We start from the raw sequence: 55,981 nt of genomic DNA, 5'->3' as shown, positions 1-55,981 counted from the left end.
GCGATTGTGTATCTGTTGCCCCGTCTGACCCGTGCTGTACCGCCCGCGCTGGTGGCGATTCTCGGTGTGGGCCTGGCGGTGTACCTGCTCGGTTTGCCGACCCGTACCTTGGGGGATATGGCGCACATCGCCGGTGGCTTGCCGACCTTCGCGCTGCCGCAGATTCCCTGGACCCTGGAAACCCTCGGCATCATCGCGCCCTACGCGTTTTTGATGGCGATGGTTGGCCTGTTGGAAACCTTGCTGACCCTCAACCTCACCGACGAAATCACCGAGACCCGTGGTTATCCTGACCGCGAAAGCGTGGCCCTGGGCGCGGCGAATATGGTCTCGGGCCTGTTTGGCGGCATGGGTGGTTGCGCGATGATCGGGCAAACCGTGATCAACCTCAGCTCCGGCGGGCGTGGGCGTTTCTCCGGGGCGTTTGCCGGGGTGATGATTCTGTTGTTCATTCTGTTTCTGTCGCCACTGATCGAGCGGATCCCGCTGGCGGCGTTGGTGGGCGTGATGTTCGTGGTGTCGCAACAGACCTTCGCCTGGGCGTCGCTACGGGTGATCAACAAGGTGCCGCTCAATGATGTGCTGGTGATCATGGCGGTGACGATCATTACGGTGTTCACCGACCTGGCCACCGCCGTGCTGTGCGGTATCGTCATCGCCGCGCTGAATTTTGCCTGGCAGCAGGCGCGGGAGCTGTACGCCGATGAACACCTGGAGGCCGATGGCAGCAAGCTCTATAGGCTGCATGGCACGTTGTTCTTCGCCTCGACCACGCCGTTTTTGAATCAGTTCGACCCGGCCAACGACCCGGCTCAGGTCACGCTGGATTGCCGTCACCTGAGCTTTGTCGACTATTCGGCGATTGCCGCCCTGATGACCCTGCGCGAGCGCTACACCAAGGCTGGCAAGCACCTGCGGGTACTGCATTTATCCGAGCGCTGCAAAAAACTGCTCAAGCGCGCCAAGGTTCATCACGACTGATTGAGCCCCTGTGGCGAGGGAGCTTGCTCCCGCTGGCGTGCGAAGCGCGCCCAGGATTTTGGGGCCGCTGCGCAGCCCAGCGGGAGCAAGCTCCCTCGCCACAGGGGGGGAGCTGTAGCAGTTACGGGCCGACCAGGTCTTCCAGCTCCTGGGCGCGGGTCTGGGTCATGTCCAGCACGCAGCCTGAGCCGTTTACCTGATCAATCGTGCCGCCGGTGGCGCTGCCTGCGTAGGCGCAATTGGCGTCGCGGTATTTGATCCACAGGCGCTGCACGTCTTGCAGTTGCTGTTTGCGCGGGCCTTCCTGGGCGGCGAGGGCGGTTTTGTAGGCACGGTTCAGGCGGTCGTCCTGCACCTTGGTTTGCCTGGCGTTGCAATTGACCATGTCGGCGGTGGTATTGGCGCTGTCCATGCATTTTTTCAAGGCAGGGTTGTCGGCGGCATAAGCGCTGCTGCACAAGAGCAGGACGCTGGCGGCAATTGTGGTGCGAATCATGAGCGGGTTCCTGAGCAATGGATGCGCAGTCTATGACTCAAGGGCGGCGTTTGAGTTTCCGCCTTCTCTGATCTTCATGTAAGAACACCCTCCGGATTTTCATCCACCCACGTCGGGCATATCCCCAAGCGACAACGCTTATCCGTGGGCGAAAATTACTTTCATAAAAATTGAAAATGCTCCTCGGGAATGATTTATGAGTTTCACAACCAATTCGACGTGACCCTTTCCGAGGAGTACCGCATGGCCGCATCACCGGGCTTCGGGCTGTTGGCATACGCTGCCATCGCCATCATTGCATTGATCGTGCTGATCGCACGCTACCGACTCAACCCCTTTATCGTGATTACCCTGGTGTCCATCGGCCTGGCGCTGATGGCCGGAATGCCGGCGGACACCATCATGGGTTCGTACGAGGCGGGTGTCGGCAAGACCCTGGGGCATATCGCCCTGGTGGTGGCGCTGGGCACCATGCTCGGCAAGATGATGGCCGAGTCGGGCGGCGCTGAGCAGGTGGCGCGCACGCTGATCAACCGCTTCGGTGAGCGCAATGCCCACTGGGCGATGGTGTGTATTGCGTTTCTGGTGGGGCTGCCGCTGTTTTTCGAGGTCGGCTTTGTACTGCTGGTGCCGATTGCCTTTACCGTGGCGCGGCGCGTGGGCGTGTCGATCCTGATGGTCGGGCTGCCGATGGTCGCCGGCCTGTCGGTGGTGCATGCGTTGGTGCCGCCGCACCCGGCGGCGATGATGGCGGTGCTGGCCTATAACGCCTCGGTCGGGCAGACGGTGCTGTATGCGATTTTGATTGGCATCCCCACGGCGATCATTGCCGGGCCCGTCTACGCCAAGTTCATCGTGCCGCACATTCATTTGCCAGCGGAAAACCCGCTGGAGCGCCAGTTCATCGAGCGTGAACCGCGTACGCGCCTGCCCAGCTTTGCACTGACCATAGGCACCATCCTGTTGCCGGTGGTGCTGATGATGATCGGCGGCTGGGCCAACGTGATTTCTACGCCGGGCAGCGGTTTCAACCAGTTCCTGTTGTTTATCGGCAACTCGGTGATCGCCCTGTTGGTGGCGACCCTGGTGAGTTTCTGGACCTTGGGCCTGGCCCAGGGCTTTAACCGGGAGTCGATACTCAAATTCACCAACGAATGCCTGGCGCCGACCGCCAGTATCACCTTGCTGGTGGGCGCGGGCGGTGGTTTGAATCGCATCCTGGTGGACGCCGGCGTGACCAATGAAATCCTCGGCCTGGCCCATGCGTTTCACTTGTCGCCGCTGGTAATGGGCTGGCTGTTCGCGGCGTTGATGCGTATCGCCACGGGCTCGGCCACGGTTGCCATGACCACCGCGTCCGGAGTGGTCGCGCCGGTCGCCTTGGGCCTGGGTTATCCACACCCTGAATTGCTGGTGCTGGCGACCGGTGCAGGCTCGGTGATCTTTTCCCACGTGAACGACGGCGGCTTCTGGCTGATCAAGGAATACTTCAATATGACGGTCATCCAGACCTTCAAGACCTGGACCGTACTCGAGACCCTGATTTCGCTGGTCGCCTTCGGCCTGACCTACGGCCTGTCCCTTGTGTTATGAGCCTGTAACCCGGAGCCCCCATGGACATCCTCTATCAGATCCGCGCCCGCCAGGGCACTTTCAGTGCCGGCGAAGGGCGTATTGCCAAGCTGATGCTTGAGGATGTGGGCTTTGCCGCGTCCGCCAGCCTGGAGGAACTGTCGCAACGGGCTGAGGTGAGTACCGCCACCTTGTCACGCTTCGCCCGCAGCGTGGGCTGCCGTGACTTGCGCGATTTGCGCCTGCAGTTGGCCCAGGCCAGCGGCGTGGGCAGCCGCTTCCTGGACCCGGCGGGCAAGCCAGAACAGTCAGCGTTTCATCGGCAGATTCTGGGGGATATCGAGGCGACGTTGCGTCAGCACCTGTCGGGCTTCAATCAGCGCAGCTTTGGCGATGCGGTCAAGCTGTTGGGCAAGGCGCGGATGATCCATGCGTTCGGCATGGGCGGGCCGTCGAGCCTGTGCAGCGATGAGTTGCAGGTGCGCCTGGTGCGTCTGGGCTATCCGATTGCCGCCAGCCACGACCCTGTGATGATGCGTGTCACGGCGGCGACCCTGGGGCCCGAACATGCCGTGATCGTCTGCTCGCTCACGGGCCTGACCCCGGAGTTACTGGAGGTGGTGACACTGGCGCGCAACTACGACGCGCGGATCATTGCCATCACCCTTGTCGATTCGCCGCTGGCGCAGTTGGCGGATGTTGTGCTGCCGCTGCAATCGGCGGAAACCAGTTTTATCTACAAGCCCACTGCGGCCCGCTACGGCATGCTGCTGGCTATCGACCTGCTCGCCACTGAGCTGGCGCTGGCTCGGCCGGACGACAATCAGGAGCGCCTGCGCCGGGTCAAACTGGCCCTGGACGATTACCGCGGCGGCCCTGGTAGCCTGCCGCTTGGAGACTGATATGAAGTACGACACGCTGATTCGCCAGGCGCTGATCATCGATGGCAGTAACACCCCAGGGTATGTCGCCGATGTGGGCGTGCAGGCAGGGCGCATCCGTACGATTGGCGACTTGTCCACAGCCCGGGCCGAGCAAGTCATCGACGCCCATGGCCAGGTATTGGCGCCGGGTTTTATCGACGTGCACACCCACGATGACACGGTGGTGATCCGCCAGCCGCAGATGCTGCCCAAGCTCAGCCAGGGCGTGACCACGGTGATTGTCGGCAACTGTGGCATCAGCGCCTCGCCGGTGAGTTTGCGCAGCGACCCGCCGGACCCGATGAACTTATTGGGCAACCGTGAGCAGTTCTGTTATCCGCGGTTCAGCGATTATCGCAACGCGGTGCAGGGCGCCCATCCGGCAGTGAACGTCGCGGCATTGATCGGTCACACGGCGCTGCGCAGCAACCATATGGACGACCTGCATCGCACCGCCACACCGTATGAAATCGCGGCCATGCGTATGCAGTTGCAAGAGAGCCTGGAGGCCGGTGCGCTGGGGTTATCCACAGGCCTGGCCTACGCCAGCGCCTTCAACGCCGAGACCGATGAAGTGCTGCAGCTCGTTGAGGAGTTGACGGCCTACGGCGCGGTGTACACCACGCATTTGCGCAGTGAGTTCGAGCCAGTGCTGGAAGCAATGGATGAGGCGTTTCTGATCGGTCGACATGCCAGGGTGCCGGTGATCATTTCCCACCTCAAATGCGCCGGAGCCGGTAATTGGGGACGCAGCCCGCAGCTGTTGGCGGCCCTGGAAGCAGCGGCAAAAGATCATCCGGTGGGTTGTGATTGCTACCCCTATGCCGCCAGCTCCTCGACCCTGGACCTCAAGCAGGTGACTGACGCGTTTCGCATCACCATCACTTGGTCCACGCCGCACCCGCAAATGGGCGGGCGTGATTTGCAGGAGATTGCCGCCCAGTGGGGCGTTTCGCTGATGGATGCCGCCCGCCGTTTGCAACCTGCGGGGGCGGTGTACTACGGCATGGATGAGGCGGATGTGCGGCGCATTCTTGCGCATCCGTTGTCGATGGTGGGGTCGGATGGGTTGCCTGAAGATCCGTTTCCTCATCCGCGCTTGTGGGGCGCCTTCCCACGGGTGCTAGGGCATTTCAGCCGGGATGTCGGATTGTTCCCGTTATACACGGCGATACACAAAATGACCGGGCTGTCGGCGGCGCGTTTCGGCTTGGCCCAAAGAGGCGAAATTCGCGAGGGGCACTGGGCTGACCTGGTGCTCTTCGACCCTGCGCGGGTGCGTGACATGGCGGATTTCAAGACGCCTGAGCGTGCGGCCGAAGGGATTGAGCGGGTGTGGGTAAACGGCGTCTTGAGCTACAGCGAGGGGCAGGCGAGCACACAGCGTGCGGGTCGTTTTCTGGCACGCTGCGGTGATTTGCGCCGAGGTTTTCAGCTCGGTGCGCTGGATGGGGTCTGATAGTGCTCGGCCTGATAGCGTGTCTGAATATGGCCAATCAGCGCTTACAAAAAGCTAATTGATTGCAAAGGACGGCTCTCTAGCATGTGCAGGTCTTATTACGGAGAGCCTGTGTGAACATTCATTCTGTAAGCCCCAGCCAACTCGCTAACCGGGCCGGCAACGCCGTCATTTCATCTACCGTCACGCCGCCTGACGCCGGGGTGAATGGGGGCGTCGATGCGATCTCGGCGTTCCCTTTTCCGCGTGACACGATCAAAGGCTGGATCCAGGAAAAAGTCTGGAACCTGACCAATCAATGGATCGACCCCGACAAGGTATACCTGCATCAGTTTTCTCCTGCCAACAGTACCCACACTGGCAGCGCCGTGACCGGGCGGGAACATCGCGGAGTTCCCGAGTCGTCCATGACGTTGACCGATGCCGTGGCCAGTGATTTTTTCTCGGCGGAACGCTACGGCACGGCCGGCAAGGCTCAGGCGCTGGCGCATTTCGTGTCTTCGAATACCAGCCCGTTTTCGTTGCTGGACAGCGAAAGTGTGCCGGATTTTTTCAGCCGGCTGGGCAAGTTCATTTTCGACCGGACGGGACCGGGATACCTCTACTCGAAAATTCACGATGATGTGCCCAACGCCGTGGAAACCTGGCGAGATCTGGACGCCGCCTATGGCCTGTACCTGGATGGGCCGGGAAAAGGCACCTACGACGCCGGCAACCAACTGCGTATGAAGCCCAGCGAGCTGTTGAAACTGGTGCGTGAGGGAGACCTGCAGAAAAAGGTGATGACCAGGCTGGACAGTTTTTGGACGCAGCACGGCGACGAGTGGCGGATGCTGGCCAAGCAACAGTTCGTGATGGAGGCCCGTACCGCGCGCGCCCTCAACCAACAAGACTCCAGCCAGGGCCTTAGCCCGCAGGCTTATGCCGAGGTGATGAAAGCGGCGGCGTCAGGTGTACCGCTCGAGGGGCCGATGTCCAAGGCCCAGTTACAGGCGCAGACGACACCGGGTCCGGACACCAAAGTGTTTTGCTTCGATATCAATGGTTATAAGTCCAATGACATCCTGCGCTTCATCTCCAAGAGTGGTACCGAAACCCTCTATGTCCCCGGCGCAAAACCCGCGATCCAGACTTTCAAGGACCGAGCCGCCGTGGACCAGTGGGTGCTCGAGCAAAGCAAGGACCCCGCCAAAGCCAAGGCGCTGGAGGAACATTTCTCGCTGCGTGATCGTCAGCAGGGCGTGTTCGGCGCCCTGAGTGCCAACGGCGTGGACGTCACCCTGGCCAAGCTGGGTGCAGGCAACCAGGCAGCGAATGACAGTGTTATCGATACTTTGAATTATCCAATCGGCGGGGACGTGTTTTCCTTCATGGCCAGCCAGACACGCCAACGCATCGACAATGATGCAGACACCGAAATGAAATCCAACGCCGAGGTGCGCAAGGACGACGCACTGGCTCTGCTGCAAGCCGGCAACGCAATATTCTCCATCCCCATGGCCTTGCTCGGGCCTATTGGTCTGGCGCTTGGCGCCGTCTCTTACACGGCACAGGTAGGAATGGAAATCGACCAGGCCGTGCAGGGTGACACTCAGGCCGAGCGCAAGAACGGGCTGCATTCGGCGGTGATGGACGTCGCGACGATGGCTTTTTTTCACGCCCTCGGCAAGGCCGGCCCTTCCACGGCCGACCCCGCTGTCGAGTCCGGCGCTCAGCCGACGACGGCGCAAAAACCGTTTTTCAACTATCGCCGCGTGAATGGGCAGATCGGTGTGCTGATGAGTCCGATCGAACCTGCGCGGCTACCCGAAAAACCAGCAAACGGGTTGAATCCTGCGTGGGACCCATCCATGGAGATTTACCTGCAAGGGGGGGCCAAGCGTCCCTCAGTGCAGCCCCGTTATGAGATCGTCGAGGAGGGCCCGTCTACGGCGAAGAAGCCCAAAATCGAGGACTCGGAAAACGAACTGTCGGAGAATGAGGAGTCGCCGTCTTCGGTGGTTTCCGATGCCACGTCCTCCGGGGATTACGAGCCGTACGACGATATCAACGTGCTCAAGGTCAATCCGTTCAAGGCCGGCGTCCAGGTGCCTGATGGTGGGTATTTCAACAGTCGAGGCATGATCGAGCGCACCGATATACCCAAGTTGTACCGTGTCGAAAAGGCGGATCGCGTAGAGCGTCGCGGTGATCCGCAAAATTATGGTTTCCGGGACTCAAACTTCTTTTCCGGGCCTGAAAAAATGATGGACGGCAATGTCGTGGTGGCGTCTCGCTCAAAGGCGGCGGCGATACATTTTGGTGATGCTGCACTCGACGGCAAGTACCACCTTTACGAAATCGACAGTGGCGGTGTTCCCGTCGTCTCTTTCAACGAAAATATCGAGGTAAACCCGCAGTTCGTTGAGGCTCGCCAGTGTGTGGCGCCCGGCACCATCGAGCGGATGCGCAAGTCGGGCCGCTTGAATGAGTTTGCAGAAAGCTCTTATGAGTTCGATGAAGTGCATGTGGACAACGATCAACTGTCGAGCGCAAGGATCAGGGAAATTCCCCATCATTGAGCGTGTTCACTTTTGAGCGCTTGCTGAGCTAGGGTGGTCGCTCGCCAGCAACGAGCGACCGGCACTTGGAGAGTTATATGCACTTAGGAAAAGTCACCCCCATCCTGCGGATTTTCGACGAGGCCAAGGCGTTGGAGTTCTACGTCGATTTCCTGGGGTTCAAGGTCGATTGGCAGCATCGCTTCGAGGCGAATTTTCCGTTGTACGTGCAAGTGTCGCTGGGGGAGTGTGTGCTGCACTTATCCGAGCATCATGGCGATGCTTCGCCAGGGGCGGCTGTGCGGATCCAGGCCCAAGGGGTCGATGCGTATCAGCAGCAATTGTTGGGCAAGGAATACCGGTATGCCAAGCCTGGGGTGGAAGACACGCCGTGGGGGACGCGGGAGATGAGCATCAGAGACCCGTTTGGGAATCGGTTGGTGTTTGTTGAGGAGAGCGAGGGCTGATTCTCCCATTAGGCTGTTCGCAGGTAAGGCCCTTGTGGCGAGGGAGCAAGCTCCCTCGCCACAAGGGTTGTGGGGCTACACCCGGAAATGACTGACCATCTGCTGCAACTGGCTACCCAGGCGTGCCAGTTCAACACTCGACTTGGCTGTCTCATCACTGGCCGTAGCGGTCTGCTCAGACACGTCACGCACGTTCACGATACTGCGGCTGATCTCTTCCGCCACAGCGCTCTGTTGTTCGGCGGCCGCGGCAATTTGCTGGTTCATCGACTGGATATTGGACACCGTGCGGGTGATGCTTTCCAGGGACACACCCGCCTTGCGCGTCAGTTCGACGCTGCTGTCGGTCAGGCTGCGGCTGTTGTTCATCACGCTGGCCACTTGTTGGGTGCCGTTCTGCAAGCCGGCCACCAGGCCTTCGATTTCTTCGGTGGACTTCTGTGTACGTTGCGCCAGGCCACGCACTTCGTCGGCGACCACGGCAAAGCCACGGCCGGCTTCCCCGGCACGCGCAGCTTCAATGGCGGCGTTAAGTGCCAGCAGGTTGGTCTGTTCGGCCACGGCCTTGATCACGTCCATCACGCTGCCGATCTTGTTGCTCTCTTGTTGCAGGTGCGTCATGGCGTCGGTGGAGCGCGCCACTTCGGCCGCCAGGCGTTCGATCTGGGCGATGGCTTCAGCCACCACTTTATCGCCTTCGCGGGCCTGGCCGTCAGCGTCGGAAGCGGCTTGGGAGGCCTGCTCGGCATTGCGCGCAACTTCCTGCACTGTGGCGGTCATTTCATGCATGGCGGTGGCGACCTGATCGGTCTCGATCTTCTGGCTGTTCACGCCGGCGCTGGTCTGCTCGGTCACCGCTGACAATTCTTCGGCGGCGCTGGCGATCTGAGTGACGCCGTCGCGAATGCCGCTGATCAGCTCGCGCAGGGTGGTGCCCATGCGCTGGATGCCTTGCTGCAACACGCCCAGTTCGTCACGACGGGTCACCTGGATGTTGTGGCTCAGGTCGCCCGAAGCGATGCGCTCCACCACGGCGAGGGTGTCCTGGATCGGGCGGGTGATCTGGCGGGTGATCACCCACGCGGCAATCACGCCGACCAACAGGGCCAGCAAGGTGCTGATCAGTTGCAGGCTGCGGGCCTGGGTGCTTTCGGCGTCGCGACGTTCCAGTTGGATGTCGTACAGCTTGTCGCTGATTGTCACGATGTCGGCGCCCTGAGTGGTCATTTCGGCACGGGCGGTGACAATATTGGCATTGGCCGCCTTGTAGCTCTGCACGGCGCTGCGGTAGGCGCCTAGCGCGGTTTCCAGTGCGGACAATGCGCTTTGCTGGCCAGTACCGAAGGCAACGCTGAGGCCTTTCAAACCGGCGACAGCTTTTTCCAGCTGTGTAGCCGCGCGGGCTTCGGTTTCTGCGTTGGGGCTATTGGTATAGCCGCGCACTTCGTAGCGAGCCTGCATGAATTCGTTCTTGGCCTGGGTCACGGCCAGGAACTGCGTGAAGCGTTCCGGGCTGTCGGATGACTGCTGCACACTGGTTTCCAGCGCATTGATTTGCGCGTTGGCAATGTCGGCCTTGGCGCCCATGACATCGCGCGCAGCGTTGCCATTGCGGTAGGCCTCGCGCATTTTGTTCAGGGACTGGCGGTAAGCGGTAATGACGGCTTTCTGCTCATTGAGCAGCTTGAGGTTTTCCGGGCTCTTGAAGCTGTCGAGCAGCTTCTGTTGCTGGGCGGCGAATGCATCGAGGCTGGTCTGCACGTTCTGCGCCACAGCTTCGTCGCCATTGGCCAGCATGTATTGCAAGCGCACGATACGCAGCTTGGTCAGCGAGGCATTGAGCTGGGTGATGTCGCTCATCCAATTGCTACGGTCGATCAAGCCTCCCAGGCTGGTCCAGCCAGTGAGTGCCAGGATCGAGGTGAGGACCAGCACCAGGCCGAAGCCCAGGCCGAGTTTGAGATTGACGCTGATGTTACCGAACCAGCTGTTCATCGAAAGCTCCTTGAAGAGTGATGTCTGTCTGCTGGACGGTGTGTTTTTGTTTGAGCCAGCCAAGATGTGTAGGGCTGTATCGGCGGGAAAGGATGATTCTGAAATACTTTTATTGTTCGTCGACGAAGGGTCGCCGGCGCGCAACGGCGATGCCGGGGTGGGGCTGATCACGGCCCGCTCATGTGTGCTAGTCTGCGGGCCCTTTTAGTTCTGGGCGGCGCGGGAAACCGTGGCGTCCTACAGCGGAGCCTCTTCATGTCCGAAGTTAATCTGTCCACCGACGAAACCCGCGTCAGCTACGGTATCGGCCGTCAGTTGGGCGACCAACTGCGCGACAACCCGCCACCGGGCGTCAGCCTGGACGCGATCCTGGCCGGCCTGACCGACGCGTTCGCCGGTTCGCCAAGCCGTGTTGACCAAGAGCAAATGGCGGCCAGCTTCAAGGTGATCCGCGAAATCATGCAAGCCGAAGCCGCTGCCAAGGCTGAAGCTGCAGCGGGCGCTGGCCTGGCTTTCCTGGCGGAAAACGCCAAGCGTGATGGCATCACCACCCTGGCTTCCGGCCTGCAATTTGAAGTGCTGACGGCCGGTACCGGCGCCAAGCCGACCCGTGAAGACCAAGTGCGTACTCACTACCACGGCACCCTGATCGACGGCACTGTGTTCGACAGCTCCTACGAGCGCGGCCAGCCTGCAGAATTCCCGGTGGGTGGCGTGATCGCCGGCTGGACCGAAGCCCTGCAACTGATGAATGCCGGCAGCAAATGGCGCCTGTACGTGCCGAGCGAACTGGCTTACGGCGCTCAAGGCGTTGGCAGCATCCCGCCGCACAGCGTTCTGGTATTCGACGTCGAGCTGCTCGACGTTCTGTAAGGCCTGCTGGTTACCTGTTGGGACGAACGCGTTCGCCCCAACAGGTATTTGCCAGTTTCTTCATGGATGGAACTTGCCATTCAAGTCGGTCGCCGGGCGCAACGCTCGTGCATAGCAGAACAGAAACAGATTCCTCACCACTTCCTTCAGCACCCCAGGCTCACTGGAACTCAGGCCGTTCACGTCCAGATCGCCCTGGTCCTGCAGCTCGTTCAGCGCTTCTTCCTCAAGCACCGCACAGACTTCACCGGTTTCCCGATGCAGGATCCGCAGGTAAGGGTGGGGACGATCCAGCCAGGCATCTATCAAATAAGTCATGGTCGTTCTCCTTGATGGGTTTCAATGAGAATAATTCTTATTCGTAGAATAGCAAGTGTCTATTGGCAGTTTCTGGGTTTTTCTGTGTGGGTATTGCGTTCGATCAACGCAGAGGGCGAAACGCCATCCCGCGGCGGGCGCGGGATGGAATGCAGCAGGTTCAGACTTTGCGCACGAACTCGGACTTGAGTTTCATCGGGCCGATCCCATCGATCTTGCAGTCGATATCGTGGTCGCCGTCGCACAGGCGTATGTTCTTGACCTTGGTGCCCACCTTGACCACCAGGGAAGTGCCCTTGACCTTGAGGTCCTTGATCACGGTGATGGTGTCGCCATCCTGCAGGACGTTGCCCACAGAATCTTTCTTAACGGTCTCATCGCCGACCACTTCGGCCTCGCCGTTGGCGGACCACTCATGGGCGCATTCCGGGCAGACCAGTTGGGCGCCGTCTTCGTAGGTGTATTCGGAATTGCATTTCGGGCAGGGAGGCAACGTGCTCACTAAAGCTCCTAGAAAGTCAGGGATGGCTAAAAGTCGCACATTATATAGGGTTTAAACGCGGATGGGGTTGGACTCGTCCTAATGTGGGAGCTGGCTTGCCTGCGATAGCGGCAGTGAGTTCACTCCAGTCATCGCAGGCAAGCCAGCTCCCACATTAAACAGCGCGGAATCAGTGAGTACGGGCGACCGCAAACTCACTCAGCTCAACCAGGGCATCCCGGTATTCACTGGCCGGCAGCGCTTCCAGGCATGTGATCGCCCGCGCCACGTAGTCACGCGCCAGTTGCGCGGTGTACTCCAGGGAACCCGAAGCTTCTACGGCGGCACGGATGGCTTCCAGGTCTTCGATCCCGCCTTTCTGGATCGCCTTGCGCACCAAGGCGGCCTGTTCCGGCGTGCCTTCGCGCATGGTGTAGATCAGCGGCAAGGTCGGCTTGCCCTCGGCCAGGTCGTCACCGACGTTCTTGCCCAGGGTTTCGGCATCGCCCTTGTAGTCGAGCAGGTCATCCACCAGTTGGAACGCCACCCCCAGGTGATCACCAAAGGTACGCAGGGCTTCGGCCTGTTCGGCGGTGGCGCCACACAGCGCGGCAGCACTGTGGGTAGAGGCTTCGAAGAGCATCGCGGTTTTGCCGCGAATCACTTCCATATAGGTTTCTTCGGTGGTGCTGGCGTCGCGGACTTTGGACAGCTGCAACACTTCGCCTTCGGCGATGATGCGTGTGGCCTGTGAAAGAATCTTCATCACAGGCATCGAGCCCAGCTCGACCATCATTTCGAACGAGCGCGAATACAGGAAGTCGCCCACCAACACGCTGGGCGCATTGCCCCACATCGCGTTTGCAGTCTCGCGACCACGGCGCATGCCGGACATGTCGACCACGTCGTCATGCAGCAAGGTGGCGGTGTGCAGGAATTCGATCGTGGCGGCCAGCAGGCGCACGTCATCGCCTTGGCGGCCCAGGGCCTTGCCGCACAGCAACACTAATAAAGGACGCAGGCGTTTGCCGCCCGCCGACGTAATGTAGTCGCCAATTTTGGAGACCAGCGGCACTTTAGACGTCAGCTGCTGCTTGATGATGCCGTCGACGGCGCTAAAATCGTCCGCGACCGCGCGGTAGAAAGCTTGGGGTTGCATCAGCGACAGTCGCTCCAGAAGGGTTGCGCGGCATGCTAGGACCCTCACCCCGCAGTGTCAAGGCGCGATAGGCGGCCCCTTGCAACACCTCTTTACCTTGCGTACAATCGCGCACCCTGAACTTCCTGGGCAGCACCTGCCTTACGCAATTGCATTCGGGACGTCCATCCCATGCAGCCATGCCAGCCAATACCTCTTCTTATAAAGCGCTGGGTGAGCAGGATTATCGGAGAAATACCATGTCGTACGCAGTAATTGTTACTGGTGGCAAGCAATACAAAGTCGCCCCAGGTGAATACCTGAAGATCGAGAAACTGGAAGTCGCTACTGGCGAATCCGTTACTTTTGATCGCGTTCTGTTGGTCGCCAATGGCGATGACGTGAACATCGGCGCTCCAGTTGTTGCTGGCGCTACCGTTGTGGCTGAAGTGATCTCCCAAGGTCGTCACGATAAAGTCCGCATCATCAAGTTCCGTCGTCGTAAGCACCACATGAAGCGTATGGGCCACCGCCAGTGGTACACCGAGATCAAAATCACCGGTATTCAGGCTTAATTTCAGCCTAATTCCTCACTAGGAGAATTGACTCATGGCACACAAAAAAGCTGGTGGTAGTACCCGTAACGGTCGCGACTCAGAAGCCAAACGCCTTGGCGTGAAGATGTATGGCGGCCAGAAAATCATTCCGGGCAACATCATCGTGCGTCAGCGCGGCACCCAATTCCACGCCGGTTACGGTGTTGGCATGGGTAAAGATCACACCCTCTTCGCTAAAATCGAAGGCGTGATCAAGTTCGAAGTAAAGGGCGCGTTCAACCGCCGTTACGTGAGCGTTGTCGCAGCTTAATTGCGAGATCGCTGGAAAAGCCCTGTCTTGCGACGGGGCTTTTTCGTTTGTGGAGTGAGTCTCTTGCAAAGCTGTCTGTGATGAGCTCAGGCGCTGGTTTGCGGTCGCTGATTGAGGTCGCTGCGCTCATTTTTGCAAGAGTCTTATGTCTTGGTTTCTTAAGCTCGTCCATGCGGCGAGAGGCGTTTTGTTATGAAGTTCGTTGATGAAGTTTCCATCCGAGTAAAAGCAGGCGACGGCGGTAACGGTTGCATGAGTTTCCGTCGCGAAAAGTTCATCGAAAACGGTGGCCCGAACGGCGGTGACGGCGGTGACGGCGGTTCCATCTACATGATGGCCGACGAGAACCTCAACACCCTGGTCGACTACCGTTACACCCGGCACTTCGATGCCGAGCGTGGCTCCAACGGCGGCAGCACCGACTGCACCGGTAAAAAAGGTGAAGACCTGGTACTGCGCGTACCCGTCGGCACCACGATCATCGACTCTGCGACCCAGGAAGTGATTGGCGACCTGACCAAGGCCGGCCAGAAGCTGATGGTTGTGCAGGGCGGTTGGCATGGTCTGGGTAACACCCGATTCAAGTCCAGTACCAACCGTGCACCGCGCCAGACCACGCCGGGCAAGCCGGGCGAGCAGCGCGACCTGAAGCTGGAAATGAAAGTACTGGCGGACGTGGGCCTGCTGGGCCTGCCGAACGCAGGTAAAAGTACCTTCATTCGCTCGGTGTCGGCTGCCAAGCCGAAAGTCGCCGACTACCCGTTCACCACCCTCGTGCCAAACCTGGGCGTGGTCAGCGTCGACCGCTGGAAGAGCTTCGTGGTTGCCGACATTCCCGGCTTGATCGAAGGCGCTTCCGACGGTGCCGGCCTGGGCATCCGCTTCCTCAAGCACTTGTCCCGCACCCGTTTGCTGCTGCACCTCGTCGACATGGCGCCGCTGGATGACACCAGCGCCGCAGACGCCGCCGAAGTCATCGTCAGCGAGCTGACCAAGTTCAGCCCGGCCCTGGCCGAGCGCGATCGCTGGTTGGTACTGAACAAGTGCGACCAGATTCTGGAAGAAGAGCACGAAGAGCGCGTCAAGGAGATCGTCGACCGCCTGGAGTGGGAAGGTCCGGTCTACGTCATCTCGGCCATCGCCAAAGAAGGCACTGAGCGCCTGACCCGCGACATCATGCGTTACCTGGAAGACCGTGCCGACCGCCTGGCGGCCGACCCGGTGTACAAGGCCGAACTCGCCGAACTCGACCAGCAGATCGAAGACGAGGCCCGTGCCCAGTTGCAGGCCCTGGACGACCAGCGCGCCCTGCGCCGCAGCGGCGTGAAGTCGGTCCACGACATCGGCGACGATGATTGGGACGAAGAAGACGTGGATGATGAAGACGGTCCGGAAATCATTTACGTGCGTGACTGATCCGTTGCGATAAACTTGAACGCCGCTCCCTGGAGCGGCGTTTTGGTATCCGGGTATAACGTTATGGGCAGCGCTGGGTCGCGCGGCCCTCACTCTAAGGTTGAAGATGATGCGGAGCAAAGTGACAGGTGCGCAGCGCTGGGTCGTGAAAATCGGCAGTGCGCTGTTGACGGCGGATGGCAAAGGTCTGGATCGCGCAGCCATGAGCGTCTGGGTCGAGCAGATGGTGGCCTTGCATGAGGCAGGCGTTGAGTTGGTGCTGGTGTCGTCCGGAGCGGTTGCCGCCGGGATGAGCCGCCTCGGCTGGACCGCGCGACCCAGCGCGATGCACGAGCTGCAAGCCGCCGCTGCCATCGGCCAGATGGGCCTGGTGCAAGCCTGGGAGTCCAGCTTTGCCGAGCACGGCCGCCACACGGCGCAGGTGCTGCTGACCCACGACGACCTGTCCGACCGCAAGCGCTACCTCAACGCCCGCAGCACTTTGCGCGCGCTGGTGGAGCTCAAGGTCATCCCGGTCATCAACGAGAACGACACCGTGGTCACCGACGAAATCCGCTTCGGTGACAACGACACCCTGGCCGCCCTGGTGGCCAATCTGGTAGAGGCCGACCTGCTGGTGATCCTCACCGACCGCGATGGCATGTTCGACGCCGACCCGCGCAACAACCCCTATGCCCAGCTTATCTATGAAGCCCGCGCCGACGACCCGGCGCTGGATGCGGTCGCCGGCAGTGTCGGTGGTGCCCTGGGCCGTGGCGGCATGCAGACCAAACTGCGCGCCGCACGCCTGGCGGCTCGTTCGGGGGCCCACACCATCATCGTCGGCGGGCGCCTGGAGCGCGTGCTTGATCGCCTCAAGACCGGTGAGCGCATCGGCACGCTGCTGTCGCCGGAGCGCGGCATGCTGGCGGCGCGCAAGCAATGGCTGGCCGGTCACCTGCAAACCCGTGGCACGCTGGTGCTGGACGCGGGGGCCGTATCGGCCTTGTCCCAAGGCAACAAGAGCTTGCTGCCGGTGGGTGTGAAGTTGGTGCAGGGCAGCTTCCGCCGTGGCGAGATGGTGGTGTGCGTTGCGCCAGACGGTCGCGAGATTGCGCGCGGCCTGGCCAACTACAGCGCCCTGGAAGCACAGAAGATTATCGGACAACCCTCCGACGCCATTGTCGGACTCTTGGGTTATATGGCAGAACCGGAACTGGTTCACCGCGACAACCTGATCCTGGTCTAACCATAGGAAATACACGATGCGCGTGATGAAGGGATTGCTCGGCCTGCTGCTGGCCATGCCGCTGCTGGCCTCGGCCGAAGAGGTCGGCCAGGTGTCGACGGTGTTCAAGTTCGTCGGCCCCAACGATCGGATTGTGGTTGAAGCATTTGACGACCCCAAGGTCGATGGCGTGACCTGCTACTTGTCGCGTGCCAAGACCGGCGGGGTAAAGGGCGGCCTGGGCCTGGCCGAAGACCGTGCCGAAGCCTCGATCGCTTGCCGCCAGGTGGGCCCGATCCACTTCAAGGGTGAGCTCAAGGACGGCGACGAAGTGTTCAAGGAGCGCACCTCGCTGGTATTCAAGACCATGCAGGTGGTGCGTTTCCTCGACAAGAAGCGCAACACCCTGGTGTATCTGGTCTATAGCGACCGTTTGATCGAAGGCAGCCCGCAGAATGCGGTGACGGCAATTCCGATTCTGCCCTGGCCGACCGCTCAGTAACCTGCAGGCGAGTTTTGTCACCGGCGTCTATGATTGCAGCTTTGCCGGTTGTAAGCTCCGAAGGGCTGCAATGCAAAGAACATGGGATATCTGGAGTTCGTCATGAGTGCTTTCCACGATCTGAAACTCAAAGCCCTGGACGGACAAGCGCTACCGCTGGCGCCTTTCAAGGGCCAAGTTGTGCTGGTGGTCAATGTTGCGTCCAAGTGTGGTTTGACCCCGCAATACGCGGCGTTGGAAAACCTCTTTCAGCAGTACAAGGACCAAGGGTTCACAGTGCTCGGCTTGCCATGCAACCAGTTTGCAGGCCAGGAGCCGGGCACCGAGGAGCAGATTCAGCAGTTCTGCAGCCTGAACTACGGCGTGACCTTTCCACTGGGCAGCAAGATCGAGGTCAACGGGCCTGATCGGCATCAGTTGTACCGTTTGCTGGCGGGCGAGGGCGCTGAATTCCCCGGGGATATCACCTGGAACTTCGAGAAATTCCTGTTGGGTAAGGATGGCCGTGTACTTGCCCGCTTCTCACCACGTACGCCCCCGGAAGATCCCTCCATCATCCAGGCCATCGAAAAAGCCTTGAGCTGACGTCAGTGAGGGCCTGATCGTTCCCACGCTCTGCGTTGATCGTTCCCACGCTCTGCGTGGGAATGCCACCCTGGGCGCTAGGCGTCCCGCTTTTACCCCTTAATCATTTAGATCAATAGTGCTACTCAGCGCTGCAAGCTCTCCATATTATCCGCATCATAAATTCAATCTCCCATGGAGCGTTCCATGCCCGTCCAAGCCTTGTTCAAACCCTTCCAGCTCGGTGCATTGCAACTGTCGACCCGCGTGGTCATGGCGCCCATGACTCGCTCGTTCTCCCCTGGCGGCGTACCCAATTCCAAAGTCATTGAGTACTACCGCCGCCGTGCCGCTGCCGGTGTGGGCTTGATCATTACGGAAGGCACCGTGGTCGGGCACCCAGCCTCCAACGGCTACCCCAACGTGCCGCATTTCTACGGTGAAGCCGCCTTGGCTGGCTGGAAGAAAGTGGTCGATGCAGTCCACGCCGAAGGCGGCAAGATTGTCCCGCAGCTTTGGCATGTTGGCAGTGTGCGCCGCATCGGCACCGAACCTGACGCCAGCGTGCCGGCTTATGGCCCGATGGAAAAGCTCAAGGACGGCAATGTCGTTGTGCACGGCATGACGAAACAGGACATCAAGGACGTTATCAACGCCTTCGCCCAGGCCGCCAAGGATGCCCAGGCCATCGGCATGGACGGCGTGGAAGTCCACGGTGCCCACGGCTACCTCGTGGACCAGTTCTTCTGGGAAGGCAGCAACCAACGCACCGACGAATACGGTGGCAGCCTGGCCAACCGTTCGCGCTTCGCCATTGAACTGATCCAGGCCACCCGCGCCGCTGTCGGCCCGGACTTTCCGATCATCTTGCGTTTCTCCCAGTGGAAGCAGCAGGACTACACCGCGCGCCTGGTGCAAACCCCTGAGGCGCTGGGTGAGTTTCTCAAGCCACTGTCTGACGCTGGCGTGGATATTTTCCACTGCTCCACCCGTCGTTTCTGGGAGCCGGAATTTGAAGGCTCCGACCTTAACCTGGCCGGTTGGACGCGTCAGCTCACAGGTAAGCCAACCATCACGGTAGGCAGCGTGGGCCTGGATGGCGAGTTCCTGCAGTTCATGGTCAACACCGACAAAGTTGCCCAGCCTGCCAGCCTGGAGAAACTGCTGGAGCGCCTGAACAACGATGAGTTCGACCTCGTGGCGGTGGGTCGCGCACTGCTGGTTGACCCGGACTGGGCGGTGAAGGTGCGCGAGGGGCGTGAGGGCGACATCTTGCCATTCAGCCGAGAGGCGTTGACGACTCTGGTGTAAGGGGGCGGACTCCCTGTGATACCCACAGGGAGTTGCAACGTCAGTGATTAATACTCTGGTCGCTTGTTTTGCTCGTTAATGTGATCAGCCTTGAGCCCATCCTTATGGCCGGGTTGGCCGTAGGTCGTGGCTCTGCACTCGCGGGTGGTGCCATTCGTTATCGGAGCGAGTCGGCTGCGGACGGTTCCAGCTGTTAAGGGGACGCGTGGGTTGCGGGCGGTCGCAGTCGTTGTCGGGACGAGTAGGCTGCGGGCGGTTCCAACTGTTATCGGGACGGGTAGGCAGCGGGCGGTTCCAACTGTTGTCGGGACGGGTGGGTTGCGGGCGGTCGCAGCCGTTATCGGGACGAGTAGGCTGCGGGCGGTTCCAACCGTGATTCGGGCGGTTGGGCTGCGGACGTTCCCAGCTGTGATTCGGACGATTCCAACCGGGGTTCGCGTTGTGATTGTGCTGGGCTGACGGCCATCCAGGGTCGTTCTGCCCGCCTGCTTGTTTGCGGTTCCCTTCAGCCCCTTGAGTGGGCGTGTTGAAAGGCCTGTATTGCAAGGCCATTGATCCATTTATCAGTGTCGACATATCGCTCTCTATTCACTTTCATCATGAGTAACCTGCTTTTAGGGGACGCACTTCATAGGGTGGTCATGCCTCGGATGGCAGGTGTCATGTAGGTGGCGATAATTCGGGCAACGTTCCGGATATATCCGGTTGCGGCGTGCCGATTCAGACGGGCTCACGGGCTAATTCTGACTATCGGCGCCATTATTCAACGGCTAGCTTGGAGCCAGGGCGAACGAACCTACATTATTCGCAGATCGTTCAACGCACAGGGGGGAGCGTTGGAAGAGCAAAACTCTCCACGCACACACCGCGTAACTGATGCTCGAATTGCTCGACAATCGCCGCCCAGCCCTGGCGGCTGGCGTGTTGGCGTGCATTGAGGCGCATGCGGCGTAAGCTCTCTGCATCCTCCAGCAGCCAATTGGCGGCGTCGCAAAATGCGTTCTCATCCCCAGGCATCGCCAGCACGCCGTTGTAGCCATGGCGAATATGCTGGGTCGCAGCCGCCTGGTCGTAGGCTACTACACCCAAGCCTGACGCCATCGCTTCCAGCACCACGTTGCCAAAGGTTTCTGTCAGGCTGGGGAACAGGAATACATCGCCGGACGCGTAATGCCGCGCCAGTTCTTCACCGCGCAGCGCGCCAGAGAAAATCGCTTCGGGCAGTTCCTTTTCCAACATCGTCCGTTGCGGGCCATCGCCGACGATGATCAGTTTCATCTGGCGCAGTGGGTACCTGTCCTGCAAGGTCTCGAAGCAGCGTTTGAGCAGTCCCAGGTTCTTTTCCTGGGCCAACCGTCCTACATGCAGCACGGCGATTTGCTCATTGTTCAATGCCCAGCTTTCCCGCAACGCATTGTCGCGTTTGGCCGGGTGGAACAACTGGCTGTCGACCCCTCGTGCCAACACCCCCAGGCGCTCGAAATGCCGGCGCTCCAGTTCCAGGAGCTGGCTGGCGCTTGGCACCAGGGTCAGGCTCGAGCGGTTATGAAACCAACGCAGGTAATGGGTGACCATGCGGCTCAGCAGGCTCAAACCATACTGGTTCGAATACTGCTGGTAGTTGGTGTGAAAGCCGCTGACGACGCTGATTCCCAGCCGCCGCGCTGCACGCAAAGCGGATAAGCCCAGCGGCCCTTCCGTGGCGATATACAGCACATCCGGGCGCTGACGGCCCCAGCGCCTGAGTAATTTATGCATCGACGATTGGCCCCATTGCAGCCCTGGATAGCCCGGCAATGGCCAGCCGCGACACAGCAGTAATTGATCATCACTCGGTCGGCTCTGGTCGGCACCCTGGCGAGGGCGTACCAGTTCGATCTGATGGCCACGCGAGCGCAAACCTTCGCACAGGCGCCCAAGGGTATTGGCCACCCCGTTGATTTCCGGCGGGAAGGTTTCAGTGATCAGGGTGATGTAAAGCGAGGCTGTCGTCATGACCCACAGTGTCACCGTGGGCCATGTCGTCATTGTGTCAGTGGGATGATGGATTTATGACTTGACCACGGCTTGCTGCGCCATTGCTTCGGCGCCTTGTTCACGTACCCAGAACAACGTCGCCCCGGCGACCGCCGCCGGCATCATCAGCAAGTTGACCACCGGCACCAGCAGCACCAGGTAGACGATGCCGCCGAAGCTCATGCTCTGCCAGCGTTTCTGGCGCAGCCAGGCGAGCATCTCGTTCCAGCCCAGCTTATGGTTGTCGGCCGGATAGTCGATGTACTGGATGGCCATCATCCACACCCCAAACAGCAACCACAACGGCGCTGCGATCAGGTTGACCACCGGGATAAAGGACAGGATAAACAGGCCGATGGCCCGTGGCAGGAAATAACCCAGCTTGCGCATTTCGCGGGCCAGCGTGCGTGGGACCATCGCTGCCAGTTCGCCCCAACTGAAAGGCGGGAAATCATCGGTGCCGCGCACTACCACTTCAACCTTCTCCGCGAGAAAGCCGTTGAACGGTGCCGCGATGATATTGGCGAGCATGGTGAAGGTGAAAAACACCATCAGCACCACCAGTACGACGAACAAGGGCCACAACAGGTAATTCAGAAAACTCAGCCAGGTGGGCAGTGTCGGCATCAACTGGTCGACCCACAGGCTGAACTGGTGACCGGCGAAATAGATCAGGCCGACGAACAGCACCAGGTTGATCGCCAACGGCAGCAGCACAAACAGGCGCAGGCCAGGGCTCAGCACCAGTTTGAGGCCTTCACGCAGGTATTGCGGGCCGGAAAGAGCAGGGGCAGGCATGGAGTACTCCGAGCAAAGTGACGAACGCGCCGACCTTACCGGCTTTGCATTCAAGGCGAAAGCGGCGACATCCGCAGTAACATCAAAGGGCAACAATGGTGTCGATTAATCGAGTCGACCACATAGAGACCACCTATGAGCTGGATTGTTATTCCGTATTTCCTTAATCTTGCCCCCCTCGATACGCTGCACCCATTATTTTTCAGGGCCCGCGAGTTCAAGCCTTCCCCAAGTGCTTCGTGGTCCCTTTTTTATTCCAGCCGCTTGTTGTCCGGGCGGTCGATAGGAGTGAGTCATGACTGATACCCGTCATTCCCGAGTGATTATTCTCGGTTCCGGCCCTGCCGGTTACAGCGCTGCCGTCTACGCCGCCCGGGCCAACCTCAAGCCACTGCTGATCACCGGCATGCAGGCGGGCGGCCAGTTGACCACCACTACCGAAGTCGACAACTGGCCGGGCGATGTCCACGGCCTGACCGGCCCGGTGCTGATGGAGCGTATGAAAGAGCACGCCGAGCGCTTTGAAACCGAGATCGTTTTCGACCACATCAACAAAGTCGACTTCTCGAAAAAGCCTTACAGCCTGACCGGCGACAGCGGCGTCTACACCTGTGACGCGTTGATCATCGCCACCGGCGCCAGCGCGCGCTACCTGGGCCTGCCGTCGGAAGAGGCGTTCATGGGCAAGGGCGTTTCAGCTTGCGCCACCTGCGACGGTTTCTTCTACCGCAACAAGCCGGTTGCCGTGGTCGGCGGTGGCAACACTGCCGTGGAAGAGGCGCTGTACCTGGCCAACATCGCCAGCACCGTGACCCTGGTTCACCGCCGCGAGACCTTCCGCGCCGAGAAGATCCTGATCGACAAGCTGCACGCCCGTGTCGCTGAAGGCAAGATCATCCTCAAGCTCAACGCCACCCTGGATGAAGTCCTGGGCGACAACATGGGTGTGACCGGTGCCCGTCTGAAAAACAACGACGGCAGCTTCGACGAGCTGAAAGTGGACGGCGTGTTCATCGCTATCGGCCACACTCCGAACACCTCACTGTTCGAAGGCGTACTGGAAGCCAAGGACGGGTACCTGGTGGTGCAGGGCGGCCGTGAAGGCAATGCAACTGCGACCAACATCGAAGGTATCTTCGCTGCCGGCGACGTGGCAGACCACGTTTACCGCCAGGCCATCACCTCGGCCGGCGCCGGTTGCATGGCGGCCCTGGATGCCGAGCGTTACCTCGACGGTTTGAAGGACGCTTCGTTCTAAACCCGTTGACTCAAAAAAACCGGCGAAAGCCGGTTTTTTTATGCCTGCGATCTAACCTACACCGCTAAACAAGTGTGGGAGCTGGCTTGCCTGCGATAGCGGTGTGATAGTCACCACCGCCATCGCGGGCAAGCCCGGCTCCCACATTGAGCGGGGTTGGTTATTAAATCAGCGGCGAGTCAGAGGCTGTTCAGCAAACTTCACTGCGGCCAGCCCATGTGCAATCAACGCTCGGATATTGCCATGGTCACTGCCCTCAGGCGTCGCCACCACCGACCGGTAATGCTCACCAAACGCCAGCAGTGCTTCCTTATCACTCAACCCTTCCAGCAGCGCCAAACCCAGGGTCTTGCACGACCCTTCATTCTGCCCAGCGGCATTTTCCACACCGCCGTTGATGAAAGCTTGCGGCTGGTAGTCGTAACCCGCCGCGACGAACGCCAAGGTATCGGCAAAGGCGTGTGCGCCGCTGTTGAGGCTGGCGCGCAGGGCGTTCAAATCAGTCATGAGGCTTTCCTTTGGCGAACGCGGCCTGTTGGTCTGCGTTGGCTTCTTGCTGGTATTGGGCTTTCCACTCGGCGTACGGCATGCCGTACACCACTTCACGGGCGTCATCGAGGCTGACCTCGAACTGGCGTTCGTCGGCCTCGGCCTTGTACCACTTGGACAGGCAGTTGCGGCAGAAGCCGGCGAGGTTCATCAGGTCGATATTCTGCACATCCTTGCGGCTGTCCAGGTGGGCCACCAATCGGCGAAAGGCGGCGGCTTCGAGTTCGAGGCGTTGTTGGTCGTTCATAGGGCTCACTTAGTATCAGCGGCTGGCGGCCAGAGTGATCGAAACCGACTCGGCAAAGCGCAGCGCGTGGGGCTTGTCCACTTCGACTTCGGCGTACAGCACCGATTCGTTGCTCATCACCAGGTCCAGCAGTTCCTGGGTCAGGCGCTCCAGCAGGGCAAAGCGATTGCCTTCGACGTGAGCGATGATGGCCTTGGTGATGGTGCGGTAGTTCAGGGCGTGGTCGATGTCGTTGTCACGCACGGCTTCCTGGGCGGCATACAGGATGGTCAGGTTGATCAGCACATCCTGCTTGTTGAGGATTTCGTCCTCGTTGATGCCGATAAAGGTGCGCAGGCACAGGTCCTTGACCCGGATACGCGCCATGCCTGGTTGAAGTTGTGGCATTGCTACTTGCTCCGTCCAATCAGTTGCAGGAACTCCATGCGGGTGGTGTTCGACTCGCGAAAGGCGCCGAGCATCACCGAGGTGTTCATGGTTGAATTCTGTTTCTCCACGCCGCGCATCATCATGCACATGTGCTTGGCTTCGATCACCACCGCCACGCCGGCGGCCTGGGTCACGTCCTGAATGGCGTCGGCGATTTGCCGCGTGAGGTTTTCCTGGATCTGCAGGCGCCGGGCGAACATGTCGACAATGCGCGCCAGTTTTGACAGGCCCAGCACCTTGCCGGTCGGAATATAGGCCACATGGGCCTTGCCGATGAAGGGCAGCAGGTGATGCTCGCACAACGAATACAACTCGATGTCCTTGAGGATCACCATCTCGTCATTGTCGGACGCGAACAGTGCGCCGTTGACGATTTCCTCCAGATTCTGCTCATAGCCATGACACAGGTACTGCATGGCCTTGGCCGCGCGCTTGGGTGTATCGAGCAGGCCCTCGCGCTGCGGGTCTTCGCCCAGGCCCTTGAGGATCTCGCGGTAGTGGTGGGGCAGGGATAAGGTCATACAACATCCTCGCAAACGGCTTACTTGATATGCCGCCCGCCGTTGACGGTCAGGGTGGTACCGGTGACATAGGGATTGTCCAGCAGGTAGCGCACGCTCTGGTAGATCACCTCGGGTCCGGGCTCGATGCCCAGGGCCGACTTGGCCAGGACTTTGGCGCGATAGGCCGCGTCATCGCCTTCGTTGAACATCACCATCGCCGGTGCGATGCCGTTGACCTTGATCAGCGGCGCGAACTGTGCGGCAAACGATAACGTGAGGCTGTCGAGCCCGGCCTTGGTGGCGCAATAGGCGATGTGCTGCCGGCTGCCCTTGCGCACCACGTCGTCGCTGATATGCACGATATCGGCGGGTGTCGAGCGTTGCAGCAAAGATGAACAATGCAGGTTGATCAGGTACGGCGCAAGCATGTGCACGCTGAACATGTCGATAAAGGCACGGCTTTCGTCGCCCGGGGTTTCGGCGACCCAGGCTGAAGCGTTGTGGATGATTGCTCGCAGGCTTTGAGTATGGGTTTTGACTGCGGCAATGAAAGCCAGCACTCCGGCTTCGCTGGAGAAATCGGCAAACACGCCGATGGCACCGCGCTCACGCAGCGCCTGCACGCCGGGGCGTTCGCTGCGGTAGCTGAACATCACCGCTTGGCCTTCATCCAACAGGCGCTCGGCACAATGCAGGCCGACACGCTGGCCGGCACCGGTGATCAGGATCGGAGCGTTGGTTGCATTCATGGGAGGCTCAAGTCGCTGGCAGGCTCAAACTATACCAGCGCGCCGGCCTCCCTGTACTCAAGCGGCGGCTTCAGTGACTTTGCGAGGGGGCGAAGGGTGCAGCCAGTTCGCCAGCAGATGGGTCGACAGCGGTATAAAGAAATAAACCATCAACGGGGTCAGGGCTGCGGTGCTCACCAGTACGCGGCTGAACAGGTCCAACTCGCTGAGCAGCGGCCCCAGGCCGAAGTTGAACAGCAACGATACCGGGAAAAAAGCCAACCAGATGGCCACCGCCTGTTTCCAGCGTGGCGGGCGGGCACCCGCTGCGCCGAACCAGCCATCGATACCGCTGACACGGTGTTCCGACGGGTCGGCAAACAGCTCGCTGCCACGGCTCAGCCACGCGCTGCGCGAAGCGGAGAACTCCCATGCGTGCAGGGTCTTTTCATCGGCGAAGCGGAAGATGATCTGGAATTCATCATCATGGGGCGGTGGCGCCAGCACGCCGGAACCCAGGTAACCGGGGAAATCAGTCGCCAATTGCTCGCCTTCGCGCAGCCAGGCCATCAGTTCTTCGTAGCGACCTTTGGCCACGCGGCGCGCAACCATCAAGGTGACGGGTGAGGTAGACATCGTATATCTCCAAAATCAGCAAGTGCGCCGAGCCGGGTAGGCGGCGCACGGACGAAGCTGCGGGGTGGTGCAGCGACGCAAAAGAACAGGCAAGGATTATTCCGGTTTTGCCCAAATACGCCAGAAACTTCGGATGGATCGCCGTAGATCTTGAATCATGCAGTTCAATCGGCGTTAATAGTATTCAAATTCATACAAGTTTCTTGACCGCTGATGCCCGAAATCACTGCGCCTCTTCGCGATACGACACCCGACAGCCACACTGACGGCGAGGGGCTGTTTCCGATTCGTGAAGTGGCAAGACTTACAGGCGTAAACCCGGTGACGTTGCGTGCGTGGGAGCGTCGCTACGGTTTGATCCAGCCTTTACGCACCGAAAGTGGGCACAGGCTTTACTCAAGCACCGATATTGAAACCGTGCACCGCATCCTCGACTGGATCGAGCGGGGCGTGGCGGTGAGCAAAGTCGGCAAGCTTTTGGCGCGCGACCCACAGTCCAGCGAGCCGGCTACCGCGTCACGCAGCGATACCGAACTGGAGTGGCGCCAATGGCAGGCGCAACTGCGGCAGGCCATCAGTGCTTTTGATGATCGTGAGCTCGACCGGTTGTACGGCCAGATCTTCAGCGTCTATTCGACAACCGTGGTGTTCCAGGACATTTTGGTCCCGCTGTGGCAGCAGTTGTCACGTCACCAAGGCCGCTTTGGCCAAGCCAGCGAGTGGCTGTTCTTCGATAATTTCCTGCGCTCGCGTGTCGCCCGGTGCCTGCAAATGGCCTGTGCCTCGCCAGCGCCCAGGGTATTGCTGTCAGCCATTGCCGGAGAGTGCCGTGAGCTGGAGTTGCTGGTGGCGGGCTTGTTGATGTCGAGCGAGAAACTGGCGGTCAAGGTCCTGGGCGTTGGCCAGCCACTGGATGAGTTGACGCTGATCTGTGAGCGCACTCAGCCGCAAGCCCTGGTGCTGTTTTCCAACCATGCCCCTGGCGCAGAGCTGGCGTCGCGGCTCAATCGCCTGGCCTTCACCCTCGACTGCCCGTTGCTGCTGGCTGGAGAGGCGTCAGAGCTGGCAGAACACAGCCAGGAGGGGGCATCGATTGGTTGTCTGGGCAATGACGGGCGCTTGATGCCGCGCCGCTTGCAGCAACTGCTCAGCGGCCATCTGGAGTCTCAGGCATGAACGTGAGGATGAACCAGGCGATGCTGGTGCAGGATGAACTGGCGTAACCGTTCGATCTCATCGGCATCGCTCTGGCTGAGGCGATAAGCGAACAGGCCGCGGGCGGTTTCCCGCTCCAGCGTACCGCGCAGGGCGATGCGTTCGTAGCCGGAAGGGCTGAACCACAGGGAAAACGTCTTTGGCGGTTTGACCCGGCCACGCACTTCTACCAGCACCCCTTTGAATGACACTTCGTGCACCCACAGCGCGCTGGAGTAGCCCTTGATGTTTTCCAGCACCACCGGCGTTTCAAGCGCCAGGCGCCACGGGCGGATCATCGGCCCATCTTCAAAAATGCTCGGTACGCCCAGGCGCAAATGCACAGCATGAAATTCATCTTCCACCAGGTGCAACGGGAAGGTGAGTTGCTGGTTGTCGAACTGCGCCTGGATGGTGACCTGGTCGTGAGCCGCTAGTCGCGTGAGCAGATCGCGAATCTGTGCGCCGCCATTAACCGTCAGGCTCGACCATGCATCCCGCAGGTTGAGCTGCGGGTTGTGCGTCATGTCCTGGATAAAATCCAGCTCGTCCTGCGTCAATAGCGTGTCGCGTTGCATTGATCTGGCTCAAGGCTGAGGCATTAAAAAGCCATTATCGCTCTAAAGACCGCATTTTTTACAGTTTGTTAAATCCACTCGTCGCCTTGAGTGCGGCGAGCTCGCTCTTGAGCTCGGCCAACTGAGCTTCCAGTTGGGCGACACGCTGTTGTGCCTTGACTTGAGTGGTGACGTCTTTCTGCACACCGACGAAATAGGTTTGCTTGTCGACCTCGTTGTACACGGTCGAAAGCGATAGCTCGTTCCAGAAAGGCGTGCCGTCCTTGCGGTAGTTACGCAGGATCTCTCGGCAGGTGCCGCCGCTGTCGAGCGCATCACGAATGGCGATCAAAGCCGGTTGGTCGCGGTCGCCCGCCTGCAGGAAGCGGCAGTCCTGATAGAGGATCTCGTCCAGCGTGTAGCCAGTCATCCTTTCGAAGGCCGGGTTGACGTAGATCAGTGGTTTCTCCCGGCCTTCGCGCTCGGCAACAACGATTCCGTCGTTGGACGCATTGACGACCATTTGCAGCAGTTTGGCGTTAATCATAGAGCGGTCCATGGCCTGGTTTTGACCTTGCCAGTTTATGGCAAGGCTGGAATGTTGCACGGTGCGCACTGAAATATTGGCACAGGCTGCTAATATCCCACGCTTTCACTCAACTACAGGATCAGATTGATGAAAGTCGCCATCCTCTCCGGCTCGGTCTACGGTACGGCTGAAGAAGTCGCTCGCCACGCGGAAGAAATCCTCAAGGACGCAGGTTTCAACGCCTGGCACAACGCACGTGCCACGCTGGCAGACGTGCAGGCCTTTGCTCCCGATGCATTCCTGGCAGTGACCTCGACCACCGGCATGGGCGAGCTGCCCGACAATCTGCAGCCTCTGTACTCAACCATCCGCGACCAACTGCCCGCCGCCTGGCGCGGCCTGCCGGGAGCGGTCATCGGCCTGGGCGACGCCAGCTATGGCGATACCTTCTGTGGCGGCGGTGAACAAATGCGCGAATTGTTCGCCGAACTGGGCATCCGCGAAGTGCAGCCGATGCTGCGCCTGGACGCCAGCGAAAGCGTCACTCCGGAGGCTGACGCCGAGCCTTGGCTGGCCGATTTGATCACCGCGCTGCGCGGTTGAACCCCAGGGAGCGCCGTTATTGACGGCGCTTGTTTGACACGTATTTGTACTATTCTCTTGACTGACTCGCTCAGTCATCAAGCTGGCTGCCAAGGAAACTCCTTGCGCCTCGGCGTCTGACTAGACTGGCTCTCACTTTAGACACCATACGAAGTGCGCCAAGGAGGTCATTGCCATGAGCCTAGCCCCTGCATCACCGCCACAAAACGTCAAAGCCCAGGTCAGCGCTGCCGAATGGCAAACCCGCGTGGACCTCGCGGCCTGTTATCGGCTGGTGGCCATGCACGGCTGGGATGACCTGATCTTCACGCATATTTCGGCCAAGGTGCCGGGCACCGAAGATTTCCTGATCAACCCCTATGGGCTGATGTTCCACGAGATCACCGCGTCGAGCCTGGTCAAGGTTGACCAGGCCGGCAATAAGCAAATGGACAGCCCCTACGAGATCAACCCGGCGGGCTACACCATCCACAGCGCCATCCACGAAGTGCGCCACGACGTGACCTGCGTGCTGCACACCCATACCGCTGCGGGCGTGGCGGTGTGTGCGCAAAAGCAGGGTGTGTTGCCCATCAGCCAGCAATCGCTGTTTGTACTGTCCAGCCTGGGCTATCACGCCTATGAGGGCGTGGCGCTGAATCACGAGGAAAAGGCCCGGCTGCAAGCGGATCTGGGCCAGAACAATTTCCTGATGCTGCATAACCACGGCCTGCTGACCTGCGCCGGCACCATCGCCGATACCTTCCTGATGATGTTCACCTTCCAGCGCGCCTGCGAGATCCAGGTGCTGGCCCAGAGCGGCGGCACCGAGTTGATCGCCATCGAGCCGCAGATTCTCGCCGGTGCCAAGGCGATGGTGGCAGCTGTCACAAAAAGCGCCCAAGGTATGGGTGGTGCGCTGGCCTGGCCGGCGCTGCTACGCAAATTGGACCACCAGGACCCCGGGTATAAAAGCTGATGCCACTCGCCGAGATACCGCTCAGAGCCTGGCGCAAGCGCGGCCAGGACTTCGTCTTTCGTGGCCACACCGTGCGGTATTGGATGGCCGGGCAGGGCGAGCCGTTGCTGCTGATTCATGGTTTCCCCACGGCCAGTTGGGACTGGCACTACCTGTGGCAACCCCTGGCCCAGCGCAACCTGGTGATTGCCTGCGACATGCTCGGCTTTGGCGACTCGGCCAAACCCTTGGACCACGACTATTGCCTGTTGGAACAGGCCGATCTGCAACAGGCGCTGCTTGAGCACCTGCGCGTAGAGCAGCCGGTGCATGTGTTGGCTCATGACTACGGCGACAGTGTCGCCCAGGAATTATTGGCTCGGCATTACGAGGGCCGGTTCCCGATGGCGAGTTGTGTATTTCTCAACGGCGGGCTGTTTCCGGAAACCCATCGGCCGGCGCTGGTGCAAAAGCTGCTGCTCAGCCCGTTGGGCTGGATGATCGGTCGGGCCTTTGGGCGCAATGCCTTGGCCAGCAGTTTCAACCAGATCTTCGGCCCCCAGACGCGGCCCAGTGAAAGCGTGCTGGATGATTTCTGGAGTTTGATCAGTTGCAACGACGGCCCGCGTATCCTGCACAAACTGATCGCCTACATCCCCCAGCGCCGTCGTCTGCGCGAGCGCTGGCTCACGGCCATGCAGCGAGGCGAAGTACCTTTACGGGTGATCGACGGCGAGGTGGACCCGATTTCCGGTGCCCATATGGTCGAGCGCTATCGCCAACTGGTGCCCCAGCCCGACACGATAAGACTGGCCAATATCGGCCATTACCCGCAGATCGAGGCGCCGGTCCAAGTGCTCAAGCATTACCAGGCGTTTCGTGAGCGCATCAGCCAGCCTTCACCGCGCGCGGCCTATTCCTGAGCCTGCGCATCATCCCGCTGCCTTATCAAGCACCATTCAGCCCTGGCCGTCTTTATTGTGACCAAAGGCTGTGTGCGTGACACTCTGCCTATTCCCATTGTCGCCAGCGGAGTTCGGTATGAGTGAGTCAGTGCAGTTCCAGGATAAGGTGGTGATCGTCACCGGCGCCGGTGGTGGCTTGGGCCAGGCCCATGCGCTGCTGTTCGCCAGGCACGGGGCCAAAGTGCTGGTCAACGACCTGGGGGGGTCAACCCAAGGCGAGGGCGCCAACGCCTCGGCGGCCGACCGGGTTGTGGCGCAGATCCGCGCGGCGGGCGGCATTGCCGAAGCCAACCATGACTCCGTCACCGACGGCGACAAGATCGTACAGAACGCCCTGGATGTCTTCGGCCGGGTCGACGTGGTGGTCAACAACGCCGGCATCCTGCGCGACAAGACCTTCCATAAAATGGATGACAGCGACTGGGACCTGGTTTACCGGGTGCACGTCGAAGGCGCCTACAAAGTCACCCGCGCCGCCTGGCCGTATTTGCGCGAGCAGGGTTATGGCCGGGTGATCTTCACGGCGTCGACGTCCGGTATCTACGGCAACTTCGGCCAGTCCAACTACGGCATGGCCAAGTTGGGCCTGTATGGCTTGACCCGCACCTTGGCGCTGGAAGGGCGCAAGAACAACATCCTGGTCAACGCGATTGCCCCCACCGGTGGCACACGCATGACCGAAGGGCTGATCCCGCCGCAGGTGTTCGAGCGCCTCAAGCCGGAACTGGTCAGCCCACTGGTGGTGTACCTGGGCAGTGACGCCTGTGAGGAAACCGCAGGCTTGTTTGAAGTGGGTGGCGGCTGGATCGGCAAGACCCGTTGGGAGCGCAGCCTGGGTGTGGGTTTTGATCCCGAGGCCGGTTTTTCGCCGGAGGATGTGGCCGCGCACTGGCAGCAGATCTGCGATTTCGAAGGGGCTGCGCACCCAAAGGACAATATCGAGGCACTGAAGGAAATGATGGCCAACTTGCAGAAGTTCAGCCTCTGATCATTGCCGGTAAATCAATGAATCCCACGGGGCGTCGATGACGCCCCGTTTTATTGCAGGCATAAAAAAGGCCGCTGCATAGGCAGCGGCCGAAGTAAGACGTTGGATCAAGGAGCGACAAATCAACGTCAGTGAACACCGGGAACAGACTGATTACGGGATCAATCCGTTATAAATCAGCTTTTCTCCCCAATGCGGGAGCGGGCTGTTTGCCCTGAAAGCCAGGCAAGAATAGTCGGTTGTAACAAAATGAGTAATAGCGAATCAGGACAAGGACTATTACCAGATCGGCAATAATTACAGGGCGCCATCGATCCTTCTGATAACCCTTCATCCATCGCATGCATGTCACCAGGCCAACGCCCGGCCAGAGAACCCCGTCATCCTTTCGAGCGACAACACGAATACCTCCTTGGTGCGCTTATCGCTCCTCAAGGGCGGCAGTAGGGTGGGGCCTTCTGTCACTCACCGGGGAAGACGCATGACAAAAACAATAATGCGCGCCATCTTCACGCCACAGGCGCTGGCCACTGCGGTTGCGCTGGGCTGCTGTGCCCAGGCGCAGGCTGTTTCGTTCAACATTGGCGAGATCGAAGGGCAATTCGACTCCTCGCTGTCGGTCGGCGCCAGTTGGGGCATGCGCGATGCCGACAAAAGCCTGGTCGGCACGGTCAATGGCGGGACGGGCCAGGCGTCCACCGGGGATGACGGGCGCCTCAACTTCAAGAAGGGCGAGACCTTCTCCAAGATCTTCAAGGGGCTGCACGACCTTGAGTTGAAGTACGGCGACACCGGGGTATTCGTGCGTGGCAAGTATTGGTACGACTTCGAGCTCAAGGACGAAGACCGCGAGTTCAAGCCCCTCAGCGACCACAACCGCAAGGAAGGCGCCAAGTCCAGCGGTGCGCAGATCCTCGATGCCTTCGTCTACCACAACTACTCCCTGGGCGACCTGCCCGGCACCGTGCGCGCCGGCAAGCAGGTGGTCAGTTGGGGCGAAAGTACCTTCATCGGTAACTCCATCAACAGCATCAACCCGATCGACGTGTCGGCGTTCCGCAGGCCCGGTGCCGAGATCAAGGAAGGCTTGATCCCGGTGAACATGCTGTTTGCCTCCCAGAGCCTGACCAATCAACTGACCGTGGAAGGTTTCTATCAACTGGAATGGGACCAGACGGTGCTCGACAACTGCGGCACCTTCTTCGGCGGGGACGTGGCGGCGGACGGTTGCACCAATAATTACACTGTGGGCAGCCCGGCGATCCGACCGCTGCAACCGGTGGCCGCTGCCTTTGGCCAAGGGTTTGGCGTGACCAATGAAGGCGTGATTGTGCGGCGTGCCGGTGACCGCGATGCGCGCGACTCCGGCCAGTTCGGCGCAGCCCTGCGCTGGCTGGGCGATGACACTGAATACGGCCTGTACTTCATGAACTACCACAGTCGCACACCGACCGTCGGCACCCTGACCGCCAATACTAACCTGGCCACCATCGGGCGCATCATCAACACCGCCAACGCCCTGGCGCCCGGTTCCGGGGGCGGTTTGGCGCAAAGCACCATGCTCGGCCGCGGCCAGTACTACCTGGATTACCCGGAAGACATCCGCCTGTTCGGCGCCAGTTTCTCCACCACCTTGCCCACGGGCACGGCGTGGACCGGCGAAATCAGCTATCGGCCCAATGCGCCGGTGCAGCTCAACACCACCGACCTGACCCTGGCCCTGGTCAACCCCATTGCGGGCCAACTCGCCTCACCCATCCGCAGCAATTTCGGCGATGACAACAAAGGCTATCGCCGCAAGGAAATCACCCAGATCCAGAGCACCATGACCCAGTTCTTCGACCAGGTACTGGGCGCCGAGCGCCTGACCCTGGTGGGCGAAGCGGCGGTGGTGCACGTCGCCGGCCTGGAAGACAAAACCAAACTGCGCTACGGCCGGGACTCGGTGTACGGCTCCTACGGTTTTCAAGGTGACACCGACGGTTTTGTCACCTCCACCTCCTGGGGCTACCGGGCGCGGGCGATCCTTGACTACAACAACGCGATTGCCGGTGTGAACCTCAAGCCCAACCTGTCCTGGTCCCATGACGTCGCGGGCTACGGCCCCAACGGCCTGTTCAACAAAGGCGCCAAGGCCATCAGCGTCGGCGTGGATGCGGACTATCGCAGCACCTACACCGCAAGCCTGAGCTACACCGACTTTTTTGGCGGTGACTACAACACCCTGACCGACCGCGACTTCCTCGCCCTCAGCTTCGGCGTGAACTTCTGATCTGGCTTAAAAGAAGGACAAGACCCTATGCGTAAGATGATTGCAATGTTGGCCCTGAGCGTATTGGCCGCCAACGTAATGGCGGCGGTATCGCCCGAAGAAGCAGCCAAGCTCGGCACTTCCCTGACCCCGGTCGGCGCCGAAAAAGCCGGCAATGCCGATGGCTCGATCCCGGCCTGGACCGGTGGCATCCCCAAGAATGCAGGCACGGTGGATAGCAAGGGGTTTCTCGCCGACCCCTTCGCCAGTGAAAAACCACTGTTCGTGATCACCGCTGCCACGGTGGACAAGTACAAGGACAAGCTCTCCGACGGCCAGGTAGCGATGTTCAAGCGCTATCCCGAGACCTACAAGATCCCGGTGTACCCCAGCCACCGTACGGTCAACTTGCCGGCGGACATTTACGAGTCGATCAAGCGCAGCGCCTTGAATGTGAAGGCGATCAACGATGGCAACGGCCTGGAGAACTTCACCGGCAACCGTTACTACGCGTTCCCTATCCCTAAAAATGGCGTCGAGGTGCTGTGGAATCACATCACCCGTTACCACGGCGGCAACCTGCGGCGCATCATCACTCAGGCCACGCCCCAGACCAATGGCAGCTACACGCCGATCCGTTTCGAAGAAGAAGTAGCGGTGCCGCAAGCCATCCCGGATATCGACCCGGCCAAGGCCGCCAACGTGCTCAGCTATTTCAAGCAGTCGGTCACCGCGCCGGCGCGGCTGGCGGGCAACGTGCTGCTGGTGCATGAAACCCTCGACCAGGTGAAGGAACCGCGCCTGGCCTGGATCTACAACGCCGGCCAGCGCCGTGTGCGGCGTGCACCGCAGGTGTCCTACGACGGCCCGGGTACCGCCTCCGACGGCCTGCGCACAACCGACAACTTCGACATGTTCTCCGGCGCACCCGACCGTTATGACTGGAAACTGGTGGGCAAGAAGGAGATGTACATCCCGTACAACAGCTACAAGCTCGATTCGCCGAGCCTCAAGTACGACGACATCATCAAGGCCGGGCATATCAACCAGGACCTGACCCGTTACGAGTTGCACCGCGTGTGGGAAGTGGTCGGCACCGTCAAGCCCAGCGAGCGGCACATCTATGCCAAACGCCATATGTTCATCGACGAAGACAGCTGGCAAGTCGCCCTGGTGGACCACTACGACGGCCGCGGCCAACTGTGGCGCGTTGCCGAAGGCCATGCGCAGTTCTATTACGACCACCAGGTGCCGGCCTACACCGTGGAAACCCTGTACGACCTGATTGCAGGGCGCTACATCGCGCTGGGCATGAAGAACGAGGAGAAGAGCAGCTTCGTGTTCGGCTTCGCGGCCAAGGCGGCGGACTACACCCCGGCTGCACTGAGATCGGAGGGCGTTCGCTGATTCCACACTGAAATGAGTTTGAAAATGTGGGAGCTGGCTTGCCTGCGATAGCGGTGGGCCAGGCCGCTCATCGATTGCTATAGCACCGCCATCGCAGGCAAGCCAGCTCCCACACTGAAGGGCGTATACCTTGGTTTTTATGGTCTTCAATCAACCCGCTGAATACTTCTTCAACAACCGCCAACCACAGGTCTAGGGTGACGCAACAATAAAAACAGCAGGATGCAGCAATGACCGCCATGACCCGCTGCCTGGACCGTCCTGGATTTATGCCACGGCTGTCCGCCCACCATGCGTTGCGTGCGCGGCTGACTGTGCCTCTGCTGACGGCGCAGGCGCGGGTAAGGTTGCTGTGCGCACCGGGCGGCAGTGGCAAGAGCGCGTTGCTCGCCGAGTGTGCGTTGCAGGCGCCGAAGGGGTGTCAGGTGGTGTGGATGCCACTCAACGGTGCCGCGCTCAGCCCCTTGGAATTCTGCGCATGGCTGGCGCAGCAGCTTGGCTTGCCGTTTGTGGATGAAGCCACGTTATTGCTCGACTTGGGCCGTTGGCCACACACCACGTGGTTGTTTCTGGATGATTTCTGTCGCTCACCTGCGCCTGAGCTGGATGCGCTGCTGGACCGTTTGCTCGCCGCTGGCAGCCCGCAGTTGACCTGGTGGCTGGGCGCGCGACGGCGCCCGTTGTGCAATTGGCCACGCCTGTTGCTCGACGATGAGTTGCTGGAGTGCAGCGAGTTGTTTTTCAGCGCTGAGGAAGTCGAGCAACTGCTCGCCCCGGGGCATACCGTCGACAGCGTGATGCAGTTCAGCGCCGGTTGGTGCGCCGGTGTGCGTATCGCCTTGTTGGGCGACGGCCACCCCGACAAGACCCTGCTCGATTACCTGCAGCATGAGCTGTTCAACACCTTGTCGGCACCATTGGCTGAGGCCTGGCGCGTGTTGGCCCATCTGCCGCGCTTCAACCTGAATCTGTGTGAGTACTTGTTCGGTGGTGGTGACGGCGCTGAGCATTTGCGCGAATTGCAGGCACTGGGTGCGTTTATCCAGCCCTGGGAAGACACTAGCGACTGGCTCCACATTTTCCCACCGTTGGCGCGACTGCTGCGCGACGAACCCTGGCCGGCCAAACGCTCCTGGCACCGACGCGCGTGCCAATGGTTCAGCGCCGAGGGTGACTGGCAGGCCGCGTTCGAGCAGGCGTTGCTGGCGCAGGAATATGAAGTGGCGGTGAGCCTGTTGCAGCATTTCAGTTTCGAGGATTTGTTTCGCCAGCAGAACGCCGTGCTGCTGTTGCGCCTGCATGAACAGCAGGGCGATGAATTGATGTTGGGATCGGCGCAACTGGTGGGGCTGCTCACGGCCGCGTTGTTGTTTGCCGGGCGCTTCGAACAGGCGGCCTTGTGTATCGACCAACTGGCCCGGTTCGCCCCGCAACCGACGCCCGCCGCGCAGCGCTATCTGCTGGCGCGCTGGCAGGCGCAGTGGGGCTGGTTGCTGCATTTGAGCGGCGACGCCGAACGCTCCCGCGAGCACTTTCTCGAAGCCCTGCAAGCGTTGCCCGACAGCGCCTGGACATCGCGCCTGATGTGCCTCTCGGGCCTGACCCAGCAAGCCTTGCTGCGCGGTGAGTTGGAGGCCGCCCAACGCTTGAACCGTGAAGCGCTGTGCCTGGCCCGGGCCCACGGTTCGCTGGTATTGGAGGCCCTGCTGGAGTTGGACCACGGCCAATTGCTGGAGCAGCGTGGCGCGCCGTACCGGGCGCAAAGCCTGTTGGAAACGGTGCAAGCGATGTTGGCCGGACAACGGCTCAACGCCGGGCCGTTGGTGGGGCGTATTGTTCTGCGCCGCGGGCATCTGGCCTTGCGTCAGGGCCAGGACGGCCTGGCCGCCGAATGTTTCGAGGCCGGCTTGAGCATGTGCCTGCAGAGCCAGGACAAGCGCGTTCTGTACGGCTTTCTGGGCCTGGCGCTATTGGCGGCCAATCGTGGCGACTACGCGCAGGCCTTCATTCAATTACGCGACGCCGAACGCCTGATGCAGCAGCGCCATGTGCCCGACACGGTGTACCGTGCGGTACTGCTGTTGGTCAGTGGACACTTCTGGTTGCAGCAAGGCCGCGCCGAATTGACGGTGCAAGCCGTGCGCCGGGTGTTGCGCCACTTTCGCGGGCCTTGCGCCAAGCAGGCACCGCCGGCCACCTTGGAGCTGATCCCGCGCCTGGAATATTTGCTGGTGCTGGCCGAGGTCAAGCTGGGCTGTGCCGAGCAACCTATCGCACGGCTCAATGCCTTGCTCGACACCTCACGGCAACGCGGCATGCTTTGCCTGGAAACCGAATTGCACCTGGTACTGGGTGAAGTGACCTGGCAGCTTGGCGACCCGGCGTTGGCGCGCCGGTCGCTGCAAGCTGGCTTGGCGCTGGCAGAGCGTTGCCAGGTGCAGCAGGCGGTCCGCGAATTGCGTTTACGCGCCCCGGGACTTTTGAGTGAGCTGGGCCTGGAGCCCCAGGCCGCGCCTGCCGGGGCGGCGCAGAACCCGCTGAGCCAGCGTGAGCTGGAGGTGCTGCAACTGATCGCCCTGGGCAACTCCAACCTGGAAATCGCTGATCGCCTGTATATCTCCCTGCATACCGTCAAGACGCATGCGCGGCGTATCCACAGCAAACTCGGGGTAGAGCGACGCACCCAGGCGGTGGCCAAGGCGAAGACGTTGGGCTTGATGGTCTAGGCGCAGAATGCCTGGCGGTATTGGCCCGGCGTGGCGCCCATGGCATGGCGAAAGCGCTGGTTGAAATGACTGGCGCTGGAAAAACCGCACAGCAAAGCCAGCTCACTGATCGGTAAAGCGCTGCTGCGCAGCAGGTTTTTCGCTAGCGCCAGACGCCGTGCCAGCAGGTATTGATGGGGCGGCACGCCGAAGCTTTGGCGGAACATCCGGGCGAAATGGTATTCGGACAGCGCGCACATGGCGGCCAACTGGCCGAGGCTGATGGCGTCTTCCATATGTTGATCGATGTACTCCACCAACCGCCGCCGTTGGTGCGCGGCCAACCCGCCTTTCAAGCGCAAGCCTTCGCGGGCGCCGACCTGGTTGAGCAAGGTATGACTGAGCAGTTCGTGGGCCAGGCTGCTGGTCAGCAGGCGCTCGCCGGGCTCGTGCCAGTTGAGGCTGATCAACTGGCGAAAGCGCTGGGCCTGGAAGGGGTCTTCAAGGAAGGTGACCTCGCGCAAGTGCAACTCCCGTGGCTCCCGGTCCAGCAGGGTGACGCAGCCAAGGGCAAATTGTTCCGGGCTGAAATACAGGTGGGCCAGGCGAATATCGCCATTGATCACCCAGGCCGACTGATGCTCGGCCGGCAGGATGCACAGTTTGTCGGGGCCGCCCTTGAGGCCCGGCTGATCACGCCGAAAGGTGCCCGTGCCACCCCCGATGTAGCAGGACAAGGTGTGATGGCTGGGGGCCTGGTAATCCTGGGCGTCATGGTGGTTGCTCCACACGGCCGCAGCCAACCCGTCACCGAGCTCGGCGCAGGCTTGCAAGCGTGCGTGGGGCGAGCGGTTCAGGGCTTGGAAGACGTGCAGCGATTGCAGCTCTGGCATGGTGTGTTCTCCGACACCCCGCATCCTACGCTCCACGGCTGGCGCTGTGAGCCCATCGCCCGACAAAAGCGCAAGAATGTGCAAGAGCCTGCACGGGGTTGAAGGCCACACTGTGGCTCAATCGACGGAGCCGGCTATGAATCTTTTCCTGTATCTACTCACGGTACTCATCTGGGGCACCACTTGGATCGCCCTCAAATGGCAGTTGGGCGTGGTCGCGATTCCTGTGTCGATTGTCTATCGCTTCGGCCTGGCCGCTCTGGTGCTGTTCGTGCTGTTGCTGCTCAGCCGCAAGTTGCAGGTGATGAACCGGCGCGGGCACATGATCTGCCTGGCGCAGGGGCTGTGCCTGTTCTGCGTCAACTTCATGTGCTTTCTCACCGCCAGCCAATGGGTTCCCAGCGGCCTGGTGGCGGTTGTGTTCTCCACCGCGACCTTGTGGAACGCGCTCAATGCCCGGGTGTTTTTCGGCCAGCGGGTGGCGCGTAATGTGCTGATGGGCGGGGCGCTTGGGTTGCTGGGGCTGGGCTTTTTGTTCTGGCCGGAGCTGGTTGGGCATACCGCCAGCCCGCAAACCTTGTTGGGCCTGGGCTTGGCCCTGCTGGGCACCCTGTGCTTCTCGGCGGGCAACCTGCTATCGAGCCTGCAGCAGAAGGCCGGGCTCAAGCCGCTGACCACCAATGCCTGGGGCATGGCCTATGGGGCGGCGATGCTGGCGACCTATTGCGCAGTACGTGGTATTCCCTTCGAGATGGACTGGAGTGCGCGGTATATCGGCGCGCTGTGGTACCTGGTGATCCCAGGCTCGGTGATTGGTTTTACCGCTTACCTCACCCTGGTGGGCCGCATGGGGCCGGAGAAAGCGGCGTATTGCACGGTGCTGTTTCCAGTGGTGGCGCTGAATGTGTCGGCCGTGGCCGAGGGTTACCAGTGGACGGCGCCGGCGTTGATGGGGCTGGTGCTGGTGATGCTGGGGAATGTGCTGGTGTTTCGTAAGCCCCGTGCGCTCGATTGTTCCCGCGCTCTGCGTGGGAATACCGCTGGGGACGCTCCGCGTCCGCTCTCGAGGCCATGACGCGGAGCGTCGGGTGAGGCATTCCCACGCGGAGCGTGGGAACGATCAACGGAGGTGCCCGCTTTATTTGAGGCCTAGCCGCTTGGCCATGCGCCCCAGGTTGGCGCGGTCCAGGCCCAGTTCGCGGGCGGCGCTGGCCCAGTTGTGCTGATGGCGCTCCAGGCAGGCGCTGATGAGTTGGCGCTGGTAATGCTCGGTGGCCTGGCGCAGGTCGCCGCTGACCACCGGGAGGGCAGGGGCCGGTGCTTCTTCGGCCGCAGCCGCAGTCACGTCGGGCAAGTCCAGGTCCAGGGCGCTCAGGCTGAGTATTTTCGGGCGCTCGCGGCAATTGCCCAGGGCTTTCAACGCGCTGCGTCCGATCAAATGCTCCAGCTCGCGCACATTGCCGGGCCAGTTGTAGGCCGTTAGGGCCGCCTGGGCATCAGCGGTCAGGCGCAGGCTGCCCAGGCCCATGCGTGAGCGGTTCTGTTCGAGGAAGAACCCCGCCAATAGCAGCACATCACGTCCGCGCTCGCGCAGCGCTGGCACTTGCAGTGGGTAGACGCTCAAACGGTGGTAGAAGTCGGCACGGTAGCGGCCATTGCGCACCTCTTCGGCAAGGTCGCGGTTGGTGGCGGCAACCAGGCGCACATCCACCTGGTGCTCCTTGTCCGACCCCAGGCGCTGCAACTGGCCGCTTTGCAGCACGCGCAGCAACTTGGCCTGCACGGTCAACGATAACTCACCCACTTCATCCAGGAACAAGGTACCGCCATTGGCCAGTTCGAACTTGCCCCGGCGCTCGTTCAACGCGCCGGTAAAGGCGCCGCGCACATGCCCGAACAGTTCGCTCTCTACCAAGGTCTCGGGCAGGGCGGCGCAGTTGAGGCTGATCAGCGGTTTGTCGGCGCGGGAGGAGGCGGCGTGGATCGCCTGGGCCACCAACTCCTTGCCGACCCCGGTTTCGCCGGTAATCAGCACGGTCAAGTCACTGCCGCCGACCAGGTTGATTTCCTCGACCAGGCGCTTGTGCGCTTTGCTCTGGCCGATCATTTCCTTGGGCTGCTGGCCACTGGCCTGGCGATAGATCTCGGCGCGCTGGTGCTCGTCTTCGGCCCGCAGCGCCAGGCGTTCGATGCGTTCAGCCACGTTGACGGTGGCCGCGGCGAGGCTGGCGAAGGCTTGCAGGGCGTCCAGCTCGACCCGTTCAAAGCGCTCGGTATCGAGGGCGTCCAGGGTCAGCAGCCCCCAGGGCTGGTCGTCGATAAACAGCGGGCAGCCCATGCAGTCGTGGACTTCCAACTGGCCGTGCAAACCGGCGACCAAGCCGTCATAGGGGTCAGGCAATTGGCTGTCACTGTCGAAGCGGGTAGGGCCGGGGCTGCTCAGCAGGATCTCGAAGCGCGGATGTTCGCTGACCTTGAAGCGTCGCCCCAAGGTATCGGCGCTCAAGCCGTCCACGGCCAGCGGCACCAACCACTCGCCGTCCAGGCGTAACAACGCGGCGGCGTCGCAGGGCAGCAGTGCACGCATGGCTTGCAGCAGACGCCGGTAGCGCTCGCCTTCGGGCAAATCCCGGGACAGGTCAGCGACCAGCGGCAGCAAGGTGGTGAGCAGGGGTTGTGCAGTCATAATGACTCCTTGTAGTCCTTATGACTATAAAGTGTAGGGGGTCATACTGACTACAAAATATTTAACTTGTTGAAAATAAAGGATTTATAAGTTGGCATGATTACTGACTGTTATAAGGCAATCAGTAAGAAGACTCAGGAGTCTCCCATGCTTAGTGCCCAAGACCGTGCAATCATCAAATCTACCGTGCCCCTGCTGGAAAGCGGCGGCGAAGCGCTGATCACGCATTTCTATCGCATGATGCTGTCCGAGTATCCCGAAGTCCGCCCACTGTTCAACCAGGCCCACCAGGCCAGTGGTGACCAGCCTCGCGCCTTGGCCAATGGCGTGCTGATGTACGCGCGGCATATCGACCAGTTGGACCAACTGGGCGACCTGGTGGCCAAGATCATCAACAAGCACGTGGCCTTGCAGATTCTGCCGGAGCATTACCCCATTGTTGGCGCCTGCCTGCTGCGGGCTATTTCCGAAGTGCTGGGCAGCGAGATTGCCACCCCCGAGGTCATGAGCGCCTGGGGCGCGGCCTACGGCCAGTTGGCGGACATTCTGATCGGCGCCGAAGCGGCCATCTACGACGAAAAAGCCCAGGCGCCCGGCGGCTGGCGGGGGGCGCGGCCGTTCCTGTTGGTCAAACGCGTGGAGGAGAGCGACGAGATCATCTCCTTCTACTTCGCGCCGGTGGACAACGGCCCGATCCTGGCCGCAGCGCCCGGCCAGTACATCGGCCTGAAACTGGTGCTCGATGGCGAGGAAGTGCGTCGCAACTATTCCCTGTCGGCCCTCACCGACACCGGGCTGTACCGCATCAGCGTCAAGCGCGAAGCGGGCGGGCGGGTCTCCAATTACCTGCACGATCAGATGCATGTCGGCGCGACCATTGACCTGTTCCCGCCGTCGGGCGAGTTCACCCTGGCCGCCAGTGATAAACCGCTGGTGCTGATCAGCGGCGGGGTAGGCATTACGCCCACGCTGCCGATGCTCGAAGCCGCCCTGGCAACCGAGCGCCCGGTGCATTTCATCCATTGCGCCCGTAACGGCGGGGTGCATGCATTCCGTGACTGGGTGGACACCCTGGCGGCCAAGCATCCGCAGCTCAAGCGTTTCTACTGCTACGCCGAGGATGACGGCATCAGCCCGGCGGCAGACAAGGTCGGGATGCTCAACCAGGAGCAACTGGCGGCCTGGTTGCCTGAGCAGCGTGATATTGATGCCTACTTCTTGGGCCCCAAGGGCTTCATGGCGGCGATCAAGCGGCATCTCAAGGCGCTGGGTGTGCCGGAGAAGCAGGCGCGCTATGAGTTCTTTGGCCCGGCGGCGGCGTTGGAATAGAATTTGGCCAATTGACCGTATCGGCATCATCGCGGGCAAGCCCGGCTCCCACAGAGGATTGCATTCCAATGTGGGAGCCGGGCTTGCCCGCGATGGCGTCCGCACAATCATTACATTTGCCACGATTAATCCGCTGTTAACCCCCCTCTGTTTTAACCACTGCCTGTGTGTAAACTTGTTGCCATCAGGCACAACCATAATCAGAGAAAGGGAAAGACGGGGATGATTGACGACATGCGTTTAGGCAGGGAGCGGCGCTTTCTGGTGTTGCTGGGCATCATCTGCCTGGCGCTGATTGGCGGGGCGCTGTACATGCAAGTGGTACTGGGCGAAGCACCGTGCCCGCTGTGCATTCTGCAACGCTACGCCTTGCTGCTGATTGCGCTCTTCGCGTTCATCGGCGCGGCCATGCGCACCAAGGGCGCGCTGACGTTCTTCGAAGGGTTGGTGGTGCTCAGCGCCTTGGGTGGCGTGGCTGCGGCCGGCCACCATGTGTACACCCAGTTCTTTCCCCAGGTCAGTTGCGGCATCGATGTGTTGCAGCCGATCGTTGACGACCTGCCTCTGGCCAAGGTGTTTCCCCTGGGCTTCCAGGTCGACGGCTTTTGCAGCACCCCCTACCCACCGGTCTTCGGCCTGTCCCTGGCCCAATGGGCGCTGGTTGCATTCGTGCTGACGGCGATCCTGGTGCCCCTGTGCATCTATCGCAACCGTCATCCCAAAGCCTGAACCGCCGCGCCTGCCGAACGCTCCGTTGCTTCTGAATGAAGGCGGAGCGTTTTTGTTTGTAGGGATTTGTGAAAGCACCGTGACGAGGGGCAACGGAAGGTGCGCGCAGCGTGCGACATGTTGTCACATGAACGTTGTCGCAGGACGTTTCTGACCCGCCAAATCGGCCCTTGGATTTGCACCCCACGTACAAATTGTGCTGTCAGTTCGTGGTTCCCACGGCGGCCCGATTCGTGTGCGGCCCCAATCCCTGAAGCATCTATGAATGCCTTGTTTTATGGGCACTTGGATACCCTTGGCATGCCCTTACAGGCCGTAAGGGAAGTGGCACTGTGCCCAATAACACGGCAATTTTTGTGGTTTTTGTTGAGAATTGAACGCGATAAGATCGCGAATCTTTGCAACTTTGGTGAAGGATTGTTGCTGGAATCGATAAAAATTATTTCTCTATAAGACATGGTTTATACATCGCTAGCTAACTACAATCGCCCGCACTGAATGTCCGGTGCTGTTCAATATTTGAGCATTGGAGCGGTCGAGGAGCAGATGGAAGGCTCAATGCGACCCCAGGTTCCGGCAGCCTTTCAACTATCCGCACCAAATGGAATTGGTCTGTAACAAGGCCTTTAGCCACGAAATCGAATAAGAACTCACTGCAGGTCCGTGAAACGTACAGTCATGACGTGTCGGGCAGGCTCTTATTCAATCGAAGAGAAATGCCAACCCTTGGCAGGGTGAAGTGTTGGCGATCAAAACCCAACTGCATTGCGCAAGCTGCTTTAGAGGTCGTGAGATGAGTAAAAACAGGTACCCCCGATTACTAGGCTTTTTGCCGCTGCTTGGCATGATGTTAATGCTGGGAGGCTGCAAGTGGACCTTGCTCGACCCAAAAGGACAGGTCGGTCTGGATGAACGAAACCTGATCATCACCGCTACCCTGCTGATGCTGCTGGTTGTGGTGCCTGTGATCGTGATGACCTTCGCCTTCGCCTGGAAATACCGCGCGTCCAACACCAGCGCCACCTATGCGCCGAAGTGGTCGCACTCCACCAAGATCGAGATCGCGGTGTGGTTGGTTCCGATCCTCATCATCATCGCCCTGGGTTACGTCACCTATAAGTCGACCCACGCGCTGGACCCGTATCGTCCGCTGGAGTCCGACGTCAAGCCTGTGAACATCCAGGTGGTCGCGCTGGATTGGAAGTGGCTGTTCATCTACCCGGACCTGGGTATCGCCACTGTCAACGAGATCCGCTTCCCGGAGCACACCCCGCTTAATTTCCGGATCACCTCCGACGCCGTGATGAACTCGTTCTTCATCCCTGCACTGGGTGGCCAGATCTACGCGATGGCAGGCATGCAGACCCGCCTGCACCTGATCGCCAACCAGAAAGCTGAAATGGAAGGCATCTCCGCCAACTACAGCGGCGCTGGCTTCACCGGCATGAAATTCAAAGCGATCTCGACAAGCCAGGAAGATTTCGACGCCTGGGTAGCTGCAGTCAAGGCCGCACCTAAACAGCTTGATCAAGCTGAATACGACGCTCTGACCAAACCGAGCCAGAACAACCCTGTCGCCTTGTACTCCGCGTATGAGCCGGACCTGTTTCAGAAAATCGTCGACAAGTACGAAGGTATGAAGCCAGGCAAGCCGGTCAAGCACGAGAAGAAAGAAGTGGCCGTGGTTGAAGGTTCTGATACGGGCGCGCATTCAACTGCTGGGGCAGAGGAGTAAACGATGTTTGGTAAATTAAGTTGGGACGCGGTCCCATTCCACGAGCCGATCGTAATGGTGACTATCGCCATGATCGCGCTGGGTGGTTTGGCGCTGGTTGCGGGTATCACCTATTTCAAGAAGTGGTCCTACCTGTGGACCGAGTGGTTGACCTCGGTCGACCACAAGAAAATCGGCGTCATGTACGTCATCGTTGCCATGGTCATGCTGCTGCGTGGTTTTGCCGACGCCATCATGATGCGTACCCAGTTGGCCATGGCCACCGAGGGTTCGCCTGGCTACCTGCCACCTGAACACTATGACCAGATCTTCACCGCCCACGGTGTGATCATGATCATCTTCATGGCGATGCCATTCTTCACCGGCTTGATGAACCTTGCCTTGCCGCTGCAGATTGGTGCGCGTGACGTTGCCTACCCGTTCCTGAACTCCCTGAGCTTCTGGCTGCTGGTGTCCGGCGTGGTGCTGATCAACGTTTCCCTGGGCGTCGGCGAATTCGCCAAGACCGGTTGGGTTGCGTATCCGCCATTGTCGGGGCTGCAATACAGTCCGGGCGTGGGTGTGGACTACTACATCTGGGCGCTACAGTTATCAGGGCTCGGGACGACATTGACGGGGGTCAACTTCCTGGCCACCGTCCTGAAAATGCGCGCCCCTGGCATGAAACTGATGGACATGCCGATCTTCACCTGGACCTGCACCTGGGCAAACGTGCTGATCGTGGCTTCGTTCCCGATCCTGGCCGCTACCATGGCGCTGCTGTCGCTTGACCGTTACCTGGATTTCCACATTTTCACCAATGAACTTGGTGGCAATCCAATGATGTACGTGAACCTGTTCTGGGCATGGGGTCACCCTGAGGTGTACATCCTGATCCTGCCGGCGTTCGGTATCTTCTCTGAAGTGATCTCGACCTTTACCGGCAAGCGCCTGTTCGGTCACCACTCGATGGTCTACGCCTCGGGCGCAATCTCCGTACTGGGCTTCATGGTATGGCTGCACCACTTCTTCACCATGGGTTCGGGGGCCAGCGTCAACGCCTTCTTCGGCCTGGCGACGATGCTGATTTCCATCCCGACGGGGGTGAAGCTATTTAACTGGCTGTTCACCATCTACCACGGTCGTCTGCGCATGACCAGCCAGGTTCTGTGGACCCTGGGCTTCATGGTGACCTTCGCCATCGGCGGCATGACCGGCGTACTGCTGGCCATCCCGGGTGCTGACTTCGTGCTGCACAACAGCCTGTTCGTGATCGCTCACTTCCACAACGTGATCATCGGTGGTGCGGTATTCGGCTACATCGCTGGTTTCAGCTTCTACTTCCCGAAAGCGTTCGGCTTCAAGCTGCACGAAGGTTGGGGCAAGGCTGCGTTCTGGTTCTGGATCTCGGGCTTCTTCGTCGCGTTCATGCCGCTCTATGCACTGGGCTTCATGGGCATGACCCGTCGTCTGAACGCCACCACCAACCCTGAGTGGGTACCGTACCTGTACGTTGCCATGTTCGGTGCGGTGATGATCGCTGTGGGTATCGCCTGCCAGCTGATCCAGCTGTACGTCAGCGTGCGTGATCGCAAGCAGAACATGTGCGAGTCCGGCGACCCATGGAACGGCCACACCCTGGAATGGTCGACCTCGTCGCCACCACCGTTCTACAACTTCGCCGTGATCCCTACTGCGAACACCATTGATGCGTTCACCGAAGCCAAGGAAGACGGTACTGCGTACCAGAAGCCCAAGCACTACGAACCGATCCACATGCCAAACAATACCGCCACTGGCGTGGTGATGGGTGCGCTGTTGACCGTGTTCGGTTTCGCGATGATCTGGCACATCTGGTGGCTGGCAATCGCGAGCCTGGTGGGCACTATCGGTTACTTCATCATTCACGCTGCCCGTGATGATCAAGGCTACATGGTGCCGGTCGAAACGATCGAACGCATCGAAGCCGAGCAACACGCTCGCCTGGTAGCCGAGAAGAAGATCCCGGCCAACCGTGTAGAAACCTCGTTGGAACAGGCTTAAACCATGTCGAACTTAGTGACCAATGCTGGACACGCCCATGTCGATGACCATGGGCACGATGAGCACCACCACGACTCGGGGCCGATAACCGTCTACGGTTTCTGGCTCTACCTGATGACCGACTGCATCTTGTTTGCGTCGATCTTCGCGGTGTACGCGGTGCTGGTAAACAACGTAGCGGGTGGCCCGTCGGGCCACGACATCTTCGAACTGCCTTACGTGCTCGGCGAAACCGCCTTGCTGTTGTTCAGTTCGATCACCTACGGCTTCGCCATGTTGGCCTTCTACAAGGGCAACAAGAAGGGCGTACTGAGCTGGCTGGGCCTGACCTTCCTGTTCGGCCTGGGCTTCATCGGCATGGAGATCAACGAGTTCCACCTGCTGATCTCCGAAGGCTACGGCCCGCACCGTTCCGGTTTCCTGTCGGCGTTCTTCACGCTGGTCGGCACCCACGGTCTGCACGTATCCGCTGGCCTGCTGTGGATGGCAGTGATGATGTATCAGGTCAATAAGCACGGCCTGACCAACACCAACAAGACCCGCCTGAGCTGCCTGAGCCTGTTCTGGCACTTCCTGGACGTGGTCTGGATCTGCGTATTCACCGTCGTTTACTTGATGGGGACTCTGTAATGGCTAATGCACACTCCCATGACAGCCACGATTCAAGCCACGGCAGCGTAAAGTCTTACGCCATCGGCTTCATCCTGTCGGTCATCCTGACCCTGATCCCGTTCGGCCTGGTGATGTACCCAACCTTGCCGAAGTCGATCACCTTGATGATCGTCCTGGCGTTCGCGGTGATTCAGGTTCTGGTTCACCTGGTGTACTTCCTGCACCTGGACCGCTCCAAAGAGCAGCGCGAGAACGTGATCGCGTTTGTGTTCGCAGGCCTGGTGATCGTTCTGCTGGTTGGTCTGTCGCTGTGGATCATGTTCAGCATCCACACCTACATGATGGCGAAGTGAGGTAAGACCCGATGTCGCTTAAGCACTTTATCCAAATCACCAAACCGGGGATCATTTTCGGTAACGTGCTTTCTGTGGCGGGCGGTTTCTTCCTGGCCTCCAAGGGACATGTCGATCTGGCCATCTTCCTGGCTGCAATGATCGGTACGTCCCTGGTGGTTGCTTCCGGTTGCGTATTCAACAACTGCATCGACCGTGACATCGACATCAAGATGGAGCGCACCAAGAATCGCGTGCTGGTCCAGGGCCTCATCTCCCTGAAGCTGGCACTGATCTATGCGACCGTCCTGGGTGTTGCCGGTGTGGCCCTGTTGTACAAGGTGGCCAACCCGTTGGCGGCGCTGTTTGCCGTGATCGGTTTTGTCATCTACGTCGGCCTCTACAGCCTGTACCTCAAGCGCAAGTCGGTTCACGGCACGCTGGTGGGCAGTCTGTCGGGGGCAATGCCGCCGGTGATTGGTTATGTAGCTGTGACCAATAGCTTCGACATGGCCGCGCTGACGCTGCTGGTGATGTTCAGCCTGTGGCAGATGCCGCATTCCTACGCCATCGCGATTTTCCGCTTCAATGACTACCTGGCTGCGTCGATTCCGGTATTGCCGGTCAAGCGTGGCATCCAGGTGGCCAAGAAACACATCCTGCTCTACATCCTGGCCTTCCTCGTGGCGACCTTGATGTTGACCTTCAGTGGCTACGCCGGCATGAGCTACCTCGCCGTCGCCGCCGCGATGGGCATGTACTGGTTGTACATGGCCTGGACCGGCTACAAGGCGGTGGATGACACCGTCTGGGCGCGCAAGCTGTTCGTGTTCTCGATTTTCACCATCACCGCGCTCAGCGTGATGATGTCCCTGGATTTCCAAGTGCCGAAAGAGCTGTTGCTGACCTACGCCCACTGAGTGGTCTTGCAGTAAAAAAGCCCCGCCTTCGAAAGTCGCGCGGGGTTTTTTATTGAGCGCTGCGCTAAACCGGATACGCTGCGTTATCGTTGACGTTTTTCGCGAGCGAGCGCACTCCTACATCCCAATTCTACAAATGCAGGAAGCAATGCAATGAGTAAAAAAGCCGTAATGGTCTTCAGTGGCGGGCAGGATTCGACCACCTGTCTGATCCAGGCCCTGCCGCTGTATGATGAAGTGCACTGCATTACCTTTGATTACGGCCAGCGCCATGTGGCAGAAATCGAAGTGGCCCAGAAGCTGGCCAAGCAGTTGGGGGCCACTGTGCACAAAGTGATGGATGTGTCCCTGCTCAATGAGCTGGCGATCAGCAGCCTGACGCGCGACAACATCCCGGTACCGACCGTGAACAGCTCGGGTGAAAGCCTGCCGAGTACCTTTGTGCCGGGGCGCAACATCCTGTTCCTGACCCTGGCTGCGATCTACGCCTATCAAGTGAAGGCCGAGACCGTCATCACCGGTGTGTGCGAAACCGACTTCTCAGGCTACCCCGATTGCCGGGATGAGTTTGTCAAAGCACTCAACCAGGCCCTCAAGCTGGGCATGGAATACGACGTGCGCCTGGACACGCCGTTGATGTGGCTGAACAAGGCCGAGACCTGGGCCCTGGCCGATTACCACGGGCAACTGGAGCTGGTGCGCGAGCAGACGCTGACTTGCTACAACGGCATCATCGGTACCGGCTGTGGCGAGTGTGACGCGTGCAACCTGCGCGCTCGGGGCTTGAATGACTACCTGCAGAACAAGACACCTGTCATGCAGAGCCTCAAGCACAAGTTGCAGCTGAAATAACCCTTGCAGGAGCGAGCTTGCTCGCGAAGAACGTCAACGATAACGCAGCGCATCTGGTTCAACGCGGCGCGCTCGGGTTCTTCGCGAGCAAGCTCGCGCCTACAGGATTATTGATAGCGCTTGAACAATGAACGTGCCCCGTAGGCCGGCAGGATGTTGAAGAACGCAAAGCCGACTTTGATCGCGATCTGTACATAGATCATGCTGAGGATGTCGCTGGTCTGCATCGCCCCGTAGAAGGCGATAAAGCAGAACAGGAAGCTGTCGATAATCACCGCAAAGAACGTACTGAGGAATATCCGCAGGTATAGATACCTGGAGTTGGTCAGCTCCTTGATCTTGCACAGCAAGTAGGAATTTATATTCTCCGACACCAGGAACGACACCGAAGAGGCCACCAGCACCGACGACACTTGCAGGATCACGTCGGTATAAGGCCCATCCAGCTTCCAGCCCGGTAGCCCTGGCAGGAACGTGGAGCCATACAGCAGGATGATGATCATCGCGTTGCTGGCAAACGCAAACAGAATGGCTCGCCTGGCCAGGCGCAAGCCAAAATTCTCGTTGAGCAAGTCCACGATCAAGAAGGTCAGCGGGTACAGGAACGTGCCCGGCGTGACGATGATGCCCAACGACTCCAGGTAAATCGGTTTGGTCGCGGCAATGCTGGTGAAGATATAAAAGGTGAACAGCAGCAAGTTCAGGATGATGTAGATCATCCAGGAGTTTTCATTGCGGTCGTTTATATCGTAGGCGGTCAGCGTTCCGCCTTGGGAGTAGAACTTCTTGTACAGGTTCTTGATTTCCATCTTGTTGAAGTTGTCCATCATTTCACTGCTGAGCACTTCACTCAGCTTGATCTTGAGGACCTTGCCCGTGGCGATCACCATGATCACCGCCAGGCGCTTGTCGTTTTCAAAGCCCAGCAACTTGTATTTGCTGTTTTCCACGGCGCCCTCAGACGTTGTCATTGAAGCGCTCCTCAAGGATGTCGCCGATGACACACAAACGCTCTGAGTTCCCGCAGGGTTCGAGGGTGATGAACAGCTTCTTGGTGGCGCGGTCGTACACCAGTTTTTCTTTATCGTCGCTCGACGAGCCTTTCTGCACGATCAGCAAGTCCCCCGGTTCATTGAGGCCGGGAATCCCGTGCTCCAGGCGCACGCCGATCAGGTTGCAGGCGCTGCCAAAGTAGTAGGTCAGCGGATGAAGCGTGGCCAGCTCACCGATGCGCTTGCCCAGGCTTTGCATGAGCAGGCTTTCCTTGAGCACAGGCACTGCCGCCGGGTTCTTGTTACCCAGTGGGGAAACATTGCTCTCGATGACTTCCTTGGCTTCAAAACTGATCGTCTCGATTTCTTCGTAGGAGACGCCAAAGAAGTCAGAGATCTTGCGTATCGTCGACTGCTGTACGTTAACGACCTTGCCTTCCAGGATGTTATAGATGGTGGTCCTGGTCAGGCCGGCGGCACTGCTTAACGAAAGCTGGGTTTCGCCACGACTCTTGATCAAGTACTTGATGTTGCTCTTCAAGTGCTCGGTTTTTTCCCGTCTGTGTATCAAGTGCTCACCACTTCCATTTAGTCATCAGTCCATGCCGGCAGAACCCGTTCTTGACGATTCGCGGCAGTGAAAGTGTTGCATGCGCCCGCTACAACAATAAAGTACTGAGTGCAGGGATACGCCTCGGTGGTAAATCAGGCAACGGCTTTCTCGTCATACTCTTCTGAACGGCCAGCGCGAATCCCTCGCGCCTCTACAAGGAGTAGTCACCATGGTGCGTGTCAGTCGTCGATCCCTTCTCGCCCTGGGCGCGGCCCTGCCTGTGTTGGGGCAGCTCAATTGGGCGCTTGCCAGCCCGGCGCCGACGAAATCTGACAAGGTACTACTCAATTACAACGAAAGCCCCTACGGCCCTTCAGACGCGGCTCGCCAGGCGATGCAGCGCGCGATTGCAGCCTCCGGGCGTTACCCTTACCCGGACATGTATGCATTGGCCGCGCTGTTTGCCGAGCAACAGGGCATCGCCGAAGAAAACATCGGGGTATTTGCCGGCTCGATGGCTGCCCTGCGTTACGCGGTGCTGGCGTTCGCCAGCCAGACCCGCGGCCTGGTGATGGCCACGCCGTCCTACGAAGTACCGCACCAGGCGGCCGAATCGATCAAGGCGCCGGTGCATGAAGTTAACCTTGACGCCCAGCATGCCCACGATGTGCACGCCATGCTCGCCGCGGACCCACAGGCCGGCATGCTGTACCTGTGCAACCCCAACAACCCGACCGGTACGCTCACCTCGACCGAGGCTATCCGCCACGCTCTGGTGAATAAACCCAAGGGCAGCGTGCTGGTGGTGGACGAGGCTTATATCGACTTCTGCGACGCCCCCAGTTGCGTAGGTTGGGTCAAGGAACACCACGACCTGCTGGTACTGCGTACCTTCTCGAAGATCTACGGCATGGCCGGTGCGCGCCTGGGCCTGGCGATCGGCCACCCGGCGCTGCTGGAGCGGTTGGCCGTGTTCGGCGGCGACAACGTCCCGGCCGGCGCCAGCTTGCTGGCCGCCCGTGCGAGCCTGGAAGACGCGCAACTGGTGGGTCAACGCAGAGCGCTCAATGCCAGGTTGCGCGATGAGACGATCGCTTGGCTAAAGGGCCGGGGCTTTACCTGCACCGTTTCCCACAGCAATTGCTTCATGATCGACGTGAAGCGTCCGGCAGAGCAGGTGATCGAGCGGTTGGCTGCGCAGAATGTACTGGTCGGGCGGGTGTGGAAGGACTGGCCGCAGTGGGTGCGGGTGACGGTGGGTAATGAGCAGGAGATGGAGCGCTTTCGCGAGGCGTTCGCGGCGCAGGTCTAGCCCCTGGGTTTGCATCCGTTGCCTGGACAGGTAAGCCAGGCATGCTGCATGCTCGACCGGGTTGAATGATCAAGGAAGACACCCGTGCGACCTAATGGCCAACCCGATAAAAAATCGCCCATGCTGCCCGAGGATATGCGCCGCTTGCTCGATACCGAGCTGAGCCGCCGTGGCCTGGGACACTTCGAGGTCTACCAGTGTGGGCCGACGCTGGACCAAGCGCAGATTGTGTCCAATTACCCCGAGGCCATGGAGCCTTCCGACACGGCCGACGATTTCTACCGGCGTGGCGAGCTGGTTTCATTGACCCGTACGCGGATCAAACCATTTTTCTGGAGTGATGAACACCTGCTGGCCGTGGCCGATGAGGCGGTGCCGGTGCCGGGCCCCTACAAACCCGTTGGCGAGGGCGCCAGTTTTATCGTGCATGGCAATCGCGGCTTCTACTCGGTGCTCAATCTGTGCAGCTTCGGCGAACATCGGCAATTTCGCGAGACCGTGCTGGCCCATCAAAGTGAACTGCAGATGCTGTTGGTCTCGATGTACGACGAGGCCCTGGAAGATCACGCGGCGCCTGTCGAACAACAGACGGTGCTGACCCCAAGGGAAACCGAAGTATTGTCTTGGGTCAGCCTTGGCAAGACCTACAACGAAGTGGCACTCCTGACGTCGATGACCTCCCATACGGTCAAGTTTCATATGAAGAATATCTTCGGCAAATTGCAGGTCAGCAACGGCAAATCAGCAATCGGCAAGGCCCTGCAATTGGGCTATATCCGCCACCCGGCCTGAGGCCGCAATCACCGCCTACCTATCCAAATGGGTAGCTTGTTCGCCGCACTGTGCTGCATTAGGTTGCCCAGCTATGGAGTTTGGCGCCGGACACACCGGCGTCGCCATTGCGAAAGGACATCCGGATGAGCCGCTCTGTAGCTTTGCTCCACACCTGTGCCAGCGTGCTGCGCTGATGGGTACTTTTCACGCCTTGCGCGGCCTTAATGCGCGGTTGCAAGCTTTGTTCATGATCACGCTGGTGTTTCGCACGGGCACCCTGGCGTTTCCTTTTTACGCGGCGTACCTGATTCATCAACACGCGATATCGGCAGGCACGGCAGGCCTGTTGGTCGGTGTGTATGGCGCGGGCGCCCTGTGTACCGACCTGATCATCGGCGCCGTGATCAAGCGGTTTTCGGCCAACCGGGTCATTCTCGGTTCGTTGTTGTTCAACGCGGTGTTGCTGCTGGTCATTCCCTCGGTGGATAACCTGCTCGCGCTGTTCCTGTTGTCGTTTCTCTGGGGGGCCTGTTACGAAGCCTTCACACCGGCCGCGTTCTCCGAGACAGTGGCTAACAGTAATCTTGAGTCACGCAAAGTGGCGTTTTCCTGCAACCGATTGGCGATCAACATCGGTATGGCCATCGGGCCGCTACTGGGCAGCTTGATCTTCCTCAGCAATGCCGACGCGGTCTTCTACATCAATGCCGTGCTGTCCCTGCTGGCCTTCGCCGCCTGCCTGCGGTTTGGTCGGTCTCGGCAGGCCACCCAAGGCGTACCTGTCGCCGGCAAAGGCGAGGGTTTGCCCGAGATGGCGGTTCATGAGCGTTCGCGACTGCTGGTGATCCTGTTGGCGGCGCTGCCGGTGCACGTGGCTTACGCATTACCGCCGACTTTTCTGTCGGCGTACATCATCAACTACACCCAATTGCCGGCCTATTACGTGGGCATCATCTTCTTTATCAATGCGTTGCTAGTGATTGTGTTTGAAGTGCCGATCAACCTGCGCATGGCGCACTTGTCGAGCAGTCGCTCGCTGATCATTGGCCTGTTGCTGGCAGGCTGCGGTTTCTTCTTGATGGGCTTTGGTCAGGTCGGCGCGCTGTTGGTGCTTGCTACGGTGTTGTGGAGCCTGGGCGAGATGATTGTGTTCCCCGCGATCACCCACTACGTCAGCAGCATTTCCAGCCGCGACAGCGTGGGCCGCAACCTCGGCTACTACTCGGCGGGCGTCAACATCGGCGTGATGATCGCACCCTCGTTGGCGTTCATGTTGCTGGCCCGGCCAACCTTGCCGTCACCGTGGCTGCTGGCAGGCTGTGTGTTGTTGCTGTTCGCAATCGCCGTGGGGATGATGAAGAGCTCGGCGGTGTTGTGGAATAAAGAGGCGTAGACGGCAACCGGCGCTGCGGCTTGCACGCGCGCCTGGTTGCGTCAGTACTTACTGGGCGGCGATGGCGTAGCCGTCAAAGGCGCTTTGCTGTTGCAGCGCGGTCACGATGCTCTTGCGCGTGACTGGTTGCTCGGCGCCGCTGTTGTCGATGAAGGTTTCGCTCGCAAGTTCCGCCTCGCTGCCTTCGCCCACAAAGGTGAAACCCAGGAACTCCAGTGCTTCGCGGTCCACATTGAGCTTGGAGCGCGGCGTGCGCAGCGGCAGGGTGACGCTGATGCCATCCTTGCTGATCACAAACACTTCGGTGTCTTTCTTGGCGCGTGCAGCCTTGCCCTTGCCGGCACTCGGGTTGCTGATGGCCTGGTGCGACTGGTTAAGTACCTTGAGGGCCAGGCCATAGACCAGTTCCTGGAACTCGGGATCGTCCTTGAAGCTGG

54 protein-coding genes and 2 pseudogenes (2 of these 56 only partly in view) are annotated in these 55,981 nt (G+C 60.1%); 35 read left to right on the top strand and 21 right to left on the bottom strand.

The window, feature by feature from the left end; translation table 11 throughout:
- Window positions 1-981, top strand: partial view of a SulP family inorganic anion transporter gene (locus tag AC07S6_RS12770; RefSeq protein ID WP_197883518.1) — the 3' portion only. It extends 465 nt beyond the left edge of the window; 981 of the gene's 1,446 nt are visible here — the last part of the coding sequence; its start codon lies beyond the left edge, outside the window; the stop codon is at window positions 979-981.
- Window positions 982-1,102: 121 nt separating this feature from the next.
- Here the strand turns inward: AC07S6_RS12770 and AC07S6_RS12765 are convergent, their stop codons facing one another.
- Window positions 1,103-1,477, bottom strand: coding sequence for a lysozyme inhibitor LprI family protein (locus tag AC07S6_RS12765; RefSeq protein WP_032902520.1), 375 nt, complete (start codon window positions 1,475-1,477; stop codon window positions 1,103-1,105).
- Window positions 1,478-1,720: 243 nt separating this feature from the next.
- Here AC07S6_RS12765 and AC07S6_RS12760 point away from each other — a divergent pair, with 243 nt between their 5' ends.
- The 5 genes from AC07S6_RS12760 to AC07S6_RS12740 all read left to right on the top strand — a co-directional run bounded on the left by AC07S6_RS12760 (window position 1,721) and on the right by AC07S6_RS12740 (window position 8,438).
- Complete coding sequence (locus AC07S6_RS12760) at window positions 1,721-3,070, top strand: GntT/GntP/DsdX family permease (protein ID WP_232104138.1); 1,350 nt, start codon at window positions 1,721-1,723, stop codon at window positions 3,068-3,070.
- A gap of 20 nt (window positions 3,071-3,090) precedes the next feature.
- Window positions 3,091-3,951 carry a MurR/RpiR family transcriptional regulator gene (locus tag AC07S6_RS12755; RefSeq protein ID WP_495112421.1) on the top strand — a complete coding sequence of 287 codons (861 nt, stop codon included), beginning with the start codon at window positions 3,091-3,093 and terminating at the stop codon, window positions 3,949-3,951.
- A gap of 1 nt (window position 3,952) precedes the next feature.
- Window positions 3,953-5,431 carry an N-acyl-D-amino-acid deacylase family protein gene (locus AC07S6_RS12750; protein ID WP_495112420.1) on the top strand — a complete coding sequence of 493 codons (1,479 nt, stop codon included), beginning with the start codon at window positions 3,953-3,955 and terminating at the stop codon, window positions 5,429-5,431.
- A 113-nt stretch (window positions 5,432-5,544) separates the two neighbouring features.
- Entirely contained in the window at window positions 5,545-7,992 is a 2,448-nt protein-coding gene (locus AC07S6_RS12745) for a dermonecrotic toxin domain-containing protein (RefSeq protein ID WP_495112419.1), read from the top strand.
- A gap of 77 nt (window positions 7,993-8,069) precedes the next feature.
- Complete coding sequence (locus AC07S6_RS12740) at window positions 8,070-8,438, top strand: glyoxalase superfamily protein (protein ID WP_186527655.1); 369 nt, start codon at window positions 8,070-8,072, stop codon at window positions 8,436-8,438.
- Between the two features lie 75 nt (window positions 8,439-8,513).
- On the opposite strand, the pseudogene AC07S6_RS12735 reads toward AC07S6_RS12740, so the two are convergent.
- A pseudogene (locus tag AC07S6_RS12735) lies at window positions 8,514-9,110 on the bottom strand (methyl-accepting chemotaxis protein); the annotation flags it as partial.
- A 258-nt stretch (window positions 9,111-9,368) separates the two neighbouring features.
- Window positions 9,369-10,433, bottom strand: a pseudogene (locus AC07S6_RS12730) (methyl-accepting chemotaxis protein); the annotation flags it as partial.
- Window positions 10,434-10,688: 255 nt separating this feature from the next.
- Between AC07S6_RS12730 and bamJ the strand changes: the two are divergent.
- On the top strand, window positions 10,689-11,306 hold the full coding sequence (gene bamJ, locus AC07S6_RS12725) for a BamJ family beta-barrel-assembly machinery protein (protein ID WP_034128752.1): 618 nt from the start codon (window positions 10,689-10,691) through the stop codon (window positions 11,304-11,306).
- Between the two features lie 60 nt (window positions 11,307-11,366).
- On the opposite strand, the gene AC07S6_RS12720 is transcribed toward bamJ, so the two are convergent.
- The 3 genes from AC07S6_RS12720 to AC07S6_RS12710 all read right to left on the bottom strand — a co-directional run bounded on the left by AC07S6_RS12720 (window position 11,367) and on the right by AC07S6_RS12710 (window position 13,264).
- Window positions 11,367-11,624, bottom strand: a complete 258-nt coding sequence (locus AC07S6_RS12720) for a PA4570 family protein (protein WP_005791321.1) — start codon at window positions 11,622-11,624, stop codon at window positions 11,367-11,369.
- A gap of 160 nt (window positions 11,625-11,784) precedes the next feature.
- Window positions 11,785-12,126 carry a zinc ribbon domain-containing protein YjdM gene (locus AC07S6_RS12715; protein WP_034128750.1) on the bottom strand — a complete coding sequence of 114 codons (342 nt, stop codon included), beginning with the start codon at window positions 12,124-12,126 and terminating at the stop codon, window positions 11,785-11,787.
- Window positions 12,127-12,295: 169 nt separating this feature from the next.
- Window positions 12,296-13,264 carry a polyprenyl synthetase family protein gene (locus tag AC07S6_RS12710; protein ID WP_197883512.1) on the bottom strand — a complete coding sequence of 323 codons (969 nt, stop codon included), beginning with the start codon at window positions 13,262-13,264 and terminating at the stop codon, window positions 12,296-12,298.
- A 239-nt stretch (window positions 13,265-13,503) separates the two neighbouring features.
- Here AC07S6_RS12710 and rplU point away from each other — a divergent pair, with 239 nt between their 5' ends.
- From rplU to AC07S6_RS12675, 7 genes are all read left to right on the top strand, one after another.
- Entirely contained in the window at window positions 13,504-13,818 is a 315-nt protein-coding gene (rplU, locus tag AC07S6_RS12705; protein ID WP_007950961.1) for a 50S ribosomal protein L21, read from the top strand.
- Between the two features lie 34 nt (window positions 13,819-13,852).
- Entirely contained in the window at window positions 13,853-14,110 is a 258-nt protein-coding gene (rpmA, locus tag AC07S6_RS12700) for a 50S ribosomal protein L27 (RefSeq protein ID WP_003176049.1), read from the top strand.
- Between the two features lie 192 nt (window positions 14,111-14,302).
- Complete coding sequence (gene cgtA, locus AC07S6_RS12695; RefSeq protein WP_003194084.1) at window positions 14,303-15,526, top strand: Obg family GTPase CgtA; 1,224 nt, start codon at window positions 14,303-14,305, stop codon at window positions 15,524-15,526.
- Window positions 15,527-15,635: 109 nt separating this feature from the next.
- The gene (gene proB, locus AC07S6_RS12690; protein ID WP_495112445.1) at window positions 15,636-16,754 is read left to right on the top strand and encodes a glutamate 5-kinase; all 1,119 of its coding nucleotides are present in this window, start codon (window positions 15,636-15,638) and stop codon (window positions 16,752-16,754) included.
- Window positions 16,755-16,770: 16 nt separating this feature from the next.
- Window positions 16,771-17,235 carry a CreA family protein gene (locus AC07S6_RS12685; RefSeq protein ID WP_003194082.1) on the top strand — a complete coding sequence of 155 codons (465 nt, stop codon included), beginning with the start codon at window positions 16,771-16,773 and terminating at the stop codon, window positions 17,233-17,235.
- 102 nt (window positions 17,236-17,337) lie between these two features.
- Entirely contained in the window at window positions 17,338-17,820 is a 483-nt protein-coding gene (locus tag AC07S6_RS12680) for a glutathione peroxidase (RefSeq protein WP_197883510.1), read from the top strand.
- Window positions 17,821-18,006: 186 nt separating this feature from the next.
- Window positions 18,007-19,110, top strand: a complete 1,104-nt coding sequence (locus AC07S6_RS12675) for an NADH:flavin oxidoreductase (RefSeq protein WP_495112418.1) — start codon at window positions 18,007-18,009, stop codon at window positions 19,108-19,110.
- A gap of 816 nt (window positions 19,111-19,926) precedes the next feature.
- Here the strand turns inward: AC07S6_RS12675 and AC07S6_RS12670 are convergent.
- Window positions 19,927-21,105, bottom strand: a complete 1,179-nt coding sequence (locus AC07S6_RS12670) for a glycosyltransferase family 4 protein (RefSeq protein WP_495112417.1) — start codon at window positions 21,103-21,105, stop codon at window positions 19,927-19,929.
- 54 nt (window positions 21,106-21,159) lie between these two features.
- Window positions 21,160-21,924 (bottom strand): sulfate transporter CysZ, encoded by a 765-nt coding sequence (cysZ, locus tag AC07S6_RS12665; protein ID WP_495112416.1) that lies wholly within the window; start codon window positions 21,922-21,924, stop codon window positions 21,160-21,162.
- 295 nt (window positions 21,925-22,219) lie between these two features.
- Here cysZ and trxB point away from each other — a divergent pair, with 295 nt between their 5' ends.
- Window positions 22,220-23,182, top strand: coding sequence for a thioredoxin-disulfide reductase (gene trxB / locus AC07S6_RS12660; RefSeq protein WP_197883502.1), 963 nt, complete (start codon window positions 22,220-22,222; stop codon window positions 23,180-23,182).
- Window positions 23,183-23,350: 168 nt separating this feature from the next.
- Here the strand turns inward: trxB and AC07S6_RS12655 are convergent, their stop codons facing one another.
- From AC07S6_RS12655 to AC07S6_RS12630, 6 genes are read right to left on the bottom strand one after another with little or no spacing between them, the layout of a single operon-like run.
- Window positions 23,351-23,689, bottom strand: coding sequence for a HopJ type III effector protein (locus tag AC07S6_RS12655; protein WP_495112415.1), 339 nt, complete (start codon window positions 23,687-23,689; stop codon window positions 23,351-23,353).
- On the bottom strand, window positions 23,682-23,978 hold the full coding sequence (locus AC07S6_RS12650; protein WP_495112414.1) for a DUF1244 domain-containing protein: 297 nt from the start codon (window positions 23,976-23,978) through the stop codon (window positions 23,682-23,684). The genes AC07S6_RS12655 and AC07S6_RS12650 overlap by 8 nt, the downstream gene beginning before the upstream one ends.
- A gap of 15 nt (window positions 23,979-23,993) precedes the next feature.
- Window positions 23,994-24,365, bottom strand: a complete 372-nt coding sequence (gene folX, locus AC07S6_RS12645; protein WP_003194073.1) for a dihydroneopterin triphosphate 2'-epimerase — start codon at window positions 24,363-24,365, stop codon at window positions 23,994-23,996.
- Window positions 24,366-24,367: 2 nt separating this feature from the next.
- Window positions 24,368-24,928, bottom strand: coding sequence for a GTP cyclohydrolase I FolE (folE, locus tag AC07S6_RS12640; RefSeq protein WP_003194072.1), 561 nt, complete (start codon window positions 24,926-24,928; stop codon window positions 24,368-24,370).
- Between the two features lie 20 nt (window positions 24,929-24,948).
- The gene (folM, locus tag AC07S6_RS12635; RefSeq protein ID WP_072434996.1) at window positions 24,949-25,659 is read right to left on the bottom strand and encodes a dihydromonapterin reductase; all 711 of its coding nucleotides are present in this window, start codon (window positions 25,657-25,659) and stop codon (window positions 24,949-24,951) included.
- Between the two features lie 57 nt (window positions 25,660-25,716).
- Complete coding sequence (locus AC07S6_RS12630; RefSeq protein ID WP_072434998.1) at window positions 25,717-26,274, bottom strand: putative antibiotic biosynthesis monooxygenase; 558 nt, start codon at window positions 26,272-26,274, stop codon at window positions 25,717-25,719.
- Window positions 26,275-26,487: 213 nt separating this feature from the next.
- Here AC07S6_RS12630 and AC07S6_RS12625 point away from each other — a divergent pair, with 213 nt between their 5' ends.
- Window positions 26,488-27,450, top strand: a complete 963-nt coding sequence (locus AC07S6_RS12625; protein WP_072435000.1) for a MerR family transcriptional regulator — start codon at window positions 26,488-26,490, stop codon at window positions 27,448-27,450.
- On the opposite strand, the gene AC07S6_RS12620 is transcribed toward AC07S6_RS12625, so the two are convergent.
- Both AC07S6_RS12620 and AC07S6_RS12615 read right to left on the bottom strand, forming a co-directional pair.
- Window positions 27,441-28,046, bottom strand: a complete 606-nt coding sequence (locus AC07S6_RS12620) for a hypothetical protein (protein ID WP_122301531.1) — start codon at window positions 28,044-28,046, stop codon at window positions 27,441-27,443. The two genes, AC07S6_RS12625 and AC07S6_RS12620, sit on opposite strands and share 10 nt — an antisense overlap.
- Before the next feature lie 58 nt (window positions 28,047-28,104).
- The gene (locus tag AC07S6_RS12615; protein ID WP_054896971.1) at window positions 28,105-28,572 is read right to left on the bottom strand and encodes a PAS domain-containing protein; all 468 of its coding nucleotides are present in this window, start codon (window positions 28,570-28,572) and stop codon (window positions 28,105-28,107) included.
- Window positions 28,573-28,701: 129 nt separating this feature from the next.
- Here AC07S6_RS12615 and AC07S6_RS12610 point away from each other — a divergent pair, with 129 nt between their 5' ends.
- The 7 genes from AC07S6_RS12610 (at window position 28,702) to AC07S6_RS12580 (ending at window position 38,431) form a co-directional block, all read left to right on the top strand.
- Window positions 28,702-29,157 carry a flavodoxin gene (locus AC07S6_RS12610; protein WP_014719876.1) on the top strand — a complete coding sequence of 152 codons (456 nt, stop codon included), beginning with the start codon at window positions 28,702-28,704 and terminating at the stop codon, window positions 29,155-29,157.
- 175 nt (window positions 29,158-29,332) lie between these two features.
- Window positions 29,333-30,115, top strand: a complete 783-nt coding sequence (locus AC07S6_RS12605) for a class II aldolase/adducin family protein (protein WP_495112413.1) — start codon at window positions 29,333-29,335, stop codon at window positions 30,113-30,115.
- Window positions 30,115-31,017 (top strand): alpha/beta fold hydrolase, encoded by a 903-nt coding sequence (locus AC07S6_RS12600; RefSeq protein WP_072435005.1) that lies wholly within the window; start codon window positions 30,115-30,117, stop codon window positions 31,015-31,017. The genes AC07S6_RS12605 and AC07S6_RS12600 overlap by 1 nt, the downstream gene beginning before the upstream one ends.
- Before the next feature lie 118 nt (window positions 31,018-31,135).
- A complete protein-coding gene (locus AC07S6_RS12595; RefSeq protein WP_073845605.1) occupies window positions 31,136-32,047 on the top strand; it encodes an SDR family oxidoreductase in 912 nt (303 codons plus the stop codon).
- A 481-nt stretch (window positions 32,048-32,528) separates the two neighbouring features.
- On the top strand, window positions 32,529-34,319 hold the full coding sequence (locus AC07S6_RS12590) for a DUF1302 domain-containing protein (protein ID WP_495112412.1): 1,791 nt from the start codon (window positions 32,529-32,531) through the stop codon (window positions 34,317-34,319).
- A 27-nt stretch (window positions 34,320-34,346) separates the two neighbouring features.
- Complete coding sequence (locus AC07S6_RS12585) at window positions 34,347-35,705, top strand: DUF1329 domain-containing protein (RefSeq protein WP_495112411.1); 1,359 nt, start codon at window positions 34,347-34,349, stop codon at window positions 35,703-35,705.
- Between the two features lie 230 nt (window positions 35,706-35,935).
- Window positions 35,936-38,431 carry a LuxR C-terminal-related transcriptional regulator gene (locus AC07S6_RS12580; protein WP_495112410.1) on the top strand — a complete coding sequence of 832 codons (2,496 nt, stop codon included), beginning with the start codon at window positions 35,936-35,938 and terminating at the stop codon, window positions 38,429-38,431.
- Here AC07S6_RS12580 and AC07S6_RS12575 read toward each other — a convergent pair.
- Entirely contained in the window at window positions 38,428-39,303 is an 876-nt protein-coding gene (locus AC07S6_RS12575; protein ID WP_495112409.1) for a helix-turn-helix domain-containing protein, read from the bottom strand. The genes AC07S6_RS12580 and AC07S6_RS12575 overlap by 4 nt on opposite strands.
- Before the next feature lie 136 nt (window positions 39,304-39,439).
- Here AC07S6_RS12575 and AC07S6_RS12570 point away from each other — a divergent pair, with 136 nt between their 5' ends.
- Window positions 39,440-40,378, top strand: coding sequence for a DMT family transporter (locus AC07S6_RS12570; RefSeq protein ID WP_495112408.1), 939 nt, complete (start codon window positions 39,440-39,442; stop codon window positions 40,376-40,378).
- A 63-nt stretch (window positions 40,379-40,441) separates the two neighbouring features.
- Here the strand turns inward: AC07S6_RS12570 and norR are convergent, their stop codons facing one another.
- Entirely contained in the window at window positions 40,442-41,989 is a 1,548-nt protein-coding gene (gene norR / locus AC07S6_RS12565; RefSeq protein ID WP_490615066.1) for a nitric oxide reductase transcriptional regulator NorR, read from the bottom strand.
- Window positions 41,990-42,136: 147 nt separating this feature from the next.
- Here norR and hmpA point away from each other — a divergent pair, with 147 nt between their 5' ends.
- The 8 genes from hmpA to queC all read left to right on the top strand — a co-directional run bounded on the left by hmpA (window position 42,137) and on the right by queC (window position 50,520).
- On the top strand, window positions 42,137-43,318 hold the full coding sequence (hmpA, locus tag AC07S6_RS12560) for an NO-inducible flavohemoprotein (RefSeq protein ID WP_495112407.1): 1,182 nt from the start codon (window positions 42,137-42,139) through the stop codon (window positions 43,316-43,318).
- A gap of 222 nt (window positions 43,319-43,540) precedes the next feature.
- Window positions 43,541-44,047 carry a disulfide bond formation protein B gene (locus tag AC07S6_RS12555; RefSeq protein WP_495112406.1) on the top strand — a complete coding sequence of 169 codons (507 nt, stop codon included), beginning with the start codon at window positions 43,541-43,543 and terminating at the stop codon, window positions 44,045-44,047.
- Window positions 44,048-44,840: 793 nt separating this feature from the next.
- Window positions 44,841-45,782 (top strand): ubiquinol oxidase subunit II, encoded by a 942-nt coding sequence (gene cyoA / locus AC07S6_RS12550; protein WP_054896962.1) that lies wholly within the window; start codon window positions 44,841-44,843, stop codon window positions 45,780-45,782.
- Window positions 45,783-45,785: 3 nt separating this feature from the next.
- Window positions 45,786-47,804 carry a cytochrome o ubiquinol oxidase subunit I gene (cyoB, locus tag AC07S6_RS12545; RefSeq protein ID WP_003194053.1) on the top strand — a complete coding sequence of 673 codons (2,019 nt, stop codon included), beginning with the start codon at window positions 45,786-45,788 and terminating at the stop codon, window positions 47,802-47,804.
- 3 nt (window positions 47,805-47,807) lie between these two features.
- The gene (locus AC07S6_RS12540) at window positions 47,808-48,434 is read left to right on the top strand and encodes a cytochrome o ubiquinol oxidase subunit III (RefSeq protein ID WP_495112405.1); all 627 of its coding nucleotides are present in this window, start codon (window positions 47,808-47,810) and stop codon (window positions 48,432-48,434) included.
- Window positions 48,434-48,769, top strand: coding sequence for a cytochrome o ubiquinol oxidase subunit IV (gene cyoD / locus AC07S6_RS12535; RefSeq protein ID WP_003194051.1), 336 nt, complete (start codon window positions 48,434-48,436; stop codon window positions 48,767-48,769). Before AC07S6_RS12540 ends, cyoD begins: the two co-directional genes overlap by 1 nt.
- A gap of 11 nt (window positions 48,770-48,780) precedes the next feature.
- Window positions 48,781-49,668 (top strand): heme o synthase, encoded by an 888-nt coding sequence (cyoE, locus tag AC07S6_RS12530; protein ID WP_003194050.1) that lies wholly within the window; start codon window positions 48,781-48,783, stop codon window positions 49,666-49,668.
- Between the two features lie 153 nt (window positions 49,669-49,821).
- Window positions 49,822-50,520 (top strand): 7-cyano-7-deazaguanine synthase QueC, encoded by a 699-nt coding sequence (queC, locus tag AC07S6_RS12525; protein WP_044268318.1) that lies wholly within the window; start codon window positions 49,822-49,824, stop codon window positions 50,518-50,520.
- Window positions 50,521-50,627: 107 nt separating this feature from the next.
- Here the strand turns inward: queC and AC07S6_RS12520 are convergent, their stop codons facing one another.
- Both AC07S6_RS12520 and AC07S6_RS12515 read right to left on the bottom strand, forming a co-directional pair.
- Window positions 50,628-51,491, bottom strand: a complete 864-nt coding sequence (locus AC07S6_RS12520; RefSeq protein ID WP_014719862.1) for a queuosine precursor transporter — start codon at window positions 51,489-51,491, stop codon at window positions 50,628-50,630.
- Window positions 51,478-52,083, bottom strand: a complete 606-nt coding sequence (locus AC07S6_RS12515) for a helix-turn-helix transcriptional regulator (RefSeq protein WP_080757657.1) — start codon at window positions 52,081-52,083, stop codon at window positions 51,478-51,480. Before AC07S6_RS12515 ends, AC07S6_RS12520 begins: the two co-directional genes overlap by 14 nt.
- A gap of 211 nt (window positions 52,084-52,294) precedes the next feature.
- Between AC07S6_RS12515 and ptaA the strand changes: the two genes are divergently transcribed.
- The 3 genes from ptaA to AC07S6_RS12500 all read left to right on the top strand — a co-directional run bounded on the left by ptaA (window position 52,295) and on the right by AC07S6_RS12500 (window position 55,544).
- Window positions 52,295-53,377, top strand: a complete 1,083-nt coding sequence (gene ptaA, locus AC07S6_RS12510) for a pyoverdine biosynthesis transaminase PtaA (RefSeq protein WP_495112404.1) — start codon at window positions 52,295-52,297, stop codon at window positions 53,375-53,377.
- Between the two features lie 84 nt (window positions 53,378-53,461).
- On the top strand, window positions 53,462-54,169 hold the full coding sequence (locus AC07S6_RS12505) for a helix-turn-helix transcriptional regulator (protein WP_054896959.1): 708 nt from the start codon (window positions 53,462-53,464) through the stop codon (window positions 54,167-54,169).
- Window positions 54,170-54,344: 175 nt separating this feature from the next.
- Window positions 54,345-55,544 carry an MFS transporter gene (locus AC07S6_RS12500; protein WP_172415503.1) on the top strand — a complete coding sequence of 400 codons (1,200 nt, stop codon included), beginning with the start codon at window positions 54,345-54,347 and terminating at the stop codon, window positions 55,542-55,544.
- 48 nt (window positions 55,545-55,592) lie between these two features.
- On the opposite strand, the gene AC07S6_RS12495 is transcribed toward AC07S6_RS12500, so the two are convergent.
- On the bottom strand, window positions 55,593-55,981 hold the 3' portion of the coding sequence (locus AC07S6_RS12495; RefSeq protein WP_020302011.1) for a hypothetical protein. It continues 328 nt past the right edge of the window; 389 of the gene's 717 nt are visible here — the last part of the coding sequence; the start codon falls outside the window, past its right edge; its stop codon occupies window positions 55,593-55,595.

It is taken from the genome of Pseudomonas sp. GW821-FHT07B01, assembly GCF_059419065.1.
Note: the sequence above shows the minus strand (reverse complement) of the source record. Positions and strands in the feature narration are given on the sequence as shown.

Excerpts from the sequence above, each read along its gene's own strand:
- AC07S6_RS12765 (WP_032902520.1), bottom strand. The coding sequence starts at position 1,477 with ATGATTCGCACCACAATTGCCGCCAGCGTCCTGCTCTTGTGCAGCAGC.
- AC07S6_RS12760 (WP_232104138.1), top strand. The coding sequence starts at position 1,721 with ATGGCCGCATCACCGGGCTTCGGGCTGTTGGCATACGCTGCCATCGCC.
- AC07S6_RS12755 (WP_495112421.1), top strand. The coding sequence starts at position 3,091 with ATGGACATCCTCTATCAGATCCGCGCCCGCCAGGGCACTTTCAGTGCC.
- AC07S6_RS12750 (WP_495112420.1), top strand. The coding sequence starts at position 3,953 with ATGAAGTACGACACGCTGATTCGCCAGGCGCTGATCATCGATGGCAGT.
- AC07S6_RS12740 (WP_186527655.1), top strand. The coding sequence starts at position 8,070 with ATGCACTTAGGAAAAGTCACCCCCATCCTGCGGATTTTCGACGAGGCC.
- bamJ (WP_034128752.1), top strand. The coding sequence starts at position 10,689 with ATGTCCGAAGTTAATCTGTCCACCGACGAAACCCGCGTCAGCTACGGT.
- AC07S6_RS12720 (WP_005791321.1), bottom strand. The coding sequence starts at position 11,624 with ATGACTTATTTGATAGATGCCTGGCTGGATCGTCCCCACCCTTACCTG.
- AC07S6_RS12710 (WP_197883512.1), bottom strand. The coding sequence starts at position 13,264 with ATGCAACCCCAAGCTTTCTACCGCGCGGTCGCGGACGATTTTAGCGCC.
- rplU (WP_007950961.1), top strand. The coding sequence starts at position 13,504 with ATGTCGTACGCAGTAATTGTTACTGGTGGCAAGCAATACAAAGTCGCC.
- rpmA (WP_003176049.1), top strand. The coding sequence starts at position 13,853 with ATGGCACACAAAAAAGCTGGTGGTAGTACCCGTAACGGTCGCGACTCA.
- cgtA (WP_003194084.1), top strand. The coding sequence starts at position 14,303 with ATGAAGTTCGTTGATGAAGTTTCCATCCGAGTAAAAGCAGGCGACGGC.
- proB (WP_495112445.1), top strand. The coding sequence starts at position 15,636 with ATGCGGAGCAAAGTGACAGGTGCGCAGCGCTGGGTCGTGAAAATCGGC.
- AC07S6_RS12685 (WP_003194082.1), top strand. The coding sequence starts at position 16,771 with ATGCGCGTGATGAAGGGATTGCTCGGCCTGCTGCTGGCCATGCCGCTG.
- AC07S6_RS12680 (WP_197883510.1), top strand. The coding sequence starts at position 17,338 with ATGAGTGCTTTCCACGATCTGAAACTCAAAGCCCTGGACGGACAAGCG.
- AC07S6_RS12675 (WP_495112418.1), top strand. The coding sequence starts at position 18,007 with ATGCCCGTCCAAGCCTTGTTCAAACCCTTCCAGCTCGGTGCATTGCAA.
- AC07S6_RS12670 (WP_495112417.1), bottom strand. The coding sequence starts at position 21,105 with ATGACGACAGCCTCGCTTTACATCACCCTGATCACTGAAACCTTCCCG.
- cysZ (WP_495112416.1), bottom strand. The coding sequence starts at position 21,924 with ATGCCTGCCCCTGCTCTTTCCGGCCCGCAATACCTGCGTGAAGGCCTC.
- trxB (WP_197883502.1), top strand. The coding sequence starts at position 22,220 with ATGACTGATACCCGTCATTCCCGAGTGATTATTCTCGGTTCCGGCCCT.
- AC07S6_RS12655 (WP_495112415.1), bottom strand. The coding sequence starts at position 23,689 with ATGACTGATTTGAACGCCCTGCGCGCCAGCCTCAACAGCGGCGCACAC.
- AC07S6_RS12650 (WP_495112414.1), bottom strand. The coding sequence starts at position 23,978 with ATGAACGACCAACAACGCCTCGAACTCGAAGCCGCCGCCTTTCGCCGA.
- folX (WP_003194073.1), bottom strand. The coding sequence starts at position 24,365 with ATGCCACAACTTCAACCAGGCATGGCGCGTATCCGGGTCAAGGACCTG.
- folE (WP_003194072.1), bottom strand. The coding sequence starts at position 24,928 with ATGACCTTATCCCTGCCCCACCACTACCGCGAGATCCTCAAGGGCCTG.
- folM (WP_072434996.1), bottom strand. The coding sequence starts at position 25,659 with ATGAATGCAACCAACGCTCCGATCCTGATCACCGGTGCCGGCCAGCGT.
- AC07S6_RS12630 (WP_072434998.1), bottom strand. The coding sequence starts at position 26,274 with ATGTCTACCTCACCCGTCACCTTGATGGTTGCGCGCCGCGTGGCCAAA.
- AC07S6_RS12625 (WP_072435000.1), top strand. The coding sequence starts at position 26,488 with ATGCCCGAAATCACTGCGCCTCTTCGCGATACGACACCCGACAGCCAC.
- AC07S6_RS12620 (WP_122301531.1), bottom strand. The coding sequence starts at position 28,046 with ATGCAACGCGACACGCTATTGACGCAGGACGAGCTGGATTTTATCCAG.
- AC07S6_RS12615 (WP_054896971.1), bottom strand. The coding sequence starts at position 28,572 with ATGATTAACGCCAAACTGCTGCAAATGGTCGTCAATGCGTCCAACGAC.
- AC07S6_RS12610 (WP_014719876.1), top strand. The coding sequence starts at position 28,702 with ATGAAAGTCGCCATCCTCTCCGGCTCGGTCTACGGTACGGCTGAAGAA.
- AC07S6_RS12605 (WP_495112413.1), top strand. The coding sequence starts at position 29,333 with ATGAGCCTAGCCCCTGCATCACCGCCACAAAACGTCAAAGCCCAGGTC.
- AC07S6_RS12600 (WP_072435005.1), top strand. The coding sequence starts at position 30,115 with ATGCCACTCGCCGAGATACCGCTCAGAGCCTGGCGCAAGCGCGGCCAG.
- AC07S6_RS12595 (WP_073845605.1), top strand. The coding sequence starts at position 31,136 with ATGAGTGAGTCAGTGCAGTTCCAGGATAAGGTGGTGATCGTCACCGGC.
- AC07S6_RS12590 (WP_495112412.1), top strand. The coding sequence starts at position 32,529 with ATGACAAAAACAATAATGCGCGCCATCTTCACGCCACAGGCGCTGGCC.
- AC07S6_RS12585 (WP_495112411.1), top strand. The coding sequence starts at position 34,347 with ATGCGTAAGATGATTGCAATGTTGGCCCTGAGCGTATTGGCCGCCAAC.
- AC07S6_RS12580 (WP_495112410.1), top strand. The coding sequence starts at position 35,936 with ATGACCGCCATGACCCGCTGCCTGGACCGTCCTGGATTTATGCCACGG.
- AC07S6_RS12575 (WP_495112409.1), bottom strand. The coding sequence starts at position 39,303 with ATGCCAGAGCTGCAATCGCTGCACGTCTTCCAAGCCCTGAACCGCTCG.
- AC07S6_RS12570 (WP_495112408.1), top strand. The coding sequence starts at position 39,440 with ATGAATCTTTTCCTGTATCTACTCACGGTACTCATCTGGGGCACCACT.
- norR (WP_490615066.1), bottom strand. The coding sequence starts at position 41,989 with ATGACTGCACAACCCCTGCTCACCACCTTGCTGCCGCTGGTCGCTGAC.
- hmpA (WP_495112407.1), top strand. The coding sequence starts at position 42,137 with ATGCTTAGTGCCCAAGACCGTGCAATCATCAAATCTACCGTGCCCCTG.
- AC07S6_RS12555 (WP_495112406.1), top strand. The coding sequence starts at position 43,541 with ATGATTGACGACATGCGTTTAGGCAGGGAGCGGCGCTTTCTGGTGTTG.
- cyoA (WP_054896962.1), top strand. The coding sequence starts at position 44,841 with ATGAGTAAAAACAGGTACCCCCGATTACTAGGCTTTTTGCCGCTGCTT.
- cyoB (WP_003194053.1), top strand. The coding sequence starts at position 45,786 with ATGTTTGGTAAATTAAGTTGGGACGCGGTCCCATTCCACGAGCCGATC.
- AC07S6_RS12540 (WP_495112405.1), top strand. The coding sequence starts at position 47,808 with ATGTCGAACTTAGTGACCAATGCTGGACACGCCCATGTCGATGACCAT.
- cyoD (WP_003194051.1), top strand. The coding sequence starts at position 48,434 with ATGGCTAATGCACACTCCCATGACAGCCACGATTCAAGCCACGGCAGC.
- cyoE (WP_003194050.1), top strand. The coding sequence starts at position 48,781 with ATGTCGCTTAAGCACTTTATCCAAATCACCAAACCGGGGATCATTTTC.
- queC (WP_044268318.1), top strand. The coding sequence starts at position 49,822 with ATGAGTAAAAAAGCCGTAATGGTCTTCAGTGGCGGGCAGGATTCGACC.
- AC07S6_RS12520 (WP_014719862.1), bottom strand. The coding sequence starts at position 51,491 with ATGACAACGTCTGAGGGCGCCGTGGAAAACAGCAAATACAAGTTGCTG.
- ptaA (WP_495112404.1), top strand. The coding sequence starts at position 52,295 with ATGGTGCGTGTCAGTCGTCGATCCCTTCTCGCCCTGGGCGCGGCCCTG.
- AC07S6_RS12500 (WP_172415503.1), top strand. The coding sequence starts at position 54,345 with ATGGGTACTTTTCACGCCTTGCGCGGCCTTAATGCGCGGTTGCAAGCT.